Source organism: Janthinobacterium foliorum (assembly GCF_978021625.1).
Window position 1 is genome coordinate 56,996 of record NZ_CDXDQE010000015.1, and the last position, 56,817, is coordinate 113,812.

Here is a 56,817-nt window from a genome sequence, read left to right on the forward strand (position 1 = left end):
TCGGGCGCCTATGCGGGCAAGCTCAGCTGGTGGGACGTGGGCGCGCTGACGAAGACGGGCGGCAGCGCCATGTCCAGCCAGAACAATCCCCGCCTGGTGCAGGTGAACAATGGCAGCAAGTTCACCGTCTACCAGCTGACCTTGCAGAACGGGCCGAAATTCCATTTCGTCTCCAGCGGCGTCGACGGCTTGACGGTGTGGGATGCGAAGGTGCTGTCGCCGACGCTTGCGTATTCCGCGCCCGGCCATGCCTGCCCGGCCGCCAGCATGCCGGTCGTGTCCGGCTCGCCCAACCTGAGCACGCCCAGCACCTGCTTTACGCCCGAGACGGTGAAGAATACGGATGGCATCGATCCGGGCCAGTCGAAGAACGTGCTGATCGCCTTCAATCACATCAGCGTGGGCGACGACGGCATCGCCGTCAAATCGCACACCAGCAAGATCGGCCCCGTGGCGAATCTGCGCATCTGGCACAACCGCCTGTACTTCACGCATGGCATGTCGATCGGCAGCGAGACGGACAGCCATGTCGATGGCGTCAGCATCCGCGACCTGGCCATCGATGGCTTTGACATGAGCGCCACCAGCGGGTTCCGCATCAAGACGGACGACAGCCGGGGCGGGGAAGTGAAAAATGTCACGGTGGACGGCATGTGCGCGCGCCGCGTGCAGCAGCCGATCGCCATCGACAGTTATTACGGCGACGCTGCCGATGCCAAGGCGGCCTTGCTGCCCAACTTGCACGACATTGCCGTGCGCAATTTCCGCTACCTGGACACGCCCGGCTCGCGCTTCAACGGCAGCAAGGCCTTGCTGCTGTTGCGCGGCTACCAGTCGGCCGCGCAGACGAATCCCCTCTACAACATTACTTTTGACAACGTCGTCTTCGACAGCTTGCCGGGCTGGGCCGCGACGAAGATCGGCCAGGCCGTGCCGTCGAACGCGGCGCTGGCGATGGGGCCGGGCACCGTCTCGTTTGCCAGCCTGCTGACCGCTGCCGCGGGCGTGAACCAGTTCAGCGTGGCGGACCGGCGCAGCGCTTCGGCCGCGCCCCACGACTGCAGCGCGGCGTTTGTCAATTTCCCCGCCAGCAATGCGCCCATGTCCGTGCCTTGACAGGGACGGCACCCAGGTTTTCATGACGGCGCGCAGACGCCGGATGTTGCACCGAGTAAGACCATCATAAAAAAGGAGACAAGTGTGTTTATAGATATGAAGAAATCCCGCATGGCGGCCATCCTGTCGGCCATGCCCGCCTTGCTGGCCCTGTCCGCGTGCGGCGGCGGCAGCGACAGCGCTGGCGCCACGCCGGCCGCCCTCGCTGCCGTGCAGGTCAGCCAGAGCGTCGACCGCAGCAGCGCATCGGTGGGCGACCGCATCACGTGGACCATGACCGCCAGCAACAAGGGTGCCGGCGCCACGACGGGCGCCGTGACCCTGGTGTCCAGCGTGCCCGCCAATATCAGCGGCATCAGCGTGACGGCCACGGGCGCCAGCTGCGGCCCCGCCGTCAGCACGCTCACCTGCACCATCCCCGAGGGTCTGGCCGCCGGCGCCAGCGCCAGCGTGGTGCTGTCCGCCACGGCCACGGGCGCGGTCAAGCTGGCCAGCAATGTGGTGGCCAGCGGCCCTGACGCGCCCGCATGCGCCACGCCGGCCGCCTGCGCCACGGCCACCGATGTGACGGTGGCGGCCGTGCCGAACGTCAGCGTGACGGCCAGCGTCGACAAGGCCAGCGCCATCGTCGGCGACAAGCTGGCGTGGACCATCAAGGCCAGCAATGGCGGCAACGCGGCCACGACGGGCGCCGTGACCCTGGCGACCAGTTTGCCGGCCGGTATCAGCGGCGCCAGCGTGACGGCCACGGGCGCCAGCTGCGCCGCCATCACCGGCAATAGCCTGAACTGCAGCATCGCCGCCGGCCTGGCGCCGAATGCCAGCGCCAGCGTGGTCGTCACCGCCAGCGCGGCGGCGGCGGGCAGCCTGGCCACGACGGTGGTGCCAGCCGGCGCGAATGCCAGCTGCGCCACGCCGGCCGCGTGTACCACCAGCACCAGCGTGACGGCCACGGCCATGCCCAAGGTGCTCGTCAGCAGCACGGCCGACAAGGCCACGGCCAACGTGGGCGATACCATTACCTGGACGATCAAGGCCGTCAACAGCGGTTCCGGCCCGACCACGGCGGCGTTCACCCTGGTCGATACCTTGCCGGCGAGTGTCAGCGGCGTGACGGTGACGCCGGCGGGCGCCAGCTGCGGCGCACCGGGCGCCAATCTCAGCTGCAGCGTGCCGGCCGGCCTGGCCGTGGGCGCCACGGCCAGCGTGCGCATCGCCGCCGTGGCGGGTGCCGCGGGCAGCCTGGTCAACACCGTGACGCCGGGCGCTGGCGCCAGCTGTGCCACGGTCGCCGATTGCACCAGCACGACCGTGGTGGCGTCGCCCGTGGTGGCATCGACGGCGACGCGGCCGCAACTGGACGCCGCCACCGCGGCCCCGCTGACGCCCGTGAAATACCTGGCGCAGGGCGGCAAGAGCTTGCCGATGAGTTCCTTGCCGGTGGATAACTGGGACCCGACGGCCGGTGTTGGCGACGTCAGCACGTTTACGGCGCAATTCACCGTGGATGCGGCCGGCAAGAGCGACGCCAGCAATTTCGTCACGGTCCAGGCGGCCATGGATGCGGCCATTGCACTGGGCAATAAAGTGCCCCCCGTGTTTATCCGCGTCAAGCCTGGCACTTACCGCGAAACCGTCTGCCTGCCCAGCAGCGGCACGCCGGCCATCCGCTTGTATAGCCTCGACAGCGATGCCTCGCACACGGTGATCGTGTTTAACAACGGCAACCCGACTGTCGATGCGTCCAAGACCAACGGCAACAAGTGCAACAGTTCGCCGGCCAACCCCATCGGCACCAGCGGCAGCGCCACCTTTGCCGTGAATGCGGCCGATTTCCAGGCGAAAAACATTACGTTCGCCAATGACTACGTGAAAGGCAGCTTTGCCGGCAGCAACCAGTCGGCCGTTGCACTGATGACGCAGGGCGACAAGATCGTGCTGGAGAATGTGCGCCTGCTGGGCCATCAGGACACGTTCTACATGAAGAGCGGCAATATCGACCAGGTCTCGCGCATCTACGTCAAGGACAGCTATATCGAGGGCGACGTGGACTTCATCTTCGGACGCGGCACGGCCGTGCTGGACAATTGCACCATCCATACCCTGAACACGGGCAATGGCAACGGCTATGTCACGGCGGCCAGCACGGATTACCGCAACAGCTACGGCTTCCTCATCACCAACAGCCGCTTCACGGCGGAAACGGGCACGCCGACGGGGCAGATCTACCTGGGCCGCGCCTGGGACGAGGGCGTCTCCAGCCTGGCCGCGTATGGCGCCACCTCGCCGAATGGCCAGGTCGTCATCCGCAATTCGGTGTTGGGCGAGCACATCCGCAAAGCCGATCCGTGGGGCGAATCCACGGCCACGCGTCCCTACAGTTCCGTGCCGTCGGGGGCCTTGCCGGCGAATCGCCTGTTTGAATATGGCAATACGGGTCCCGGCAATGGCAACTAGGGGCACAGGGGCCTAAGCGCCCGTCCACCGCGCCGCGCTGGCCTGCAGGCAAGCGCGGCGCTGTCGCGGCGGCCCCGCGACGCGTTACAATACGGGGTTTGCAACTGAATATAGAAGGTGTGCCGTGAATTTCATCAATAAATTATCCGCCGCATGGACGGCCAATAATTCCCTGCTGTGCGTGGGCCTGGACCCCGACCTGGCGAAACTGCCGGCCGAACTGCGCGACGCGCCCGATGGAATCACCACCTTTTGCACGCGCATCATCGACGCCACGGCCGACCTGGCCTGCGCCTTCAAGCCGCAGATCGCCTATTTTGGCGCGCTGGGCGCGGAAAAGCAGCTGGAAGACATCTGCCGCTACGTGCGCGAACATTATCCGCACATCCCGCTGATCCTCGACGCCAAGCGGGGCGACATCGGCGCCACGGCCACGCAGTACGCGCGCGAAGCGTTCGAGCGCTACGGCGCCGACGCCGTCACCGTCAACCCCTACATGGGCGAGGATTCGCTCGACCCCTACCTGGCGTGGGCAGACCGCGGCGTGATCATCCTGTGCCGCACCTCGAACCCGGGCGGCTCGGACCTGCAATTCCTCGACACGGATGGCGTGCCCCTGTACCAGCGCGTGGCGCGCCTGGTGGCCGAGAAGTGGAACAAGAACGGCCAGTGCGCGCTCGTCGTCGGCGCCACCTTCCCGGAAGAACTGGCGCAAGTGCGCGCCATCGTCGGCGACATGCCGCTGCTGGTGCCCGGCATCGGCGCCCAGGGCGGCGACATTGCCGCCACCGTCGGCGCTGGCCGGACGGCCAATGGCATGGGCATGATGATCAGCTCATCGCGCGCCATCATCTACGCCACGCCGCAAGCGGGCGAAGACTTCGCCGACGCGGCCCGCCGCGTGGCCATCGAAACGCGCGATGCGATCAATGCGCACCGTTCGGTTTAAATTGCATGCATAAAAAATGCCGGGCTAGCCCGGCATTGTTCATTGGTCGGTCGGCTTGGCCGCATGGCGTAAGCCGACATGAGTCGTCGTCGGCACTTGTCGGATTACGCTTCGCTAATCCGACCTACCCGACTTCGGTGTAACTAATCGCGCATGGGCGCGACCAGCTCCGCGTAGTCGTACAGCTCGCCCAGAATCTCTTCTCCCCGCTCATCGACCGATTCCGACAAGGTATCGATTTCTGTAAACAGCATTTCGATGGTGCGGGCACCGCCGTCGCCGTCGAACAGGCGGGCGGCGCGGTGCTGTTCCCAGCGCAGGCTTTCCGCTTCGCTCAGCGTTTGCGGGAAATTGCGGGCGCGGTAGCGGAACAGCAGTTCCTGCAGGCGCTCGTCGGCGAACGACGGGCGGGCCGTGGCCAGCTTGGCCGGCGTGTCGCGGCGCAGGGATTCGAGCAGGCGGCGGTCATCGTTGCTGACAAAACCATTGTACAAATCCTCATCCACGTCCAGGGCCGTGCTGGCGCCCGGGCGCTGGAACACTTCGGCCCAGATCGCATCCATGTTGGGCGCCGAGGCGGCCAGCCGGGCGTTGACCTTGGCGGCATCCACGTCGATGCCCCATTGCGCCGCCATGGCGGGCGACAAGGTCTTTAAGTTGCCCACCAGCATGGGTGACTTGTTCAGGTGCACGCTTTTCACGGGCAGGCGCGTCATGCCTTCGGGCATGGCGTCCTTGCGCGTAAACAGGCGCGTGCGGATGGTATCGGCGTCCAGTTCGAACAGCTCGCGCGGGTCATGGGCGCAATCCCAGACGAGGATTTCGTTTTTATTGCTCGGATGCGTGGCCAGCGGCCAGACGATGCCCAGGCAGCCCCGCTCGGCCGGGAACATGCCGGACACGTGCAGGAAAGGCTGGCGCTCGCCGGCGGCCAGGTGCATGCCCATTTCGCTGGCGACCTTGTCCTTCTTGTGCAGGGCCAGGCAGAATTCGAACAGCTTCGGCTGCCTTTCCTTGATCAGGCGGGCCAGGGCGATGGTGGCGCGCACGTCGGACAGCGCATCGTGCGCCGCTTCGTGCACCAGGCCGTTGGCCTTGCTCAGGTGTTCCAGTTTGAAACTGGTCTGGCCGTCGTCGCGCTTCGGCCATTCGATGCCTTCCGGGCGCAGCGCATGCGTCATGCGCACCACGTCGAGGATATCCCAGCGGCCGCAATGGTTCTTCCATTCGCGCGCATACGGATCGATCAGGTTGCGCCAGAACAGGAAGCGCGTGACTTCATCGTCGAAGCGGATGGTGTTGTAGCCCACGCCGATGGTGCCCGGTTCCGAGAAGGCCGCCTCGATGGTGGCGGCGAACTGGTGCTCGGGCACGCCCAGCTGCAGGCATTGCTGCGGCGTGATGCCCGTGATCAGGCACGATTGCGGGTCGGGCAGGAAATCATTGGCAGGCTGGCAATACAGCATGATGGGCTCGCCGATCTCGTTCAGGTCGGCGTCCGTGCGGATGGCGGCGAACTGCGCCGGGCGGTCGCGGCGCGGCTGGGCGCCAAAGGTTTCGTAGTCGTGCCAAAGGAAAGTCTGGGTAGTCATTGATGGTCGTTGCTTGCTTAATTGTTATCTGGTGTGTTATCTGGTTCTGCGGGCCGTTCGCAGCCGCCGCTTCAGTTTTCTGAAAACCTGCCGATACTACACGAGAGGATGGTCATCGTTGCGGTTCCCGCATGGTGGCATACATTGTCCGTTCAAGGAGGCTTATCGTGTCAATTCCCATCGCCACAGGCGCCAATTCCGCCTCTTCCCTGAGTTCCGTCAGTAGCAGTGCTGCCGGCAAGGAAGAAAAAGTCCAGCAAAAGGACGCCAGCAACACTGAAATGAGCGTTAACGACCGCAGCAAACTGCAATTGAATGCCTCCATCATGCAGGCATCGCTGAACGTGTCGATCGGTTCGGAAAACGAGCCGCTGGCGCTGCTGTACAAGACCGCCATCACGAACATCAATGAAGCGCTGAAAGGCCAGTATGGCGACGATGCGATCCAGAACGCGGCGTCGCAGGACAACAGCGCCGAAGCGACGGCGAACCGCATTGTATCGTTGTCGACGGGCTTTTTCGACGCGTTCAAGAAGCAGAATCCCGACCTGGACGACGATGCGGCCCTGAGCAAGTTCATGGACACCATCAGCGGCGGCATGGAAAAAGGCTTCAAGGAAGCGCGCGACATCCTGGGTGGCTTGAAAGTGCTGGGTGGCGATATCGCCGGCAATATCGACAAGACGTATGAACTGGTGCAGAAGGGCTACGCGGACTTCGTTGCAGCGCACAGCAGCAAGAAGGATGATGCTGCCAAGCCAGCCGACAGCAAGGCCGCCTGATTATTATTACGCCGTAAGCGGCTGAGAAAATGCGCAGGGCCAGGCGCATTGCCGAAGGCAGTACGAATGTACGACGAGGCAGTGCAACGACGCCATGGGCTTTTTATCAGGTGCTTACGCGGTTGCGTCCGCCGGCCTTGGCGCGGTACAGCGCCGCGTCGGCCGCCGCGATCAGGCCGTGGTCGTCCTGCTCCGGCGCCAGGCTGGCCACGCCGAAGGAGCCCGTGATGTGCGGCAGCGCGCTGCGCATGTCGGCAAAGATCACGGCTTGCTGCATGCGCTCGCACAGGCGCTCGGCCACGCGCAGGGCCACGTGTTCATTCGTGTCGGGCAAGATCACCATGAGTTCCTCGCCGCCGTAGCGCACGGCAAAATCCGTGGGCCGCAGGGCCGCGCCCAGCACTTGCGCGGCGATGCGCAGGGCCTGGTCGCCCGCCTGGTGGCCATGCGTGTCGTTGAAGCGCTTGAAATGGTCGAGGTCTATCATCACCAGCGACAGGGGCGCGGCGCTGCCGTGGGCCGTGACGATCATGTTTGGCAGCAAGTCCGTCAGCCAGGCGCGGTTGTACAAGCCCGTCAGGCTGTCGACCATCGATAGCTGGCGGTAGAACTCGCCCAGTTTCTGGCGCCGGCGCAGCAGGGCATTGGCGGCGCGGATGCGGAAGGACAGCAGGCGCAACAGGTTGCGCGCCAGGCCGTTCGACTGTTCGATCAATTCCCAGACGATGGCCGCGTCGATCACCAGCAAATCGGTTTCTTCCAATGCGGAAATAGCTGCCAGGTTGCTCGCTTCGTCGAGAACGGACTGTTCGCCCACGCTTTCGCCGGGCAAGACCTTGCTGACGGTGCCGTCATCCATGCCCGTGTGGGTGTCCGCGGCCACGGCCAGCGAGCCGCGCAGGACGATGTACAGACTGGCGCCGCGCGTGTCGGTGATGGCTTCGCCCGCTTCCAGGCGCATGACGGGGCAGGGCGCCAGCATGGCGGCCGTCCGGCTATCCGCTCCATCGCGAAATAGCTGTAAATCGCCGATGTTGCAGCCTGAAGCGCCGAAGTTGCCGATCTGTTCCACAGTCATACTTTCAAAAAGCCCGTGCCGCGCGTGCAGCGCGCCGGTCTCTTCATGATAGCGTAAAGCTGCCTCTACGGTAACGGTAAAGGCTTGCTTCCAGTAACTTTCTGTGAGAAATACGACAATTATTTCATTGTCGCGTTAATAAGTTGAAATGCTTGCAGTTTTGATATGACTGTTGTCGCGCAGGAAGGCAAAAGAGGAGGGCCGGATGCGCAAAGGCAGCCTTGAACGGCTGCCTCGTCTCTGGCTGGTGCTGCAGGTGGGAATTACTCGGCGGTTTCTTCCGCTTCGGCCGCATCGATCACGGCGTTCTTGCCGGTAGCGTGGCGTTTGCTGTCTTGCAGGCGGCCCAGGGCGCTATCGATGGCGCGTTTCAGTTTGTCGGTGGCGCCGGCAACGGATTGGTGCACGGTGGCGTTTTGTTCGGTGACGGCAATCGGCTGGTAGCCGGCGACACGGGCTTCCATGACGCAGCGGATATCATCGGCGCCGCCTTTCGGGCCATTCGTATCGCTGAGGTGGACTTCGATGCGGGTCAGGTTGTCGCGGAAGCGGCTCAGTGCGTTTTCAAGTACGGATTGCACATGTTCGTTCAGTCCAGCGGTGTTGGCGATGGTGCTGTCGGTATGAATATTGATTTGCATATGCTTACTCCTGTCAATTCAAAAAAAACCCATCTCAGGCGCCTTGCATGGCAGGGGTGAAACCCGCTGCCGGGGCGCGTCGGCGCCTGGTTCTTGCCTCATGTACTTGCGCCCTGTACATGACCTGTCTTACGTAACCCATCTTACTCCAGTTTCCACAATTTCAAGGGGCCTGCACGATTAAGATGCGCTTAACCCTGCACCCAGGTCAAGTTTCTCTGTTGAAATTTTTGAGCGCCTATCCATTGATGAGGCCAGCGGCAATATTGATCGACAAGCCCAGCACGACAAGGTTGAAGAAAAAGCTCAGCACGGATTGCCCCAGCACGATCTGCCGCATCAGGCGTGTCTGCACGGTCACGTCCGACGTCTGCACGGCCACGGCGATGGTGAAGGCGAAGTAGAGGAAATCCCAGTAATCGGGATTTTCTTCATCGTCGGGGAATTTCAGGGGGCGCTTGTGCGGATCGGCCTGGTAATACAGGTGGGCGTAATGAAAGCAGAACAGGGTGCCGACGAGAAACCAGGAGCCGACCAGCGTGAGGATCGTCAGGCCATAGTGCAGCGCGCGCTCGTCCGGCGCCATGTCTTTCATCGAGGACAGCTGCGAGACGATGGCTGCCAGGCTCATCACGGAAGCCACCGACAGGGCCGACAAGACCGTGGCGGCACGCTCATCCTGGCGTTGCGCCATGGCCTTGACCTTGTGATGGTTGGCGCGCATCATCATCCAGGCCATGGTTGCCAGGTAGAACCAGACGGCCACGTTCCACGCCGTCAGCAGCCGCGTCATCTGTTGCCAGGACGCGGGCAGCAGCAGGCCGGCCGCCACGCCGATGGCCGTGGCCAGGCTCAGGTGGGGGCGGCTGCGGATGAAGCTGTGAAACGGGAGGGTGATTTTCATGGCGCCGGATGGTCAGTGTCGATAGCGCATCTTAGCCCTTAACTTGTTGCCGTGGCGGCCGTCCTGGCCGCCGCTTCCTTCTCGTGGTGGGGAAAACGGTCCATGCGCGACAGCACGGGGAACAGCACGGCCCACACGCCCGTCACGGCCAGGGTGGCGGCACCGCCGAAGAGCACGGCGCGCACCAGGCCGAACCAGCCGGCCGTCAGGCCCGACTCGAATTCGCCCAGCTCGTTCGAGGCGCCGATGAAGACGGCATTGACGGCGCTGACCCGGCCGCGGATGTCGTCCGGCGTTTCGAACTGCACCAGCAGGTGGCGGATGTAGACGCTGACCATGTCGCCGGCGCCCATCAGGAACAGCGCGGCCAGGGCCAGCGGGAAATAGCTGGTGCTGCCCAGCACCAGGGTGCCCAGGCCAAACACGGCCACGCCGCCGAACATCCAGGCGCCCACCTTGCGCGTGATGGGAAACATGGCCAGCGCGATCGAGCACAGCGCCGCGCCCGCCCCCGGCGCCGTGCGCAGCATGCCCAGGCCGCCGGGGCCGATGTGCAGCACGTCGTGCGCCAGCGCCGGCAGCAGGGCCGTGGCGCCGCCGAACAGCACGGCAAACAGGTCCAGCGAGATGGCGCCCAGCACGATGGGCCTGGACCAGACGAAACGCAGGCCTTCGAGCAGCGTGTGCCAGCTGACGGGTTCGCGTTTCACCACTTGCGGCGCCGGCGTGGTGGCGCGCATCAGCAGCACCGACAGCACCAGCAGGGCCGAGGAGATCAGATACACCACCTTGGGGCCGAAGTAGTACAGCAGGCCGCCCAGGGTGGGGCCAAGGATGATGGCCACGTGCGAACTGGACGAGCTGAGCGCCACGGCGCGGCTGAAGTGTTCCGTCGGCACCATGTTCACCAGCACGGCTTGCGTGGCCGGCATCATGAAGGCGCGCGCGCTGCCGAACAGCACCAGCACGGCAAACACGGGCCAGACGATGGACAGGCCGCTGAGGGTGAAGGCCAGCAGGGCCAGCGCGCAGGCCAGCTGCGCCGCCAGGCACCAGGCGATGATGTTGCGGCGGTTGTAGCGGTCGGCCACGTGCCCTGCCGGCAAAATCAATACGAGGAAGGGGGCGAATTGCGCCAGGCCGATCAGGCCCAGGTCGAACAGGCTGCCCGTGATCTGGTACACCTGCCAGCCGATGGCCACGCTTTGCATCTGCACGGCCAGGGTGCCCAGCACGCGGGCGGACAGGTAAAAGGCGAAGTTGCGGTGGCGCAGGATACGCAAGCCGTTGCCGGCGGAGGCGAGAGACATGAAATTTCCAGGAGCAGCGGGGTGGCAGGGACAAACGGGGCGGCAGCGGGTGCCGCCTCGGCAGCGTCCCGCTGTCTGGCAGGTGCTGCTTACTTGGCCAGGTCGGCTTCCGTGGTGAAGGCGTCGGCGTGGAACTCGTCGGCCGGCAACTGGCACAGCTGCACGAAATCGCGGTTGGCCGATTCCACCACGACCGGCGCGCCGCAGGCGTAGACCTGGTGCGCGGACATGTCGGGCAAGTCCGCCATCACGGCCTGGTGCACGAAGCCCGTGCGGCCGCTCCAGCCATCTTCCGGCAAGGCTTCCGACACGACGGGGACATACGTGAACTGCGGCAAGTCGGCGGCCCACTGGCGGCACAGCGCGTCCATGTACAGGTCGTGCGGACGGCGCGCGCCCCAGTACAGGGTGATCGGACGCGTGGATTTCTCGTTGATCATGTGCTCGACGATGGCTTTCAGCGGGGCGAAGCCCGTGCCCGAGGCCAGCAGCACGACGGGCTTGTCGCTGTCTTCGCGCAGGAAGAAGGTGCCCATCGGGCCTTCGAAGCGCAGGATGTCGCGTTCCTTCATGGTGCCAAACACCTGGTCGGTGAACAGGCCGCCCGGCATGTGGCGGATGTGCAGGCTCACGGGGCCGCCTTCGACGGGCGCGCTGGCCATGCTGTAGCTGCGGCGTTTGTTGTCGCGCAGCATGATTTCGATATACTGTCCGGCGCGGTAGTGCAGGCGCTCGCTGGCCGGCAATTGCAGGGTCAGCACGACGACGTCGGGCGCCACCTTTTCGATGGTGGTCACGCGCGACGGCATTTTCTTGATCGGGTAGTCGCTGCTGCCAGCCACTTCGCGCGCCTGCACCACCAGGTCGCCCTGGGGCACGGCGCAGCACAGCAGCGAATAGCCGGCGGCCGCTTCATCTTCCGTCAGGGAGCGGGCTTGATATGGCTTATGCTGTACGCTGCCGGACACGATCTTGCCCTTGCAGGAGCTGCAGGCACCGCTCTTGCAGCTGTAAGGCAGGCCGACGCCGGCGCGGATCGCCGCCGACAGGACGGTTTCGTCCGCTTCGCAGCTGAATTGGTGGCCGCTGGGCTGAACAGTAATTTGAAAAGTCATACAATCCTTGAGATGAAAAATATGTTAATGCCATCATTGCGCAAACGGACAGGCTTGCCGCGCCTGCTGATCCTCGGTTGCGGCGACGTCGGCATGCGGCTGCTGCCCCTGCTGCGCGGGCGCTTTCGCGTCTTTGCCGTCACCAGCCAGCCGGCGCGCTGCGCGCAGCTGCGCGCCGCTGGCGCCGTGCCCATCGTGGCCAACCTGGACGACCGCGCCAGCCTGCGACGGCTGGCCGGGCTGGCGTCCACGGTCGTGCACCTGGCGCCGCCCCTGTCGTCGGGCTTGCTGGACCGGCGCACGCGCAATCTGGCCGCCATTTTACCCGAGCATGCGCGCCTGGTGTATGTCAGCACCAGCGGCGTGTATGGCGATTGCGGCGGCGCAACGGTGGCGGAAACGCGGCCCGTGGCGCCCGCCAATGCGCGGGCCAAGCGGCGCGTGGACGCGGAGCAGGTCTTGCGCGAGTGGGGCGCGCGCCGCGGGGCCAGCGTGGCCATCCTGCGCGTGCCCGGCATTTACGCCGGCGACCGCCTGCCCCTGAAGCGCCTGCGCGAAGGCACGCCGGCGCTGGCCGCAGGCGATGACGTGTATACCAACCATATCCATGCCGACGACCTGGCGCGCATCATCGAGCGTGCCTTGTGGAAGGGGCGTCCGGGACGCGCCTACCACGCCAGCGACGACAGCGAATTGAAAATGGCCGAGTATTTCGACGCCGTGGCCGACACCTTTGGCTTGCCGCGTCCGCCGCGCCTGCCCCGCGCGCAGCTGCAGCAGGCGGTCACGCCGATGCTGCTGTCGTTCATGTCCGAGTCGCGCCGCATGGACAATGCGCGCATGAAACGCGAGCTGGGCGTGCGGCTGCGCTACCCGCGCGTGGCCGATGCCCTGCAATCGATGGCTGCCGACGGGGGCTGCATCGGGTAAAATGGCCGGTTACCCCGCATTATCGGCAGGCACGGCGCATGGCGCGGCGTGCCTGCAGCGCGCCATTCACTAAAGGAAGACAGCAATGACCACCCTCACTTACGAAGAATACCTGGACGAGGTCACCACCGTCCTGACCGAACTGTACGACCTCGACGACGACGCCGCCATCAAGCTGGTCGTGGCTGCCCAGGATGCCGAATTCTTCGTGCCGCACGATGCGCATGAAGCCATGCGCACCGTCGAGCAAGCCAAGAAAGACGCCGTGACCCTGTTCGAGCGCAAGCAGAACCGCCAGCAAACGCAGGAAAAGCAGCAGCAGCGCGTGCGCCAGCAAAAGAAGACCTGAAGTCGGCCACGCGGGTGACGCCGCGACGCCGGGGCGTTGTCATTGATGCAGCGCAAACGCGCCGTGGTGGCCTGGCGATATGGTGAGCAATGTCGTCACGCATTTCGCCTATTTGTGGCGGGCTGGACAGCTAGACACGCGACGATGGGTCCGGCCGGCAGGAGCCAGCGATGCATCCGATCAGCCATTGCATCAGTCATCCCAGCAAGGAACAGGTGCGCGCCTACATGCGCCGCCGCGAACGGGCGTTGCAGCCGCCGCCGCCGCCCGCTGAAATCCGCCGCCAGCTGGCCTGGTGCCGGGTCGATGCCAGCAGCGTGCATGCCAATATGTACGCGACGCCGGCCGGCATGGCCGCGCAAAGCTGGCATTTGTCAGTGGAAATAAATCGATTGGGCGCCCTCATGGCCATCGCCTGGCTGATGCACAGCGGCGTTCCCCACCGTAAAAATTGATGACTTGCAGCAAATTTTCTCAAATTGAGTTATCCTCTAGCACATTCCAAGTGCGTCAATTCTCTTCAATTATCACAATTTTGCTATAAGTTACGCAAAAATCAACAATAGCGTGTATTATGTTGTTTGCGGGATAAAAACCGCATAAGTGATGGCGCTTTTTAGTGTGTTTACCCTGAGTTATTGCAAAGGCGACATTCGGTCTCTTTTTTGCAGTAATACAACAAGTACGGATTTTTGATCATGTCTCTCAAACAAATTACCTCTTTGCCTACCTACAACCCGAATCGCGTGCTCGATGCGATCATCGACAAGCTGCAACTGAAAAATGATGCCGCCCTGTCGCGTGCACTGGAAGTGGCGCCACCCGTCATCAGCAAGATTCGTCACAATACCTTGCCGATCGGCGCCACGATCCTGATCCGCATGCATGAAATCAGCGATTTCAGCATCCGTGAACTGCGCGAACTGATGGCTGCCTAAGAGCGCCTGACAGACGGCAAACTGAGAGGTGCCGTCTGGGTAAGTCAGGCTTGCCGCGTGCGGCAGCCACATCTGCCTTCTGGTTTTCTATTGCGCGTCCGGGCTCAAGGCAGGACGATCGAGATAGAAACGCCCCGTTTCCAGGCCCGTCGAGGACGACTCGACCAGCGCTGCGGCCAGTGTGCCGGGCGCGCTGGAGAAGGCGGTCACTGCGGCCCCCGTGGCGCGGCCCGAGTATGCCGTCGCTTGCACCGCTGCACTGGAAAACGCTGCTTGCACGGCCCGGCCCGAATAGGCTGTCTGCGGCTGCACGGCGCGTCCCGAATACGCGGTCGCCTGCACCGCTGCACTGGAAAATGCCGTGCTCACGGCGCGTCCCGAGTACGCCGCCTGCACGGCGCGTCCAGAATAGGCTGCCTGCACGGCGCGTCCCGAATATGCCGTTTCTGCGCGGATGTAATCTTCCCCGAATGTTTCTTCGTACAGTTGCTTCATGCGCTCGCCGACGCGGTGGTGCGCCGCTTCGTCGTCTTCGCCGCGCAGCCCGATGTACGGGAAATGGTGCAGGAAGTAGCCGAATACCTGCTCGCAATCGGCCGCATACTTCAGCGTGTCGAGGATGTGGTAGTGCCAGAAGGTATCGACATCCATCAGCGGCGCCGTTTCTTCCTGTGGAAACTGTTTCATCAGGATCAGGAAGCGGCGATACTCGAACTCCACCGCATTGGCCTTCTCCAGGCTCCATCCCTCGCCGGATTCCCGGTGCATCAGCTTGACCTTGATCGCGTCCAAATTCAAATCGGCAATTGCCTTGAAACTGTCGTTCGTGTTCATGAGTGTCCTTTAAGTATCGTAAAAGAGCTGTGTGAGGAAAACGGCGGAAAGAGCGGGACTGGCTGGTGGCGTGGACTCCTGGCAGGTAGAAAAGGGTCTGGGCAATGACGGCCAGACATTAAGAATTGTTCTACATCAATATTGCATTGAATCACAAAATACGCAAGCTGAGCTTGCTTCAAGCGGGGGCGTGCCGGCCTTCAGGCGGGCGTGCGGCTGTCGTCCTGGTAGGGGAAGCGGGTGGCGTCGGCGCCCAGCGGCACGCTGACGTGCACGCTCATCCCCGTGCCGGGGCTGCTTTCGATGTGGAAAGTGCCGCCCAGTAACTTGATGCGTTCCTCGATGCCCACCAGGCCGAACGAGCCGAGCTTGTTGCGCCCGTCGATGGCCGCGCCCACGCCGTTGTCGCTGACGCTCATCGACACCGTGTCGCTGCACTTTTCCAGCTTGACCTGCACGCGGCTGGCGTTGGCATGCTGGGAAATATTGCTCAATGACTCTTGCAGGATGCGGAACAGGGCCGTTGCGCATTGATCGCTGAGGCAGATGTCGTCATGGCTTTCGCTGATTTCACAGGCGATGCCCGTGCGCAGGCGGAACTGCGCCACCTGCCACTCGACGGCCGCATTCACGCCCAGGTCCAGCACGGTGGGGCGCAAGTCGTTGATGATCTGCCGCACGCTCTTGATGGTGGCGTCGATCTGTTCCAGGGTGGAGCGGGCGCGGGCATTCAGGCGCGGATGGCCCCGCTGCGTGCGCGAGGCCAGCATGTCCGCGTCGATGCGCAGCACCAGCAGGTTCTGTCCCAAGTCGTCGTGAATTTCGCGCGCGATGCGCTTGCGTTCCTCTTCCTTGATCTGGTCGGCGTGGGCCGCCAGGCGCCGCAGTTTCTGGTGCGACAGTTGCAAGCGGATCTGGCTGGCCCGCAATTCTTCCGTCATGCCCCGCGCCATCTGGATGGCACTGCGGCGCGACGACGCCAGGGTGTGGAACAGGGTGTACAGCAGCATGGCGCTGCCAAAGCCCGCCAGCAGGGCCAGCCAGGGTAAAAAGGCATCGAAACGCGTGTACAGATCACTCTTGCGCACGCTGAACAATGCTTGCCAGACGCGGCCGTTGTGCTCGATCAGCATCGTGCTGCTCAGGTATTTCCCCGAGTTGCCGGGCTGCCACCACGGCGCATGCAGGCCCGCCGCCGAGCTGTCGAAGATAGGGCGCATGGTGTGCGGCAAGTCGAGTGGCGCGCGCGCCTGCGGGCCGATATCGAACAGGGTCAGGCGGACATTGCGCACCGGCATGTCGGCCAGCGCGCTGCGCACCATCGTCACCAGGTCGTAGCCGATGCCGACGGAGCCCTGATGCGCGGCGCGCCGCTGCTCGATGGTATCGGTCGGCATGCCGAGCCGGTACACGGGCAGGCGCATGGCCATGCCCGTCAGCTGAGGCCGGCCTTCCATCGGCACGGGGACGCCGGAATTGCTGATGCGGCCGGAATCGCGCGACTGTGCCAGCGCTTCGGCGATCAGGGGCCGCGACGCGATGTCATAGCCATATTTGTCGGCGGCGCTGGCGATCGGTTCGATGTACACCAGCACGGAATAGTGCTCGCGGGGGCCGGGGGGGTGGATGGCAAAGGCGGGATAGCCGTCGCGCCCGGGCGGATAATCGCGCTGCATGGCCGCTTCGAACGCGGGGCGCTGGGCTTCGTCCAGGTCGCGGCTATAGTTCAGGTTCATCACGCCAGGGTAATGCTGCTGCAGCGCCATGTTGGCCACGTAGCGGTGGAATTGCTCGCGGCTCACAAAGTCATTGGCGCGGAACAGGCTGGCCGCGCCGCGCAGCAGGTTGGCATAGGACTGCACGCGCGATTCGATATTTTGGCGGGCATTGCGCGCCAGATTGTTGAACAGGTCACTGGCATCGTTTTCGATCGACAGCGAGGTGGCCATGTAGAACAGCAGGCCCACCATCATCGAGATTACAAAGCCGAGCAGCCAGAGCGGCTTTTTTTCAGCAGATAACTGGTGCTCGCCGGCAGTAGAGGACATCGCAATCCGCATCAGGTGGTGGAATCGGGTGCCGCCTGGGGGGCGGTGGCTTTGCTGCTTGCACAAACGCTATGCCAATTGCAAATTGCGCAATAGCTGCACAATATACAAAACTATCGTCAATATAGTCAACAGGCAATATTTCCTTGGTGATACAGATGTTGCCGATATATCGCTGAAACAAAAAAAACCGCCGTAGCGGTTTTTTTTGAGCGGGAGCCGTGATGCCCTTACTTGGCCGGCTGCCAGCTGTCTTTCAGGGTGACGATGCGGTTGAAGACGGGCTTGCCTGGCTGGCTGTCGACCCGGTCTGCCGCGAAATAGCCGTGGCGCTCGAACTGGAAGCGCTGTTCCGGTTGCGCCAGCTCCGCGCCCGGTTCCAGCCATGCCTGCACCACTTCCTTGGCCAACGGATTCAGGGCCAGCTTGAAGTCCTTGCCGCCCGCGTCCGGCTGCGGGTCCGTGAACAGGCGGTCGTACAGGCGCACTTCGGCGGGAATCGCCGTCGGTGCGCTGACCCAGTGCATATTGCCCTTGACCTTGTAGTTGGCGCTGCCTTCCGTGCCCGACTTGCTGTCCGGGAAGTAGGTGCAATGCACGGCGATGACCTTGCCGCTTTCATCCTTGTCAAAGCCGGTGCACTCGACCACGTAGCCGTAGCGCAGGCGCACGCGGCTGCCCGGCTTGTCGTCGATGGGCGGATACAGGCGGAAATAGCCTTTATTTGGCACTTCCATGAAGTCGTCTTCCTCGATCCACAGCTCGCGCGAAATGGGGAAGGTGCGCAAGCCCCGCTCCGGGAAGTGCGGATGCACGGGCGCCGTGCATTCCACGCTGTCGTTTTCAGGGAAATTGTCGATGATCAGCTTCAACGGACGCAGTACGGCCACCGTGCGCGGCGCCTTCGGATCGAGGTCTTCGCGCAGACAGCCTTCCAGCACGCTGTAGTCGATCCAGCCGTCGGACTTGGTCACGCCCGTGCGTTCGCACATCAGCTGGATGGCTTCCGGCGTGTAGCCGCGGCGGCGCATGCCCACCAGGGTCGGCATGCGGGGGTCGTCCCAGCCGTCGACGATCTTTTCTTCCACCAGCTGGCGCAGCTTGCGCTTGCTGGTGACGATATAGGTCAGGTTCAGGCGCGAGAATTCGAACTGGCGCGGCACGGGCTGCTTGAAGAAGCCGCCGGCGGCCAGGGTTTCCAGCAGCCAGTCGTAGAACGGGCGGTGATCCTGGAATTCGAGCGTGCAGATCGAATGCGTGATGTTTTCCAGCGCGTCCGAGATCGGGTGCGTGTAGTCGTACATCGGATAGATGCACCAGGCGTCGCCCGTGCGGTGGTGGTGCGCATGGCGGATGCGGTAGATGGCCGGGTCGCGCAAGTTCATGTTCGGCGAACTCATGGCATCTTCGCTCATCTTCGCGCGCAGGATATGCTCGCCATCCTTGAACTGGCCCGCCTTCATGGCGCGGAACAGGGCCAGCGATTCATCGCGCGGACGGTCGCGGAACGGCGAATTCTTGCCGGCCTGGCCGAAATTGCCGCGGTTGGCGGCCATGTCTTCGGCGCTCTGGCTGTCCACGTAGGCAAAACCGGCCGTGATCAGGTATTCGGCCATCGCGTACAGCTGGTCGAAATAATCGCTCGCGTAGTGCAGGTGGCTCTGGCCGTCGGCATGCTTCGGTTCCCAGTCAAAACCCAGCCATTTCACGCTGTCCATGATGGTGTCGACGTATTCCTGCTCTTCCTTGGCCGGATTGGTGTCGTCGAAGCGCAGGTTGCACTGGCCGGCGTAATCGCGCGCCAGGCCGAAGTTGACGCAGATCGACTTGGCGTGGCCCACGTGCAGGTAGCCGTTCGGCTCCGGCGGGAAACGCGTGATCACCTGGGGCAGGCCGGGACGCACATGGGTGCCGGCGGCCAGGTCGGCTTCGATGATGTTACGCAAGAAATTGGGCGCCAGCGCTGGCGCGGCGGTATTCGGTTTATCGTTGCTCATTGATCAATGCGGAAGAGTGACAGTAAAGAGCATTTTACCGTACCGCCAGCGCTTTATAAGCACGTATTTGGCCGCATATCCCGGCATGCAGGCGACGCGGGCGCCGTTCTATAGGATAATTCGTCTTTAATTAGTAGAAATTCGCGCCTCCGGAGCCTTTTATGGAAAATTTATATAACGTCCTCGGTGTCGCGCCCAATGCCAGCGACGATGAAATCAAGAAGGTTTACCGTTCGCTGGCCATGCGCTTCCACCCCGACCGCAACCAGGCCCCCGGCGCCGAGGCCCGCTTCAAGAGCGTGACCAAGGCGTATGAAATCCTGGCCGATCCGGCCAAGCGCGCCGAATACGACCAGAGCGTGAACCACCGCATCATCATCGATCCGGAAGCGGAAGCCTATGCCCTGTGGTGCGGCGTGTTCCGCCTCCACGGCACGGTCCTTCCCGCTGATTGAGGGCATCTCACATAAGCTACTGCGCGTCGTGATTTGCGGCCTGCGATGCTCACCGGCTCGGCGCCCCCGTACTAAACTACGGTTGCGCTTCTTGGGCCAACGGGGGCGCCGAGTCTCACTGCCGCTCGCTACGGTTCTGTGAGATGCGGTATAGCCCGGATGATTTGAAAAACAACAAACAATGGTGCTTTTGCCTTTATGTAAAAGTACCGCGCACCACATTGGAAAGCACAGCATGAGAAGAGTACACCCTGAATTCGCGTATCAGTCGCGCGAGCTGGAAGGCCAGATCGAAGGCATCCTCGGCGACCCGCCGAACCGCAAGAACTACAAGAGCATGGTCGATGCGCTGGTCGGCGAGTACGCCAGCGGCGGCGGCATCGAAGACGTGAACATGCTGGCCTTCGCGCTGGTCGACCACATCAGCTTCAGCGACCCGAAAGGCTTGCTGGCCGAAAGCGAGGACTACGAGTTCGGCGACCCGGCCCGCGTGTTTTCCATGGCTTCGTGCGCCGACCCGGAGGCGGCAAAGATGTACGCCGCCATCGAGGACAGCTTCCCGGACCTGGCGCGCCAGGCCATCATCACGGCCTTCCTGCACAAGAACCCGCGCCTGTGGGACGATGACGATCAGTCGCTCGACCAGCTGGCCGCCAATGACGACGGTGACGACGAGCACGACGAAGACGAAGCCACCGACGATTTCGCCCAGATGTTTGACCAGGATGGAGATGACCATGGCCGATAATGACGACAAAAAAAGCAATCTTCCCGCGCTGACGAAACAGGTCACGGAACTGGTGCTGTCCGGTTCGCTGGGCCACGCCGAGCAGGCGTTTGCCGACGCGGCCGACCAGTACGGCGACCTGGCCGTGGTGGAAGTGCTGAGCGCCATCCCGCCACAGGTCACGGCCCTGCACCTGGCCGGTTTCGACGGCGGCAAGATGTCGCTGGCCACCCTGCTGGTGCCGCCCAAGGCGTGGGCCGACAGCCTGGCCTTCATCGCCGCCACCTGGAGCGACGACCAGATCGAGGATGATCCGGAACGCATCGCCGAGGCGCTGTTCGCGCACATCCACGGCGTGGTGTTTTCCACCGACGACGCCGAGCGCCGCCGCGAGCTGCTGGCCGAAGCGTCCGCCACGGACTGGGGCGCGACGGCATTCGCCATCCTGTTCTCGATGGCACCGAAGGAAATCCTCGAGGTGGCGGGCGAGATCGTCATCAAGGGACCGTACGTGACGGGCGTGACCTCGTCCGACAACGATATCGTGCCGCTGGCCATCGAACTGGCGCAAGCCAATGAAGACGGCTGGGACCGCTCACTGTTCGAGCTGTTCCCCGACTTCCGCCACAGCGCCGACCTGGCCGACGCGGAATACTCGGATGACCCGGATGAAGAGCCGACCATGTTGCAGCGGAGCACCAAGGAATTGCTGTACCGCCTGCGCAAGCAAGTGCCGAGCACCCGCAGCGCGCCCCGTTCCAGCACGCGCCGCAGCCTGGGCACGGGCATTTTCTCGTGATGAAAGCAGGGAACGTCTAATGCTGCCAGCAATTGTTGTAGAGAATCTGCCGCGCCTCGTGCGCGCCATCAAGCTGTTGCCGAACGACCCGCGCGAGGACGCGGCCCTGAACCTGGCCGACGAATTGACGGGCATCACGGCCATGGTGGCCGAGAAGTTCACGAATGAACGCACGGCCGACGGCATCCAGAAGGCCCTGTACCTGACGGTGGGCGGCGTGTCGCTGGGCCTGGAGCAGGCCGTCACGCATGAAGGCGACCAGGCCGCCCTCGATTTCCTCGTCGAGCACGGCGCCGAGCACGCCTTCCAGGTGGGCTTTCGCCTGATCAAGGAACTGTCGCAGCTGCCGGAAGACGCCCTCGTGGGCGAATACGACCAGGACCCCGTGTATTTGCAGCGCCGCCTGCGTGAACTGTTCATCGACATTTGCCAGGCCGACCCGAACCAGAACTGGGCCGGCTATGAAAAGTATGCGTTGCAGTTGCAACAGCGCAAGGAAGTGCAGGCCGTCGTGCGCCTGGCCAGCTGGCTGCGCCGCCATCACGACAACGGCCCCGTCAGCGACAGCGACTTGAATGCCGAGGGCGTCATTGCCCTGGCCATCATTTTCGCCATCGAAGGCGGCGGGCGCATCGTGGCACGCACGGGCCAGAAGGAGTTTGAACGCTTCGTGCGCTCCGTGCGCAAGAACAAGCCGGACTTCGAGGAAGGCTGGGCCGCCCTGGTGGCCAAGGTGCCCGTGCAGCACCATCCCGTGCTGCTCGATCGCATAGATTCGTACCGCCGCAGCTGCACCGTGGTGCAGAAAATCCTCACGCGGGCCAGCATGAAAAGCCTGTTCGAGGACCTGGAAAATTATGCGGGTTCCGAACTGGATGCGGATTATTCCTGATTCCGAGTGTCGGATGACGCGGCGGCTGCGCCACCGCTAATCCGACCTACGCCTACGCGCATCCTGTGGGTCGGCTTATGCCCCCCCCTTCCAGCGCCGCCTCCTCGGCCAGCTTGACAAACGCCGCCACCAGCGGCGATGTCTCTTCTTCCCGTTGTGCCAGTAACAGGCTGGTGGTCGCCTGCGGGTCGGCGATGGGGCGGTAGCACACGCCATCCATGCGGATGCGGTCGAACGAGGCGGGCAGCACGGAAATGCCGCAGCCGGCCGCCACCAGGCCGATGATGGTCGACGCTTCGCCCGCTTCCTGCGCCACCTGGGGCACGAAACCTGCCGCCTTGCACAGGCGGAAGATCTGCGGATAAATCCCCGTGCCCGCATCCTTGGGATACATGACAAAGCCTTCGCCCGCCATGTCGGTAATGGTGATGCTGTCCTTGCTCGCCAGCGCGTGGGCGACGGGCAGGACGAGGAACAGCGGGTCCTGGCGCAGCTCCGTCAGGCGGATATCGTGCGGATACGTGGTTTCCGGCGGGCGCACGAAGCCCAGGTCCATCGTCCTGCCCGAGATCGCTTCCAGCTGATGCAGGGTGGCCATCTCGTGCAGGGTCAAGGTGACGTGGGGGAATTGCTGGCGGTAGCGGTTGATGACGGTGGCGAAATACGGCGTAAACGGCGTGGAAAACGTAAAGCCGATGCGCAGCTCGCCCGCTTCGCCCCGCTGCGCCCGGCGCGCCGTCACGGCCGCCTGTTCCGACAGGGCCAGGATGCGCCGCGCATCGTCGAGGAACAGCGTGCCCGCCTGCGTCAGGCGCACGGAGCGCTTGTTGCGCTCGAACAACTGCGCGCCCAGTTCCGCCTCCAGCGCCTGGATCTGCTGGCTCAGCGGTGGCTGGCCGATGTGCAGGCGCTCGGCCGCGCGCGTGAAGTGCAGCTCTTCGGCGACGGCGACAAAGTAACGCAGGTGGCGCAGTTCCATGTTCGTCCAGTAATCGTTTTAAAGTATGAGTGGTGCCTTAAATATATATTGGACGATATGAGTTGGCAATCCTAAGATGAAGGCTCGCTTCTTTCACGAACCTGGCCATGTCTGATTCATCGCTTGCCTTTGCCCCCGCCACCTCGTCTGCCATCCCGGTTGCTCCCGCCGCTCCCGCGCCCCGCGCGGCCATCGCCAAGGGCACGGCCGAATTCAAGCGCAGCAACCGCGCGCTGTTCTTCGGCGGCTTTTCCACCTTCAGCTTGCTGTACTGCATCCAGCCCCTGTTTCCGCTGCTGTCGCAGCAGTTTCATCTGACGCCGGCGCAAAGCAGCTGGTCCTTGTCCGTCTCCAGCGGCTTGCTGGCCATCTCGCTGGTGCTGCTGAGCGCTGTCTCGGACAGGGTGGGCCGCAAGCCCCTGATGGTGGCATCGATGCTGTCCGCCGCCGTGCTGACCATCCTGTCCGCATTTGCCCAGGATTATGCGCAGTTGCTGGCCATCCGCGCGGCGCTGGGCATTGCACTTGGGGGCATGCCGGCCGTGGCCATGGCCTACCTGGGCGAGGAGATCGAAGGCCCGTCGCTGGGCCTGTCGATGGGGCTGTACATTGCCGGCAGCGCCTTTGGCGGCATGTCGGGGCGCCTGGTGGCATCCATGCTCAGCGATTTCCTGTCGTGGCGCTGGGCCCTGGGCGTGCTGGGCGTGGCCGGCGTGCTGGCGGCGGCGGAATTCTGGCGCAGCCTGCCCGCGTCGAAAAACTTCGTGCCCAGCACAAAAGGCTGGAATGCGCTGCCGCACGCCGTCAAGCAGCATTTTTCCGACCGTGGCTTGCCGTGGCTGTTTTGCCTGGCGTTCGTGCTGATGGGCTGTTTCGTCAGCCTGTACAACTACATCGGCTACCGCCTGCTCGCCGCGCCGTTCGGCTTGCGCCAGAGCACGGTCGGCTTGCTGGCCTTTTTGTATTTGATCGGCATCTTCAGTTCCGTCTGGGCGGGACGCCTGGTGGACCGGCTGGGGCGCCGGGGCGTGCTGTGGATCATGCTGTCGGTAATGCTTGCTGGCATCCTGCTGACCCTGTTCGACTCCCTGCCGCTGATCGTCATCGGCATGGCGCTGGCCACCTTCGGCTTCTTTGCCTCGCACTCGATCGCCAGCAGCTGGGTCAGCCGCCGCGCCCGCGCGCCGCAGGCGCTGGCCTCGGCCTTCTACCTGCTGTTCTATTACCTGGGTTCCAGCCTGATCGGTTCCGCCTCGGGCATGATGTGGGGCTTCGACGGCTGGACCGGGGTCATCGCCATGCTGGGCCTGTGCCTGGGCGGCGGCGTGCTGATCGCCTTGCGCCTGCGCCATTTGCAGCCGCTGGGGGCGCGCGAGGCGGCGGGCTGATTTCCCCTATTTGGGACAGTTGCCGATCAGCGTTTCCCCGTTCTTGCCGGCGCGCGTGGTGACGCACAAGGTGCCCAGCGCGCTGGTAATCCTGTAGGTGCGGCTGCCTCTGGCCGCATTCTCGCCCACTTCCTCGATCCTGGACGCCTCGTACCATTTCGGCGGCACGGCCGCGTAGGCTTCGGCAAAGCCCTGCTGCATGCGCTTGTACGCCGTGTCCTCGAATTTTTGCTCACCGCGCTGCGGGAATTCCTTGCGCAGCTCCTTGTCGATCTTGCCCACGTCGCGCCTGGCTTGCGCCAGGATGTCGGCCGCGCTGGATGCGGGGGGCGCCGGCGTTTCCGCCACGGCTGCCGGGGCGGGCGCCGCTGGCGCTTCGGCCGGGACAGGCATGGCGGGCGGGGGCAGGGTGATCGGCGCGGCGTGGCGCACGATGGCCGGTTTGCGAGGAACCGTTGCAGCGGGCACGGCTGCGGGCTTGGCGGGTGCCGGGGCCGTGTAGCGCAGCCACTGTATCGCCGGGCCGCGCGGCGCATGGTCTTGCTCCGGACGGGGGCGCGCCTGCAGGAAGGCATACAGCAATCCCAGGTGCAGGACGGCGACCAGCAGCAAGCCGGGGGCGCGGCGGAACGGTGCGGCAAACGAAGTCATGGGCAGGCAGGATTGTTCGGGTACGCCAATGTATCTGAAGTATTTGATAATTATCTGAAATGTCACAAGCACTTACAAAGAAGTGCCATATGGAAATTTCATGACGATCACGCTTGCCGGGGAACCTTGCGCCAGCCTGGTGATCCAACCCGGACACCACGCGAAGGGGAGGTCACCATGTTGCAGGCAAATGAAGTGGCACGGCGTTTCGGCGCCATCGAGCAGGCGATCGGCCAGGCGGCGCAGCTGTGCCGCAAGGAGCAGGGCATGCCGATGGACTTGCAGGATTGCCTCAACCAGCTGGACCAGCAGAAGAGCGCCGTGCGGCAAGCCATCGACACGCACGACGATGCGCGCCTCCGGCAAGTGGTCGACCAGATGGAATCCCTGGGTGACCGCGCCAAGAAGGCCTGCGGCACGGCATCCGGCCTGACGCCGGAAATGCAGAGCGCCGTGCTCAAGGTCCATGATGCATTGTCGGACCTGAAGCACCAGCTGCATTAGCGTCCAGCCGCTACATCTGGCGGAACAGATGGGCATATAAAGGGCTGACGCGCAGTTGCGCCCCATGCTGGCGCAAGGTCAGCGACAGCTTGCCCGCCTCGTCGCGCACGGCGCTGGCGATGGCGCTGGCGTTGACGATGGTGCCGCGGTGGATTTGCCAGAATTGTTGCGGGTCCAGCTGGGGCAAGAGTTCCTTCAGGCTGGTGCGGATCAGCGCTTCGCTGTCGCGGCAGACGACGTTGATGTATTTATCCAGCGCTTCGAAATACACGACGTCGGCCAGCGCGATCATGCGCACGCTGTTGCCGACGGCCGCGCGTATCATTTGCAGGCGCGGCGCCGGCGGTGCCATCGCTTGCAGCTGGGCCAGCAGGCGGACCAGGTTGTCGTCGGTGCTGACGGGCACCGTCGCCAGGGGCGCCGCCTGGCTTGTTGCCGGGATGGGCGCGCATGGGGCTTGCAGCCGCTGCTGCAGGCGTTCCACCGTCTTGCCCAGGCGCGCGTCGTTGACGGGCTTTAAAACGTAGTCGGCGGCCGCATGCTCGAAGGCGGCCAGCGCGTATTCGTCGTAGGCCGTAACGAAGACGATGTGCGGGAAGGGCGTGCCGTCGGTCCACTGTTCAGCCAGCTCCTCGGCCGCTTCCAGCCCCGTCTTGCCGGGCATCTTGATGTCAAGAAAGAGGATGTCGGGCCGTAGCGCCAAACCCTGGCGCAAGGCCTCCACGCCATTCGGGCAGGTGGCGACGATGTCGAGTTCCGGCCACAGCCGCTGCAAGGCGTGCGTAAGGGCGGCGGCAAGGATGGGTTCATCTTCGGCGATCAGGGCGCGGGGGGCTGCTTGGCTCATGGCAGGAGGCTCGTGGTTGTGGGGTGGATAGGCAGGGTCAGGCGGGCGGTGGCGCCTGCAGCATGGTTGGCCGTCAGCGTCAGGCTGGCGAGGTTGCCATGCATGCCATGCAGGCGTTCGCGGATATTCGCCACGCCCAGTTGCGTGCCCGTAGTCTGGCCCGGGTGGTCGAGGCCCAGGCCATCGTCGCTGACGCAGAGGGTCAGCATGCCGCCGTCGCTGGCTGCCTGCACGTGGATATGGCCGCCTTCGATCTTCGGTTCCAGACCGTGCTGGATGGCGTTTTCCACCAGCGGTTGCAGCAGCATGGGGGGCATCTTGATATGGCGCAAGTCCTCCGGCAAATCCAGCGCATACGTCAGGCGCGCGCCCATGCGGATGGACATCAGGCCCAGGTAGGCCCGCATGAGCGAGAATTCCTGTTCCAGGGTCGTGCTGCCGGCGCGCGAGGAACTGAGGGTGGCGCGCAGGTACTGGATCAGCTGGTCGAGCAGCAGCTGGGCCCGTTCCGCGTCAAAGCTGATCAGGCCCTGCAAATTGGCCAGGGTGTTGAACAGCATGTGCGGCTCGATCTGCGCCTGCAGCATTTGCAGCTGCGCCTGCATGGCCTGCCGTTCGATGTTGGCGGCGCGGGCTTTTTCCTGTGCCGCCTCCATTTGAAGACGGGCAATTTTTTCGCGGCTGCTGAAGAACAGGATGGCCGTCGCCGCGGCCACCAGCGTGAATACCGTCATGCCGACATTGCGCGGCGACATGGCGACGGGCGCGGGAACATCGATATCTGCCAGCCAGCCGAACAGCATGGTGCCGCTCACCTGCGCCACGGCGGCGCTGACGATGACGAGCGCGGCGAAGGGCAGCAATGGGGCGCGCTTTTGCGCCCCCCACCACGCCAGGCGGATGCCGTCGATGAGCAGGAAGGCGATGCCGCCGATGCACATGGATGCAAGCAGATTGAGCAGGAAGCTCTGCCCGCCGCTCAGCACATAGGTGATGAAGATGGCGCACAGCACGTTGAGCAGCAGTGCATAGCGCGCATCGGCCAGCAGGCGCCGGTAGGGAAAGCCCGGCTTGCGCGGGGCGGTGTCGGTGGTGTGCATGCGGAACAGCTTTCAGGTGGACGTTTGGCTTGGTTATGCTGCAATATTCGACGAAGTTGCGGGCGCGCGCAATGGCGCTGCGACGAAACGGGGCGGACGTGGCGCCAATCGCATGATCGCGTCGTTGACACTGTGGCTGCTGCACGAGATAGTATGGCAAAGCTGTCCGGACCGACAACCTATTCGCAATAAAGGAAGACCCCATGTGGCCCTATCCACGCACCCTGGCGCACCGCGGCGGCGGCACCTTGGCGCCTGAAAATACCCTGGCCGCCTTGCGCTGCGGCCTCGCCTACGGCTACCGCGCCGTGGAGTTCGACGTCATGCTGGCGGCCGACGGCGTGCCCGTCGTCGTGCATGACGTGGCGCTGGGGCGCACGGTGGCTGGCCGCGGCGCCGTCAGCGACCATACGGCGGCCCAGCTGGGGGCGATGGAGGCGGGCGCCTGGTTCGGCCCCGCTTTCGCCGGCGAGGGCGTGCCCACTTTCGCCGCCGTCGTCGAGTATTGCAGGGCGCAGCGCATCTGGATGAATATCGAGATCAAGCCGGCGCCTGGCTGCGATGCGGCCACGGGCGAGGCGGTGGCGCGCGCCACGCGCGGTTATTTCGCGCAAGAAATCGCCGCAGGAGAATCATTGCCGCTGCTATCCTCGTTCAGCATTGCCGCCCTGCAAGCGGCACGTGAAGCGGCACCGGAACTGGCGCGCGGCTGGCTGGTCGAAGCGATTCCCGCTGACTGGCTTGAAACAGCGAAGGAACTGGGCGTGGTGGCCATCCATTGCGACCACCAGCAGCTGACGCCGGCGCTGGCGCTGGAAGTCAAAGGGGAAGGATTGGGATTGTTTTGCTACACCGTCAACAGCCCCGAACGGGCCAGCGACTTGCTGGCCTGGGGCGTGGACGGCTTTTGCACGGACAGGATCGATTTGATCAAACCGGTCTGACTTTAACCCGATGCAAAATCCGGAGTCAGACCCGTCGGGTCTGACCCCAGCCGTTAGGCAACTGTCTCTCAGAAAGAATACTAAAACGTCACGCGCATGCCGACCGTCAAATTGCGTCCCGTCAACGGTGCCGCGTTCTTGATGAACGAGGTGTGGCTGTAGGCCAGTTCGTTCGTCAGGTTATTCGCCTTGATGTAGAACTGCGCCGGCGTGGCGCCGATGCGCGTGTCGTAGTTGGCGGACAGGTTCAGCATATTGTAGCCTGGCGTTGCCGTTTCAAAAGCGGCCACCTTGTCCTGCTTGCCCACGCGGTAGAACTCGGCCACGCCGCTCCATGCTTGCCAATTGGCATCGAACTTCACGCCCACGCGCTGGGCCGGGATGCGCGGCAGGTTATCGTTGCCATCCGCGCCGCCGTCGGCCAGCTTGGCCCGCACGTAGTCGCCGAACACGCTGGCGCCGAGCATGGGGGTCAATTGCTGGCGGATCTGGCCTTCCACGCCCGTGAACGTGGCGTCGCGCTGGGCGTACTGGATCAGCTGGAAGCCTTCGTGGCTGTCCAGCGTGCTGCCGAAGATGTAATTGTCTACCTTGTTGCGGTAGGCGCTGGCCGAGAAGGTGGTGGCGCCCGCATATTTGCGCAGGGTCACATCGATATTGTTCGACGTTTCCTTGCCCAGGTTTTCATTGCCCAGCTCGTACGTGGCCGTGGCCATGTGCACGCCGTGCGCATACAGTTCCTCGGCGCTGGGCAGGCGGTGCGTGCGCGAGATGGTCGAGCCCAGCGAATACTGGGGCGCGAATTTCCACACGGCACCCAGCGAAATCGACGTGCCCTTGGCGCTGCGGTCCTGCAAGGTGGCGCTGTCGACCGTGATGTCCTGCCATTCGTGGCGCAAGCCCGCTTCGAAGCGCCATTGATCCAGCTTGTATTCCTCGACGAGGAAGGCGGCGTGTTTTTTGGTGACTGTCGGCGCCACGTAGGCTTCCTCGCCCAGGGCGGAGAAATCGCGCTTCGACGTCTGCAGGCCGACCACGCCGCGCCAGCCGAAGAGGGGATGGTGCTCCATTTCCAGGCGCGCATCATGGCCCTTGTTCTTGAAGGTGGTGGCCACTTCCGTGCCTTCGATTTCATCGTGCTTGTAGTCGGTGAACGCGGCGCGCAGGCGCAGCTTGGCGAAGCCGGGCACGGGGTCGCGCAATTCGCCGCGCACATCCCAGCGCTCGCTTTTCAGCTTCACGTAGGGCACGGCACCGTGTTCATGGTCATGGTCGTGCTCTTCTTCATCGCCGTGGTCGTGGCCTTCATGGCCGCCGCAGTGCAGATGCGTACCGTGCGGGTGGCAGCTCTCGAATTCATGGTTGTGGCCCGGCAAGCCGTATTCCGCGTGCTGGCTGGTGAAGGCCAGGCCCAGGAAGCCGCGCTGTCCCACCCACGACACGCCCACGCTGCCCGTGTCCGTCTTGTTATAGCTGCCGGCCACTGTCGAGCCGCCTTCCCAGCCGCTGCCCACCTTGTATTCCTTCGCGTCGCGCTTGACGCCTTCCGCGTGGAAGGCGAAGTTGCCGGAGCCGCCCGTCACTTCAAAGGCGCCCGCCTTTTCGCGCGCGGCCGAGTTGGCGCGCACGTCAAAGCTGCCTTCAATGCCTTTTGCCGGCACGCGGGTGGGGATTTTCTTGTCGATCACGTTGACGACGCCGCCCACGGCGCCGCCGCCATACGCCAGCGCGGACGGGCCGCGCAGCACTTCGATCTGCTCCGACAGCATCGGCTCGGCCGCGACGGCATGGTCGGGGCTGATGGTCGAGGCATCCTGCACTTCGGCGCCATCGGAAAGGATTTTCACGCGCGGGCCGTCCATGCCGCGGATGATGGGACGGCTGGCGCCGGCACCGAAATGGCTGGACGTGATGCCGGGCTGGCCGGCCAGCGTTTCGCCCAGGGTCGCTTCGCGGGCGCGCACCAGTTCCTCGCCTTCGAGCACGCTGACGGGCGTGCTCATCTCGTCGCTGCCCAGCGCCAGGGCGCTGGCGGACACGGTGACGGCAGGCAAGGTTGTCGCCTGTTGCGCCAGCGCGCTGGCGGGGGCGGCGAAGGCCAGCATGATGGCCAGCGCGAGGGGAGTCGGTTGTTGAGGACGGACGGACATGGGCAGAAATTCCTTATTCGCTATCGGTGTTTGCGGGGCTGGGGCAGGCCATTGCCGGATGGGGTGGCTGCCAGAAGATGATAATGATAACCCATTATCATTACTGTGTGACAGTTTTTCCGGGCGGGGGAAGCAGGCGGATGGTGTATTCTGTCGGCTATGGAACGCACAACACGCCAAAAAACCGCCATTCAAGCCGCCATCGAGTCGGCCCGGCGCCCCCTGTCGGCGCAGGAAATCCTCGAACAGGCCAGCTTGCAGGTGACGCAGCTGGGCATTGCCACCGTCTACCGCAACCTGAAATCGCTGGTGCTGGAAGAAAAGGTGCACGTGGTGACCTTGCCGGGCGAAAACCCGCGCTACGAGTCGAACGCCGTCGCCAATCACCACCACCACCATTTCCAGTGCACCACCTGCCAGCGCGTATTCGACGTGCATGATTGCCCGGGCGACTTGAAGCGCATGGCGCCGCAGGGTTTTGTCGTCGAGCGTCACGAACTGACCCTGTACGGCCGCTGCGCCGACTGCAATGCGGCCGCCGGCGCCACGGCTTCCGCGGCGGCCAAGGTCGCGGCCGCGCCACACGCCTGCGCCAGCCACCACGACCCGGCCTGAACGGGCGGGGCGGCATCCGTGGGCAGGCTTGCAACAATGCTCCCTGCCCGGCGCCAATTCCCCTATCCATATCACGTATAATCTTTCCTTTAAAGCTGCCGCCACTCTTTGCCAAAAAAACATGAAATCATCTGAAATCCGCGACAAGTTCCTCAAATTTTTCGAGTCCAAGGGCCATTCCATCGTCCGTTCCAGCTCCCTGGTGCCAGGCAATGATCCGACCTTGCTGTTGACGAACAGCGGCATGGTGCAATTCAAGGACGTGTTCACGGGAACGGACAGCCGTCCGTACACGCGCGCCACCTCCGTGCAGCGCTGCGTGCGCGCCGGCGGCAAGCACAACGACCTGGAAAACGTCGGCTACACGGCGCGCCACCACACCTTCTTTGAAATGCTGGGCAACTTCAGCTTTGGCGACTATTTCAAGCGCGACGCGATCCAGTACGCGTGGGAACTGCTGACCAAGGTCTACGGCTTGCCAGCGGAAAAGCTGACGGTCACCGTGTACATCGAGGACGACGAGGCATACGACATCTGGGCAAAGGAAATCGGCGTGCCCGTCGAGCGCATCATCCGCATCGGCGACAACAAGGGTTCGCGCTACGCGTCCGACAATTTCTGGCAGATGGCGGACACGGGCCCATGCGGTCCGTGCACGGAAATCTTCTACGACCACGGCGCCGAGATCCCTGGCGGTCCGCCGGGTTCGCCTGACGAAGACGGCGACCGCTTCATTGAAATCTGGAACCTCGTGTTCATGCAGTTCAACCGCGACGAAGCCGGTGTCATGCACAAGTTGCCGAAGCCATGCGTGGATACGGGCATGGGCATGGAGCGCCTGGCCGCCGTGCTGCAGCACGTGCATTCGAACTATGAAATCGACCTGTTCCAGCACCTGATCAAGGCTGCCGCGCGCGAAACGGGCGCCACGGACCTGGAAAACAAGTCGCTGCGCGTGATCGCCGACCACATCCGCGCCGCCGCCTTCATGATCGTCGACGGCATCATTCCGGGCAGCGAAGGCCGCGCCTATGTGCTGCGCCGCATCATCCGCCGCGCCCTGCGCCATGGCCACAAGCTGGGCCAGACGAAACCGTTCTTCTACAAGCTGGTGGCCGACCTGGCCATCGAGATGGGCGGCGCCTATCCGGAGCTGGAAGAAGCCAAGGACAACGTCGCCAACATGCTGAAAGCCGAGGAAGAGCGTTTCGGCGAAACCCTGGAAACGGGCATGAAAGTGCTGGAAGCGCAGCTGGCCAAGGATGCCACGGGCATCGACGGCGCCACCGCCTTCACCCTGTATGAAACCTACGGCTTCCCGCCGGACCTGACGGCCGACATCTGCCGCGAACGCGACATCACGTTCGACCAGGCCGGCTACGACGCGGCCCTGAAGGAAAGCCAGGAACTGTCGCGCAAGGGCGGCAAGACGCACAAGGACAGCAAGGTCGAGTACACGGGCGAGAAAAATACATTCGTCGGCTACGATCAATTGACGTTCAGCAGCAAGGTCGTGGCGCTGTACGCGGCCGGCACGCCCGTGCAGGAACTGAAGGCCGGTGAAGCGGGCATCGTCGTGCTCGACACCACGCCGTTCTACGCGGAATCGGGCGGCCAGGTGGGCGACCAGGGCGTGATCGCCTCGGGCGCCGGCACCTTTGCCGTCAGCGACACCCTGAAAATCCAGGCCGACGTCTTCGGCCACCACGGCGTGCTGGAGTCCGGCGTGCTGAAGGTGGGCGATGCCGTTTCGGCGGAGGTCGACACGGCCAAGCGCGCGCGCACCATCCGCAACCATTCGGCCACGCACTTGATGCACAAGGCCTTGCGCGAAGTGCTGGGCAGCCACGTGGCGCAAAAAGGTTCGCTCGTCGATCCGGACAAGACCCGTTTCGACTTCAGCCACAATGCGCCGATGACGGCCGAGCAGATCGCCGCCGTGGAAACCATCGTCAATAAAGAGATCCTGGAAAACCGCGCCACGCAAGCCCATCTGATGTCGTTTGACGATGCCGTCAAGCATGGCGCGATGGCCCTGTTCGGCGAGAAATACGGCGACGAAGTGCGCGTGCTCGACATCGGCAGCTCGAAAGAGCTGTGCGGCGGCGTCCACGTGCAGCGCACGGGTGACATCGGCCTGTTCAAGATCATCGGCGAAAGCGGCGTGGCCGCCGGTATCCGCCGCGTCGAAGCGGTGACGGGCGAGGGCGCCCTGGCGCTGGTGCAGACCATCAACCGCCGTTTGCTGGAAGCGGCGCAAGCCCTGAAGGCGCAGCCGGAAGAGCTGACTGCCCGCATCGGCCAGGTGCAAGAACACGTGAAGGCGCTGGAGAAGGAACTGGCCGCGCTGAAATCGAAACTGGCGTCGGGCCAGGGCGATGAGCTGGTCACGCAAGCCGTCGATGTCAACGGCATCAAGGTGCTCGCTGCCGTGCTGGACGGCGCCGACGTGGCCCGCCTGCGCGAAACCATGGACAAGCTGAAGGACAAGCTGAAGACGGCCGCCATCGTGCTGGCCAGCGTGGCCGACGGCAAGGTCAGCCTGATCGCCGGCGTCACGGCCGACGCCACTTCCAGGGTCAAGGCGGGCGAGCTGGTGAACTTCGTTGCACAGCAAGTGGGCGGAAAAGGCGGCGGACGCCCCGATATGGCGCAGGCCGGCGGCACCGATGCTAGCGGCCTGGCGAACGCCCTGGCCGGCGTGCCGGCCTGGGTGGGCGAACGCGCGAAATAAGGCGTAAGCTAGCAGGCATGCGGGGTTGTCGACCCACAGCCTCTTGAAAACGGCCCGCAGATGGTATTTGCGGGCCGTTATTTCTTTTGGAATCCCGTTGTGACACCACAACAGCCGATGAACTATTTTGGTGCAGCGCGTCAATGCCCCTGATTTAGAGTAGTATGTCGAAAATCAGTACAACAAAAATGGTGGGATATTGATGATGAGCGACACACTACTTGATACCGAGATTATGGAATTTCACAAAGAACTCGACGCGCGGGGCTTGAATTGCCCCTTGCCGATTCTGAAGGCGAAGAAGGCTTTGTCCGAGCTGCAAAGCGGCGAAGTGCTGCGCATCATGGCAACCGATCCCGGTTCCGTGCGCGACTTCCAGGCTTTCGCCAAGCAAACGGGCAACGCCCTGCTGTCGCACGTGCAGACGGGCACCGAGTTTGTCTTCCTGATGCAGCGCAAGTAATTCTGCCGACCTGGGCCGCCGTGGCGCGGCCTGGTTTTTCTTCCCGTACAGGCTGTTTTGCTGCCCTGCAGCGTAGCGGCACACTCCCAAAATACATCGAGGCTGGCCAGTTTAGATGGATTGCTCTAACAAAAAATCGCACGATCGTGCTTAAATTCGGTTCAGGATTCAAATTTCTCTTATAATCAATCACACAATCAGCACTTGATCCGTCATTTTTATAATTTCCCAAAGGCATAGCTATGAAAGTCTTGGTACCCGTCAAACGCGTGGTCGACTATAACGTCAAAGTCCGCGTCAAGAGTGACGGCACTGGCGTCGATACCGCCAACGTCAAAATGTCGATGAACCCTTTCGATGAGATCGCACTGGAAGAAGCGATGCGCCTGAAAGAAGCCGGCAAGGTCACTGAAGTGGTTGCCATCTCCTGCGGCGTGACGCAGTGCCAGGAAACCCTGCGCACCGCCATGGCCATCGGCGCCGACCGCGGCATCCTGGTGGAAACGACGACCGAACTGGAACCGCTGGCCGTGGCCAAGCTGGTGAAGTCCCTCGCCGAGAAAGAACAGCCGCAACTGATCATCCTGGGCAAGCAAGCCATTGATGACGACAGCAACCAGACCGGCCAGATGCTGGCAGCCCTGCTGGGTTGGCCACAAGCCACGTTCGCCTCGAAAGTCGTGCTGGAAGATGGCAAAGTCACCGTCACCCGCGAAGTCGATGGCGGCCTGGAAACCCTGGCGTTGACCTTGCCAGCGATCATCACCACCGACCTGCGTTTGAACGAGCCACGCTATGTGACCCTGCCAAACATCATGAAGGCAAAGAAAAAGCCGCTGGAAACCGTCAAGCCGGAAGACCTGGGCGTCGATGTCGCGCCCCGCCTGAAGACCTTGAAAGTGGTCGAGCCAGCCAAGCGCTCGGCCGGCATCAAGGTCCCGGACGTCGCTACCCTGGTCGCCAAGCTGCGTACCGAAGCCAAAGTCATCTAAGCGGCTTTGCCGTCTACCCAGAACAATTACAGGACATATCATGGTCGCATTAGTTATTGCTGAACACGACAACGCTACCTTAAAGGGCAGCACCCACCACACCGTGACCGCGGCCGCCCAGTGCGGCGGCGACGTGCACGTACTGGTTGCAGGTTCGAACGCTGCGGCTGCCGCCGCTGCCGCCGCGCAAATCGCCGGCGTGACGAAAGTCATCGTGGCCGACGCGCCATACTTCGCCGACGGCCTGGCCGAAAACGTGGCCGAGCAAGTGCTGGCCATCGCCGGCAACTACAGCCACATCCTGGCGCCAGCCACCGCCTACGGCAAGAACATCCTGCCGCGCGTGGCCGCCAAGCTGGACGTGGCGCAAATCTCGGAAATCACCAAGGTCGATTCGCCCGACACCTTCGAGCGCCCGATCTACGCCGGTAACGCCATTGCCACCGTGCAATCTGGCGACAAGGTCAAGGTCATCACCGTGCGCACCACCGGTTTCGACGCGGCTGCCGCCACCGGCGGTTCGGCTGCCACGGAAACCGTCGCTGCCGTCGCCGACGCTGGCAAATCGGCCTTCGTGGGCCGCGAGCTGGCCAAGTCCGATCGTCCAGAGCTGACCGCCGCGAAAATCATCGTGTCGGGCGGCCGTGGCATGGGTTCGGCCGAGAACTTCCACATCCTGGAACCGCTGGCCGACAAGCTGGGCGCCGCCATGGGTGCCTCGCGCGCCGCCGTCGACGCCGGCTTCGTGCCGAACGACTGGCAAGTGGGCCAGACGGGCAAGATCGTCGCGCCATCGCTGTACATCGCCGTCGGTATTTCCGGCGCGATCCAGCATCTGGCCGGCATGAAAGACTCGAAGACCATCGTCGCCATCAACAAGGATCCGGAAGCGCCGATCTTTGCCGTGGCCGATTACGGCATCGTGGGCGATCTGTTCGAGATCGTGCCGCAACTGGTGAAAGAACTGGGTTAATTTAAACCCGATCCGGTTTTGTGTAGAGCATATTCCGGTAGGGAGCGTCTGCAGCAGATTGCTCATCGGAAGTGCGGACAAGGCGCGAGGAGAATGCATGGATATCCATGCTACGACGAGCAACGCCGTCCCCGCTTTCGAGGGGCTGTCTGCTGCTGATGTATTCCTCTGCCGGGATACGCTCATGCTACAAAGCCACGCCGGCCCGCCCCACGCGGCGAGCCGCGCGTGGCTTTTTTCTTGGAGAAATAGATGAGCTATCAAGCCCCGCTGAAAGACATGTTGTTCGTCATGAACGAACTGGCCGGCCTGGCCGAAATCCATACTTTACCTGGCTGCGAAGACGCGACGCCCGACACGGCCGAAGCCGTGCTGGAAGAGAATGCCAAGTTCTGCGGCGGGGTGGTGGCGCCCTTGAACGGCCCCAGCGACAAGGAGCCGAGCTTCTGGCACGACGGGCAAGTGACCACCTCGAAAGGCTTCAAGGAAGCGTTCAAGGCCTACGGCGAAGCGGGCTGGCAGGGCGTGCAGCATCCGACGGAATTCGGCGGCCAGGGCTTGCCCAAACTGCTGGCCACGCCCTGCATCGAAATGCTCAACTCGGCCAGCATCTCCTTCGCCCTCGTGGCCTTATTGTCCGACGGCGCCATCGAAGCGCTGCTGACGGCCGGCAGCGACGCACAAAAAGCCACCTACCTGGAAAACCTGGTGTCGGGCAAGTGGACGGGCACCATGAATTTGACGGAGCCGCAAGCCGGCTCCGACCTGGCCGCCGTGCGCACGCGCGCCGTGCCGCAGGGCGACGGCACGTATAAAGTCTTCGGCACGAAGATTTTCATTACCTACGGCGAGCACGACATGGCGGAAAACATCGTCCACCTGGTGCTGGCCCGCACGCCGGACGCGCCCGCCGGCGTGAAGGGCATTTCGCTGTTCATCGTGCCGAAATTCCTCGTCAACGCGGACGGCAGCCTGGGCGCGCGCAACGACGCCCACTGCGTCTCCATCGAGCACAAGCTGGGCATCAAGGCCAGCCCCACGGCGGTATTGCAGTTCGGCGACCACGGCGGCGCCATCGGCACCCTGGTGGGCGAGGAAAACCGCGGCCTCGAATATATGTTCATCATGATGAACGCGGCCCGCTTCGGCGTCGGCCTGCAGGGCATCGGCCTGGCCGAGCGCGCCTACCAGCAGGCCGTGGCGTTCGCCAAGGACCGCGTGCAGTCGCGCGACCTGGCCGGTTCGCCAGGACCCGTTTCCATCATCCACCACCCGGACGTGCGCCGCATGCTGATGTCCATGCGCTCGCAGACGGAGGCGGCCCGCGCGCTGGCCTACGTGGGCGCGGCCATCAGCGACGTGGCGCACCATCATCCGGATGCCGTAGTGCGCGCGGAAAGCCTGGCGACGTATGAATACCTGGTGCCCGTCATCAAGGGCTGGTCGACGGAAATGTCGCAGGACGTCACGCGCGACGGCGTGCAAGTGCATGGCGGCATGGGTTTTATTGAAGAAACGGGTGCCGCCCAGCATTACCGCGATGCCAAGATTCTCACCATCTACGAAGGCACGACGGCCATCCAGGCGAACGACCTGGTGGGACGCAAGACGGTGCGCGACGGCGGCGCCGTGGCCAAGGCCATCATTGCCCAGGTGCGCGCCACGGAAGCCCAGCTGGGCGAGCTTACCGGCGCCGACTTCCAGGCCATGCAGCGCCACCTGGCCGAAGGCAGCGCCGCGCTGGAAGCCGTGGTCGAGTATGTGGTGGCGAACATGAAGTCGGACATCAAGGCCGTGTTCGCGGGCAGCGTGCCCTACCTGAAGCTGGCCGGCATCGTGCTGGGCGGCTGGCAAATGGCGCGCGCGGCCGTGGCGGCGCAGCAGAAGCTGGGCGAGGGCAGCGGCGACGCGTCGTTCTACAACGCCAAGATCGCCACGGCGCGCTTCTTTGCCGACCACATCCTGTCGCAGGCGCCAGGCTTGCGCGCCACCATCATCGACGGCAGCGCCGGCGTGATGGCGCTGTCGGAAGAGCAGTTTTAAGTTGCAAGCTGGCCGGCGCAAGCTGGCTGCATGCAAAAAAAAGCGCTGGAGATCACTCTCCAGCGCTTTTTTTATTTCTATCAAGAATGCTTGGGAAAGCGTTCAGGGCAAGGCGCGTTGTCGCAGGCAGCACGCTAGTGCGACAAGACAATGCAACGCCGCCATGGACGCTTTGCCTGCGTTCTTAACGGCGGGCGATGCCGTTGCCGGAATTGCGCACCAGGTCGCCCGCTGCCAGGCCAGGATCCTGGTCAAATGCGAAGTCGGCCTTGGCGCCCGTTTCATATTGCACGGTGACGGTCCACGTCTTGGCGTTTTTCATGTGGCCTTCCACTTGCTTGCCTGCATAAGCGCCGCCGGCGGCACCGGCCAGGGTGGCCAGGTCCTTGCCGCGTCCGCTGCCTACCTGGCGGCCCAGCAGGGCGCCAGCCACGCCGCCGCCGATCAGGCCCAGGGCGCCGCCTTCACCGGCCTTTTCCGCCACGTTCACGGCCACGACCTTGCCGCATTCGGCGCAGATCTGGTGCGGTGGCTGCTTGTTTTGCTGGGCGACATTCGAGGTGCCCGCTCTTTGCGCGGCCTTGGCGTTGATGATGGCCTGGTCGTATTCGCTCTTGGCATCGCGCAGGCATTGCATGCGGGCTTTCGAGTTCGTTTCTTCCGCGCACAATTTCTTGTCGTCCGCGTAGCGTGTATTCGCCTGTTTCGTGTCGTAGGCGTATTGCGCCTTGGGCGACAGGTTTTGCGCGAAGGCGGAAGTGCTGAACAGGGCGGTAATGGCCACTGCGATGAGGTATGGGCGACGAATCATGATCTTCTCCTGTGGGGTGTTGAATGTGCCAGTAATGTTGGCATTGTGGATGCAGTATAGAGGAAAATCATGATTGCTTACCAACACTTACATATGCCGTGCGCGCCCCGTTTTGCTGTCATTCCGGCATGGAATCAGGCGCGGGAACTAGCCGTAGGCGCCGCCTGTGTACAGCAGGTCGAACAGGCGCGCCATGGTGGCGATGAGGACGCCTGCGCCTAGCATCAAGGTAGCGACCAGCACCACGGCCAGCGGCCAGCCCGTGTCCGACTGGTGGCCGGAGGCGGCGTTGTAGCGGGCGTCCCACTTGTCGTCCGGCATCAGGCCCAGCACCAGGGCCTCCAGGAAGCCGGCCAGCGCGGACAGGGTGAGGGGCAGGATCTGGTAAAACCAGTCGGACTCGGGGAAAAGCTGGCGCAGCAGCAGGGTGGCGGGCAGGGCGGCCAGGTGCAGCCAGCCCCAGGTATCCTTGATGCCATGCAGGTAAAAGCGGTGGGCGCCCAGGGTGCCCAGCAAAAAGGCCAGCAGGGAGGTCAACGCCTTGTTCTTGTGCGGCTGCTGCAAAATCGTGGTGGCGGTCATGGGACTCCAGGGTTGCTCATCGATAAAGATTGCCAGTATCGGCCATTGCCTGGCGCAACGATAGCACTTTCTTGTGGCGTTTATGCAATGATTTCGCGTGATTTCCCGCCATGGCCGGCACGATAGGCGCAGACGCCTATTGCGTCTTCGGCGATGTCTGGTCATAATGTTTGATTAGCCCAAATTACACGCCCGTCATCATAACGCTTGCTGCCTGGCGGTAAAGCGCGCTATAATTTGCGGCTTTTTCCGCCTCAGCACACTTTTTGGAAATATTATGGTCGTTATTCGTTTAGCTCGTGGAGGCGCCAAGAAGCGCCCGTTCTTCAACATCGTCGCTACTGATTCGCGCAATCGCCGCGATGGTCGCTTCATTGAGCGTATCGGTTTTTACAACCCGATGGCGCAAGGTGGCGAAGTTCCACTGCGTATCACCGCAGACCGTCTGGCCTACTGGCAAGGCGTTGGCGCACAATTGTCGCCAACCGTTGCTCGCCTGGTAGCTAGCAACAACAAAGCAGCAGCTTAATTAGATCACTGGTTTGACGGTCAAGACTGCATCCGGGGTGAAAGTCCCCGATGACCTGGTACAGGTAGGCTATGTCTCCGGTGCTTATGGCATTGCTGGCGGAGTCAGGATCACTCCTTTCTCCGACGATGCGGATGCATTATTAAGCGTCAAAACCTGGTGGTTTGATAAACCGACCTTGCACGACGTTCAAGTCAGGCAAGCGAAGTTACACGGCGGCGACGTCGTGGCCCAGCTGGTGGGTGTGGTCGGGCGGGATGCCGCAGAAGCGCTGAAAGGCGTGTCTGTGCAAATTCCGCGTAGCCATTTCCCGACGCTGTCGGCCGATGAATTTTATTGGTCCGATCTGATCGGACTGACAGTTGAGAATTTGCAAGGCGAGTGCCTCGGCACGGTGCACGACATGATGAGCAATGGTCCGCAATCGATCTTGCGCGTTACTCCCGTCGCCACTACCGATGACACCGCTGAAAAGGCGCCTGAGCGCCTGATCCCGTTTGTCGGCCAGTTTGTCATTAACGTTGACAAGGCCGCCAAGAAGATCACGGTGGACTGGGGCCTCGATTATTAAACCGCCTGCGCTTCATCATGCGCCGGGCTATGTTTGCGGGAGGGTGAACGATGCAATTTGATGTCGTGACCCTGTTCCCGGAAATGTTTGCCGCGCTGACGCAGTCGGGCGTGACCCGGCGTGCCTTCGAGCAGAACAAGTGTGGCTTGTCCTTGTGGAATCCCCGTGATTTCACGACGGACAATCACCGCACCGTGGACGACCGCCCGTATGGCGGCGGTCCCGGCATGGTGATGATGGCCCGTCCGCTCGAAGCGACGATCACGGCCGCCAAGCAGCGCCAGACCGAACTGGGTCTGGCCGCGCCGCGCGTGGTGTTCATGTCGCCGCAAGGCCGTCCGCTGACGCACGAGCGCGTCACGCAGTTGAAAACCGAGCCTGGTCTCGTGATCCTGTGTGGCCGCTATGAAGCGGTGGACCAGCGTTTGCTGGACCGTTGTGTCGACGAAGAAATCAGCATGGGCGACTTCGTCCTGTCGGGCGGTGAATTGCCCGCCATGGCGCTGATGGATGCCGTGATCCGCCTGTTGCCGGGTGTCTTGAACACCGAGGCATCGGCCATCGAGGACAGCTTCGCCAACGGCTTGCTCGATTCGCCGCATTACACACGGCCGGAAACGTACGAAGGCATGGCCGTACCGCCCGTCCTGATGGGGGGGAACCATGCCGAGATCGGCAAGTGGCGCCGCCAGCGCATGCTGGAAGCGACCGCGAAGAAACGCCCTGATCTGTTGACCAGTGCGCGCGCCGCCGGCTTGCTCAGCAAGGCCGACGAAAAATTCCTGGCTAGCCTGTAAGCCGTTTTTGGACGGCCGGCAGGGTGGCCTTGCAGTGCCGGGCATGTTGCCCAAATTGGTAATACCCATCCTCTACCGGGCGGATAGCACGCTATCCACAGTGCGCCGGCATGATGGTTTTCGGAGTGTTAAAAATGGACTTGATTCAACAATTAGAGCAAGAAGAGATCGCCCGTCTGGGTAAATCGATTCCTGACTTCGCACCAGGCGATACCGTTATCGTCAGCGTCAACGTAGTCGAAGGCACGCGCAAGCGCGCCCAGGCTTACGAAGGCGTCGTTATCTCCCGTCGTAACCGTGGCCTGAACTCGAACTTCATCGTTCGCAAGATCTCGTCCGGCGAAGGCGTCGAGCGTACGTTCCAACTGTACTCGCCGCTGATCGCTTCGATCGAAGTGAAACGCCGTGGTGATGTTCGCCGCGCCAAGCTGTACTATCTGCGTGAGCGTTCGGGTAAATCGGCGCGTATCAAAGAAAAATTGCCAAACCGCCGCGTTGTGGCGAAAGCAAGCGCGTAATATCAGCGTCTGCGTTGGGAAAAGGGGTGCCTGTAAATGGTGCCCCTTTTTTTATTCTGAATTGCCAATGGGACAAGCTGCATGGCCACCATCGCATTTGATCCAAAACAACTTGCCATCGATAGCATCGCCGGCGAAGCGGCGCTCGATGCCGAACGCCTGACGCCGGACTGGCTGCGCCAGCGCCTGGCCGCGCCGCCCGCCTGGCGGCCCGAGATCACGCAGGATTTCCTGTCCGCCCGCGCCGAACCGGTGCGGGCCGCCGTGCTGATTCCCCTCGTGCAGCGTCCGCAGGGCTTGACCATCCTGCTCACCATGCGCACCGACCACCTGAGCAGCCATGCCGGCCAGGTCAGCTTTCCCGGCGGGCGCAGCGAACCCTTCGATGACTCGGCCATCGCCACGGCCCTGCGCGAAACGGAAGAAGAGGTGGGCTTGTCGCGCGAGCATGTCGAGGTGCTGGGCTGCCTGCCCGATTACCTGACGGGCACCGGCTACCAGGTCACGCCCGTGGTGGGGCTGGTGACGCCGCCGTTCGAGTTGCGCGCCGACCCGTCGGAAGTGGCGGAAATCTTCGAAGTGCCGCTGGCCTTCCTGATGGATGGCCTCAATCACCAGCGCCTGTCGGTGGAATTGCCGGGCGGACGGCGCTCGTTTTACGCCATGCCGTACGAGCGCTTTTATATTTGGGGCGCCACCGCCGGCATGCTGCGCAATCTGTTTCACCTCTTGCGCGCGTAAAATGGCGCCCCGCACGTAATAAGTTTGATTCCAGCACTGCACTGCGCTATCGTAGCGGGCATTGCGGTATTGCTGAAAAAGACAAAAAGGACGTTTGATGACATTTCTCTCCATACTTTGCGCATTGCTGATCGAGCAGCTCAAACCTTTGCGCGCGGACAATCCGATCTACGCCGAGATCAAGAGCCTGGCGATGCGCATGGAGACCTGGTTCAATGCCGGCCACGCCAACCATGGCCGCATGGGCTGGTTCCTGATGATCGGCGTGCTGATGGTGCCGACGGCCGGCGTGTACTGGCTCTTGCGCTACTACCAGCTGACGCCGCTGGCCTTTGTCTGGAATGTCCTCATCGTCTACCTGACCCTGGGCTTCCGCCATTACAGCCATTATTTCACGTCGATCCAGCTGGCCCTGAGCGCCGGCGACGAGGCTTCCGCCCGCACCCTGCTGGCCGAGTGGACCAAGCTCGACACTGTGGGCATGGAAGCGAGCGAAATCGCCCGCATCGCCGTCGAAAAAGCCCTGATCACCACGCATCGCAATGTCTTTGGCGTCTTCTTCTGGTTCCTGATGCCGCTGGGTCCGGCCTGCGCCGTGATGTACCGCGTGGCCGAATACCTGGCGCGCGCCTGGAACGAACCGGAGCACATGCGCAATGAAGCGTTCGGTCAGTTCGCCGCGCGCGCCTTTTACTGGATCGACTGGATTCCCGTGCGCCTGACGGCCGTGGCCTTTGCCGTGGTGGGCAATTTCGAGGATGCCATCTACGCCTGGCGCAATTTCGCCCAGCGCTGGCAGGACGAGGCCATCGGCATCATCCTGACGGCCGGCGGCGGCGCCATGGGCGTACGCCTGGGCACGCCAGCGGAAACGGCCGCGCGCGTGTTCACCACGCCGGACATGGCCGTCGATGACAGCGACAGCGAAAGCGATATCCTGCCCGGCGAAGAACCGGGCGCGCGTGCATTGCAGAGCACGGTGGGCCTGGTCTGGCGCGCCTTGCTGCTGTGGATGCTGTTGCTGCTGCTGATGTCGGGCGCCGTTTTCCTCGGCTGACGCGCGTGCCGGTGCGGACGCACAGTCGCCGCCCATGCGCCCTGCGCGTGGAAGAAGGTTAAAATAGGGGCTGGCGCGCAAGGCGTGCCAGCCCCTGTTTGCATGCGCAGGGCAGATGGAGGTAGAACCCAAGTCTTCTATAAGATATAATACTGGCTTACCGCAGTACACGCAGTGCAGTTACACAACTGAACGACCAGCCCGGCCTACCCGCCGGGGCCATTCACGCAATCCAGTCCCGACAAGCCACATGGCCGAGTTATCTCAAAAAACAGGGGAACTCTCAGACGAGTTCTTCATCCTTGGTCTCACCAGCAATGGCAAGCAATTCCGACCCAGCGATTGGGCCGAGCGCCTTTGTGGAGTGATGTCCTGTTTCAATCCCGAAGGTGGCGGGCGCAATGCGCACCTCCAGTATTCGCCCTATGTGCGCCCGACCGTCGTCAACGGCGTCAAATCCGTGGTCGTGAATACCAAATTGCGCGAGATCGAGCCGATGGCATTTCACTTCGTGCGCGAGTTTGCCAAGGATAACGACCTGCAGATCGTCGAAGCCTGCTTCCTGCCGCCACCCGAAGAAAAGTAAGCTTCGCTTCCCTTGATTTGCCTCAAGTCCGCGCTGGCGGGCTGGCGTAGCGTTGACACTCCGGCAGCCTGGGAGTGGCGACATGCGTATCGGCGACATCTGCACCTTGCACACCATTCATTGTCAGCGTGACACCAGCGTGCAGCAGGCGGCGCTGCTGATGCGCCAGCACCATGTGGGCGACCTGGTCGTGGCCGAGCAGCCCAACGGCGAGCGCGTGCCCGTCGGCATCCTTACCGACCGCGACATCGTCATTTCCGTCATTGCCCTGGGCCTCGACCCTGCCAGCCTGCTGGCGGGCGACATCATGAGCGCCCAGCTGCTGACGGCCAGCGAAGACGAAGACGTCTACGAAGTCATCGAACGCATGCGCGTAAACGGCATTCGCCGCCTGCCCGTGGTCAACAGCCTGGGCGGGCTGTCCGGCATCGTCAGCATCGACGACTTGCTGGGTTTCCTGGCCCAGGAGATGGCCGAACTGGCGCGCATCAGCAGCGGCCAGCTGGTACACGAAAAACGCACGCGCAAATAGGACCGCCTGTCAAAACCTGCCGCGCATCGCACAGTGCGGCCGGCGATGCCCACCGCCTTGGCGGCTCGTCCCAGAGCACGGCTGCACTTGCCGGTCACAAGGGAATGCCGAGCCTCACCGCCGCTCGCTACGGTTTTGTCCGGCGTTCCGCTCGCCCCGTATTGCGCAATTTCAGTCAAATCCCCGCCACCTGAAAATGCTACAGTCGCTGCTCGTTCAACGGGAAGCGTTCATGAGCTATCTGGCCAAGGCACTCTGGTATATCGAATCGCATTACGCGGACAATCTCACGCTCGATGCTATCGCCCGCGTGGGCGGCGCGTCGCCGTGCCACTTGACGCGCGCGTTTGGCCTGGCGACGGGCCACTCCGTCATGCGTTATGTGCGGGCGCGCCGGCTCAGCGAGGCGGCGCGCCTGCTGGCCCAGGGCGCGCAGGATATTCTCGCTGTCGCGCTGCAGGCAGGTTACGGTTCTCACGAGGCATTTACGCGCGCCTTCCGCGAACAGTTCAATGTCACGCCGGAAATGGTGCGGGCCCGGCGCGATGTGGCCCATCTGGCGCTGGTGGACGCCATCAGGATGGATGCCGCGCCGGGCGTTCCGCTGGACGCGCCCCGTTTCGAGCAGGGACCGGCCTTGCTGCTGGCGGGCATGGTCGAACGCTACCGGGCGGAAACCTGCGCCGGCATCCCCGCCCTCTGGCAGCGCTTCCTGCCCCATGCGGCGCCGGGCCAGCTGCTGTATGGCGTGTGCTGCAACAATGACGATGCGGGCAATTTTGATTACCTGTGCGCCATGCCCGTGGCCGACTTTTCCCAGGCGCCCGAGGGCTGGATGCGGCTGCGCATCGCCCCGCGGCGCTATGCCGTCTTCCGCCACCGGGGCCATATTTCCACGATACGCGCCACCTGGCACACGCTGTGGAATACCTGGCTGCCCCAGTCCGGCCTGGAAGTGGCGGACGCTCCCGATTTTGAACGCTACGACCACCATTTCGATCCCGTCAGCGGCAGCGGCGGCGTGGACATCTGGCTACCCCTGAAAGCATGAACATGTTCGCTAGCTTGTCCGCGCCTCCCCTGTTTGCCGGTGCCGCCACGCTGCGGCAGCGCCTGTTGCAATGCGCCGCCGCGCTGGCGGCCGGCTGGCCCCTGTACTGGGTGCTGGGCCCGCAGCCGGCGGGCGTGCTGGCCTGGTGCGCGCCGCTGCCCGTGCTGTGGCTGGCCCTGCGTTCGTCCCGCCGCGACGCCGCCTGGATGACGTTGCTTGCCGCCGTGCTGGGACTGTCTTCCAATCTTGCCTATTTCCGCTTGCTCATGCCCATGCCGGCCGTGCTGGCCGCGATCGTCGTCAAGGCGCTGCTGTGGCTGCTGGTGGTGCTGGCCACGCGGCGCATCGTGCTGCGCTATCGGGCGGGCTGGACGGTGCTGGCGTATCCCGTACTGTGGGTGGCCGTCGACACCTTGATGGCGGCCTTGCTGCGAGATGGCAACTGGGGCAGCCTGGCGTATTCGCAGGCGGATCACCTCGCCATGCTGCAGGTGGCGGCTTTGGCGGGCGTGCCTGGCCTGCTGTTTTTGCTGTGTCTGCTGCCATCCGCGCTGGCCTTGCTGCTGGCCGGCGGCCGCGCGTACGCCCCCGCGGCGCTGGCCAGCGTGCTGCTGGTGGCGGCCGCTTGGGCCGGCGGCGCCTGGCGTTTGCAGCAGGCGCCGGTGCCGGTAGCGGGCGGGCCGCTGGCGGGGCTGGTGGCCATCGATGACTTTATCGGCCCGGCCACGCCGCCGGCCCGCGCGCAAGCCATCTGGGACCAGTACGCGCAGCATGTCGACCGGCTGGCCGGGCAAGGCGCGCAACTGCTGCTGTTGCCCGAGAAGATAGCCGTGCTGTCGCCCGCGCAAGCGGCGGCGGTGCAGCAGCGCTTCCAGGCGCTGGCGCGGCGCACGGGCACCTGGATCACGCTGGGCATCGGCGTGCAGGAGGGCGGTGGCCGGCGCAATCTGGCCTGGCTGTTCGCGCCCGACGGCGCCGCGCCCGTCAGCTACCAGAAGCATCACCTGGCGCCGCCCGAGCGCGATTTTTTGGCGGGCGGCGCCTATGCCGTGCAGCCGGTGGCGGGGCGTGCCATGGGCCTGGCCATCTGCAAGGACATGCATTTCGCTAGCTTCGGCCAAGCGTACGGCGCGGCCGGGGCCAGCGTGATGCTGGTGCCGGCCTGGGATTTCCAGCTCGATGCCTGGATGGGGGCGCGCATGACGGTGGTGCGTGGCGTGGAAAACGGCTATGCCGTGCTGCGCGCGGCGCGCGAGGGCGTGCTGACGGTCAGCGACGCGTATGGAAGAGTGCTGGCGCAGCGGGCCAGCAGTGAAATGCCGGGCAGCACCTTGCTCGGGCCGTTGCCGGCAGCCGTGCCCGTGGCGACATGGGCCGGTTGGCTGGGGCCGCTGGTGGGCTGGCTGTGTGCCGTGCTGGGCGGCATCCTGCTGTGCGTGGGCCGCCGCGCCGTGCCGGCGGACTGACAAGGCCGGTACCAGCATGCCGCAATGCACCAAGCTGGCGCATGCGTCTTTTTATATTATTCCCCAGGCGGCGAGATAATCGCCGCATTCCCTTTCACGATGACGGCGCATATGGCGGCGCCATGCCGCCATATATATTGCAGTGCAATAAGTGGACGCCGCTGGTATTGCGACATCGCTGCCTGCGGTATTAATTGGTACTTAATTCGGCCACGAAGTCGTACATATCGCCGCGGAAGTAGGAACGGCAAAATTCCACGGCCCGTCCGTCGCGCAAAAAGCCCAGCCGCTCCACCGACAGGCCCGCATCGCCTTCCTCCGCCTGCAGCAAACTCGCCTGTTCTCCCGTCAGCAACAGCGCGCTCAGGCGCTGCAATGCCCGCACGGGCCGGTTGCCCGCCTGTTCCAGCGCGTCGTACATGGAGATGTCGACGGCATCGAGTGCCGGCAGGCAGCTGGCCACGATGGTGGCGTACTCCAGGCACATCGGCACTTCGTCCGCATAGCGGATGCGGTGGAAGCGGTACACGGGCGCGCCTGGCGACAGCCGCAGGCGCAAGGCCTCTTCCGGCGTGACGGTTCCCTCTGAGCGCTTGAGCCAGACGCTGCGCGGCGTGCGTCCGCGCGCCCGCATGTCCTCGGAAAACGAGGTCAGCTTGGCGAAGTTTTTTTCGATGCGCGTATTGATGAAATTGCCCGAGCCGGGGCGCCGCACCAGCAAGCCTTCGTTGACCAGCCCATCGATGGCCTTGCGCACCGTGATGCGCGAGACGGAGAGGTCGCTGGCCAGCTGGCGTTCGGCCGGCAGGGCTTCGTCGGGGCCGAGGATGCGCTTGTCGATCGCTTCGCGCAGCGCGCGCTGCAGCTGCTGGTACAGGGGCAGGCTACTCGTCTGCCCCAGGTCTTGCATGATGTGAGCCAGGGTGGTCATACGCTTGAGGGTCTCCGTTACGGCGCGTTACAGACGCGCTCTGTATCTGTTTTGTGTCGCTGGATAATACCAAAAAAGACCGTAATAAAACCAATTTGAATTATCAGGCCAACAATTTCTCATTTCTCTCTCGGGTATTTGAAGCTGCCATACGGGCTACGGATTGATTTAAGTGAAGTGGTCTGTGTGATTCAAACAACGTTATAAAAAAAAAGTTGCAACTGGTAGTGTTCTGGTATTGGATAGTAGTATATTGGCGTTGAATTGGTTTTGTAAGTGGTTGTACCGAAGGGTCTGCAGCATGCCGGCGCGAGCGGGTGGGCTGGAAAGAAGACCTACATTAAAAATGAAAAGGTTCCAATCCTGGGATCTAAATCAAGGGGGAGTACATGAAACGCAATTTGACAGCTAGCTCTGCAGCACGCAATTTGACGCCAATCGCCGCTGCTGTGGCTATGTTGATGGCAGGCGCGAGTTTCTCGGCGCATGCTCAGGAAGCCGTGCCAGCCAAGCCGGCGGCAACGGCCGATGTCGATGAAGGCCAGACCGTCGTCGTGACGGGTATTCGTGCATCGCTGCAACAATCCTTGAACCAAAAACGTAATTCCGACAGCCTGGTCGAAGTGATCACGGCTGAAGACGTCGGCAAGATGCCGGACAAAAACATCGCCGACTCCCTGCAACGCGTGCCAGGCGTCAGCGTCGCCGCTGCCGGCGGCAACGAAGGCAGCTTCGGCGAGAACGACCGCGTGGCCCTGCGCGGCACACCGTTCGGCCTGACCCTGACCACCTTCAATGGCCACTCGGTCAGCAGTGGCGACTGGTTTGCCGACAACATCATCGGCGGCGGCCGCAGCGTCAGCTTCTCGCTGTTCCCTTCCGAACTGATCGGCCGCGTTACCGTGCACAAAGGCTCGCAAGCAAATCTGCTGGAAGGCGGCGCGCAAGGCGTGATCGATATCGAATCGCGCAAACCGCTGGACTTCAAGAAACAAATCACGGGCCAGGTCAGCCTGGGCGCCGTGTACTCGTCCAACTCGGGCAAGAAAGATCCGCAAGTCAGCGGCATGATCAACTGGAAGAATGACGCCAGCACCATGGGCGTGATGATGCAGGGCTTCTATCAGAAGCGTAAGCTGAGCCGCGTCGGCCAGGAAAATGGCGTCTGGTATGACGCCGTTGCCGCGGATTCGGCCGTGGCCGGCGCCTTGCCTGGCTCGGCTGGTGGCCGCGTCAACTACATGGGCGGCACCGCCTGGTTCGAACAGGAGCGTACCCGCAAGGGCGGCCTGATCGACGTGCAGATCAAGCCGAGCAGCGCACTGACGCTGGACTTCAGCCTGTTCCACTCCGAACTCGACGCACCGAACATCAACCACAACTTCATCCAGACCGTGGGCCTGGAAACGGGCAGCAAGGGTGGTTACCCGGTCGGCAATATCAGCGGCATTTACAAGGGCGGCGTTGTCACCAGCCTGCACACCACGATTCCACCGAACTGCGGCGCCGTCTGCGCCGGCTATTCCAGCGCGGTGCAGGAAGAGTTCAGCCGTCCTGTGGCGGAAAGCAAGTCCGACTTCTTCAACGTCGACGCCAAGTACCGCGTCAATGACCGCCTGACGTTCTCGGGCAAGGTCGGCACGACCAAGGGCGTGGGCAACACGGAAAGCGGCGCGCTGGGTATTTGGATGCCTTGGACGGGCGGCGGCTACACCCAGAACGGCGCCAGCCATGGCGTGATCTACGATACGCCGGGCGCGGACAAGTTCTCGATCGGTGGCCGTCAGGCAACGCCTTACACCTATGGTTCGCATGTCACCGCGAACGACAAGGAGACCTATGGCCAGATCGACGGTATCCTGAAACTCGACCTGCCAGCGATCTCGTCGGTGGAATTCGGCGCCCGCGTGGCGGAACACAAGCGTGACCTGACCGCCATCGGCATCGTCGCCAAGCCATCGCTGGGTGTTACGGCCAACCTGCCGATGAACGGCCTGACCTCGTTCCCAAGCAACTTCAACGACCTGGGCGTGAATGGCGCCGGCTACTGGACGTTCTCGCAAGCGAGCGTCAACAAATGGCTCAAGGATAACGCCACGTACGAAGGCAACCTGCGCCAGTCCGAGTTCAACATCAAGGAGCCGACCCAGTCGGTGTACGCGATGGCGAACTTCAGCACGGAAGGCTTGTCGGGTAACTTTGGCGTGCGCTACGTGCACACCAAGGAAGACGTCAACCGTTACGAGCTGAACCCGGCCGCCCAGTACGAAATCAAGAACTACACCAACACGTACAATGACTTCCTGCCGAGCGCCAACTTCCGCCTGGACGTGACGAAGGACATCATCGGCCGCTTTGGCATCAGCCGCACCATGGCCCGTCCTGAGCTGGGCATGATGGCCGGCCTGGACCTGCGCGACAACCAGCTCGACGGCAACGCCGGCAATCCTAATCTGCGTCCTATCCGCTCGAACAACGCCGACGTGGGCCTGGAGTGGTACTTCGCGCCAAAATCGATGGTTTCGGCCGGCATTTTCTACTCCTCGCTGGATGGTTACGTGACCTACGGCAAGGGCGTGACGACGTTCTACAACCAGTTGCAGAACAAGTTCACGCAGTATGAAGTGGGCACGCCGACCAATACCACGGCGGAAGTCAAGGGCCTGGAACTGTCCTACGTGCAGGCATTGCCAGCCGGCTTCGGTGTGAACGCCAACTACACCTACACCGATGGCAAGGAAACGGGCAACGTCAAGGGTTCGCCATGCGGCGACACGGGCGATTGCACCATGATCGGCACCTCGAAAAACGCCTATAACATCGGCGCGTTCTTCGAAAACGCCAAGTTCAGCGCGCGCCTGACGTACAGCTACCGTTCGGAATTCCTGAACGGCACCTCGCGCCGCAGCGCCGCCTACCAGGCCGGCATCGGCAGCCTGTCCGCATCGGTCGCCTACCAGCTGACGGAAAACCTGGCCATCACCCTGGATGGCAAGGACTTGAACAATCCGCTGTCGCGTTCGGTCATCAAAACCCCTGGCTTTGATGACATGCCAGGCGCGTTCTACAAGAACGGCCGTCAGATCTACCTGGCACTGCAAGGCAAGATGTAAGACGTTTTACTGAGTTGATGCCTCCCGGCGGACACCCGGGATGGCATGACACATGGCGGAGCGCTGTTGGCTCCGCCATTTTTTTATCTGCATTTCCACCGCATTTCCACCGTATCGTGCGCTTCGTCGCCGTTCATGGTTCCTGCCGGCAGCGGGCGCATCATCCTTACTAACGTCAGGCCGGACTGTCCAAGGCAGCCGGATTTCAGGAGATAACATGCAACGATCATTGAGTACCGTCCTCACGCCCATCGCCTGGGCGTGCGCCACGCTGGTGCTGGGCCTGCCGGCGCAGGCGCAGCCCGTGGCCGCGGACCAACCCGCCGCACCCATGGCCGAAGTGGTCGTCACCGGCATCCGCGCTTCGCTGGAACAGTCGCTGAGCCAGAAGCGCAACAGCGATTCCGTGATCGATGTCGTCAGCGCCGAAGACATCGGCAAGCTGCCCGACAAGAACGTGGCCGACGCCGTGCAGCGCGTGCCGGGCGTGAATATTTCCTCGTCCGCCGGCGGCGAGGGCGGCTTTTCCGAGAATGACCGGGTCAGCATCCGCGGCACCAGCCCCAGCCTGACGCAAACCCTGATCAACGGCCACGCCGTCGGCACGGGCGACTGGTTCGTCACCGACCAGGTGGGCACCGTGGGACGCAGCGTCAGCTTCGCCTTGCTGCCGTCGGAAATCGTCAGCCGCGTCACCGTGCAAAAGAGCGCGCAGGCCGACCTGGTGGAAGGCGGCGTGGCCGGCTCCATCAATATCGAGACGCGCAAGCCGCTCAGTTTCAAGCAGCCATTCACGGCCGAGCTGGCCGTGCAGGCGATCTACGCCGACTTGCCGGGCAAGACAGATCCGCAAATGAATGCCCTGTTCAACTGGAAGAACGAGGCCAAGACCATGGGCGTGCTGTTCCAGGTATTTTCCGAGAAGCGCCACGAGCGCCGCGACGGCCAGGAATTTTTCGGCTATGGCGAAATCGATGCGAACAGCCCGGCCGCGCAGAAATACCCGGAACTGGCCGGCGTGCTGGCGCCATTGGGCATCAACTCGGCCCTGTTCGAGCAGGTGCGCAAGCGCCAGGGCGGCAGCATCGACCTGCAATTCAAGCCGACGGCCGATCTGATGCTCGACGTCAACGGTTTTTATTCCAAGCTGGACGCGGCCAATTACAACCGCAGCTTTTATAACCAGCCCGGCGCCAACCTGAATGCCGTCGACAATGACGGCAAGCACGTCGGTGTGATTCCCAGCACGTTTACGGTGAAGAACAACACCCTGGTGGCGGCGGACTTTCCTGCGTCGCAATTTCCTGCCGCGAATGCCACCACGCCCTACAACGGCCAGCTGTATCCCGCCCTGGTCGACCAGATCTATCGGCCCGGCTCGAACTCCTCCACCGCGTATGTCGACTTCAACGGCAGCTACCGCGCCAGCGACCGCCTGCGCATCTCGGGCAGCCTGGGCTATACGCGCGGCATCGGTGAAACCCCCGTCGACCTTGGCTATGAGGCGGGCTTGACGGGCGTGGGCGTGTCGTACAGGTTGAATGGCCTGTCGCCGGCCAAGCTGAATTTCCCCGGCCTCGATATTTCCAGGTTTTCCAATGTGGTGACGGCGTCGGCCTGGGGATCGCACGTGGAAACCCTGGATACGGAAAAATACGGCCAGGCCGATGGCGAACTGAGCATGGATTATGGCGTGCTGGAATCGCTGAAGTTCGGCGCCCGCTACGCGGAGCACCACCGCAATGTGGCGTGGCCGGAAAACCGCAGCTGCGCCGTGTGCGATGGCACGACAAACGCCCCCTTGCCGAACTGGAATGGCGGCACGTATCCGGGCGACTATGGCAAGGGATTGGGGGGCAACGCGCAAGGCCGCTACTGGCAGCTGGACCCGGCCGACCTGGTGGCGTGGGCGAACAAGTACGACAATTCGGGCGGACCGAATTCGCGCAACTGGCCGGCCGAGCTGGACGTGAAGGAAAAGGACAGTGCCGCCTACCTCATGGCCAATTTGTCGGGCAACAAGTGGCGCGGCAACGTGGGCGTGCGCGTCGTGCGCACGCAGCAGACGACGGTGACGAACGTGCCGGGCGGCGAAAACCCGATTGGCCAGGAAAATATATTCGGCACCTATACGCCTACCGTCGTCAAGCACAGCTACACGGACGTGCTGCCGAGCGCGAATATCAAGTTTGACCTGAGCAAGGACCTGGTGGCCCGCGCGGCAGTGGCGAAAACCATGGCGCGCGCCGACTACAGCGCGCTGGTGGGCGCCGTCAACCTGAACGACCAGCTGCTGACGGGGACGGGCGGCAATCCGGACTTGAAGCCGATCCGCTCGACCAACTACGATGCCACGCTGGAATGGTATTTCGCGCCGAAAGCCATGCTCTCCGTGGGCGCGTTTTTCATGGACATGAAATCGTACGTGACCTTCGGCACGGCGCCCGCGACCTACTACAATAATACCTTCAAGAAATTCAACACCTATGTGATCCAGTCGCCGACGAATATCGGCGCCAGGAACAAGGGCGTGGAACTGAGCTATCAGCAAGGCTTGTGGGGCGGCTTCGGCGTCGTCGGCAACTACACGTATACGGATGGCAAGGCCGACGATGGCGCCGCCGTCGTCGGCAGTTCGCGCGGCACCTACAACCTGGAAGGCTATTACGAAGACGAGCGCCTGAGCGCGCGCCTGGCTTATACCTACCGCTCCAGCTTCCTGGCCGGCCTGTTCAGCAGTTCGCCCCAGTATGTGCATGGCGTGGGCAACCTGGCCGCGTCGCTCAACTACAAGATCAACGAGCGTTATTCGCTGACCTTCGACGTGCTGAACCTGAACAACCCGGTGCTCAAGTATTACGGCGCCAACCAGGACCAGCCGACGGCGCTGTATGCGAATGGCCGCCAGTATTACTTCGGCCTGCGGGCCAAGCTGTAGGAACCACCATCGACCGGCGCCGCGCAGGCGCCGGTTTTCATGTTTTTTTGTAGCGAGATCAACCCATGAAATTACACGCAATGTTTGCCGCCTTCGCCTGTGCACTGCCGTTGGCGGCCGCCGCAGGACCCGCAAGGGAAGTGGTCGCCTATTATCCCGGCTGGAAGTCGGCCGACTTCCCTGTCACCGAGACCAATATCCGCGCTGCCAACGTGAGCCTGATCCAGTACGCGTTTGCCGACATTTGCTGGGATGGCGAGCATGGCAATCCCGCGCCCGATGGCGGCGGCGTGCAGGCCTGCCTCGATGCGCAGGGCCAGCCATTCCGGCCGGCGAACGGCAGCATCGTATTGCCGGCGCCACAGGCCGATACGGAAAACCTGCGCAAGCTCATCGCGCTCAAACAGCACCATCCCCGCTTGCGCGTCCTGCTGTCGGTGGGCGGCTGGATCTGGTCGAACCGCTTTTCGGACCTCGCCGCCACGCCGGCCGCGCGCCAGGCCTTTATCGCCTCGGCGCTGGAACTGGTGCGCCGGCACGGCCTCGATGGCGTCGATATCGACTGGGAGCATCCTGCCGCGGGAGGCATCCCCTGCGTCGAAGGCAAGGTGTGCCACCGCAGCGACGACAAGGAAAACTATGTGCGCCTGGCTGCCGAATTGCGCAGCGCCTTCGACCAGGCGGGCAAGCAGGCCGCTGGCCGCCATTACCTGATCACCATCGCGGCAGGCGCGCATGCCAGCCTGACCGACGACGGCGACGCTGCGCCCGGCTGGATGGCGCGCCTGGCGGCGCAGCTGGACTGGATCAACCTGATGACCTATGACTACCGCGGCGTATGGGATGCCGAGAATGGCCAGCTGGCGCCCCTGTATGTCGACAGGCGCGATCCGCAGCGCGAAAAAAATCTGCATGCGGATGCCACCGTGACGCGTTTCCTGCGCGCCGGCGTGCCGCCGGCCAAGCTGGTGCTGGGCGTGCCCTTCTATGGCTACGGCTGGAAGCAGTGCGCCGCCGGTCCCCGCGGCGATGGCCTGTACCAGGCTTGCCAGGGCGCGGCCAGCGGCAACGATGGTTCGCCCACCTTCACGTACCGGCACCTGGTGGAGCAGGGCTATCTGGCGGACGGCAAGGGCGGGCGCGGTTTCCGGCGTTACTGGAATGCCGAGTCGAAAGTACCGTATCTGTATAACCGCGACAGTGGCGTCTTCATCAGCTACGAGGATGCGCAGTCGGTGGCGGGCAAGGTGCGCTATATCCGCGACAAGGGTTTGCGCGGCGGCATGTTCTGGGAATTGAGCGGCGACGCGCAGCATGTGCTGGGCACGGCCCTGGCGCCGGTCCTGTCGAAGGGCAAGCCATGAGCCAGCGCTATCTCGCACTCGACGTGCTGCGCGGCCTGACCGTGGCCCTGATGATCGTCGTCAATACCCCGGGCGACTGGGGGGCCGTGTATGCGCCGTTTTTGCATGCCGAATGGCATGGCTTTACCTTGACGGACCTGGTCTTTCCCAGCTTCTTGTTTGTCGTTGGCAATGCACTGGCGTTTGCGCTCGGCAAGTATGAAAACCTGGGGCATGGCGCCGTGCTGGCCAAGCTGTGCAAGCGCAGCGCGCTGATCTTCCTGCTCGGCTTCCTGCTGTACTGGTTCCCCTTCTTCAAGATCGATGACGCGGGCCAGTTTGCCTGGTCGCCGCTGTCGCACACGCGCATTCCCGGCGTGCTGCAGCGCATCGCCGTATGCTACCTGGCCGCCGCCCTGATCCTGCATTACTGGAAGACGCGCGGCGCGCTGGTCTTCAGCGCCATTGCCTTGCTGGGCTACTGGGCCATCCTGGCGCTGTGGGGCGACTACAGCCTGCACGGCAATGCGCCGGCCAAGCTGGACTTGCTGCTGCTGGGCGACAGCCACCTGTACCACGGCGAAGGCATCGCCTTCGATCCGGAAGGCATACTTGGCACCTTGCCCGCCGTCGTCAACGTCATCGCCGGCTACCTGGCGGGCAGCTTCCTGCGCCAGACGGCGCCGGCGCAACTGCGCTCCCGCCTGTACCAGCTGGCCGTCTCCGGCATCCTCTGCGTGGCGGTGGCCCTGTGCTGGAACGCGGCGCTGCCGATCAATAAAAAGCTGTGGACCAGCTCCTATGCGATGCTGTGCATCGGCCTGGACTTGCTGCTGCTGGCATGGCTGATGTTGATCATCGACGTGCGCAAGATGACGGGCTGGACCTACTTCTTTGAAGTCTTCGGCAAGAACACGCTGTTCATCTACCTGGTGTCGGAAGTGCTGGTGATCAT

At 63.2% G+C, this 56,817-nt stretch carries 52 protein-coding genes (2 of these 52 only partly in view); 35 read left to right on the forward strand and 17 right to left on the reverse strand.

What is annotated here, in order from left to right; genetic code table 11:
- From ACZ92H_RS24790 to pyrF, 3 genes are all read left to right on the forward strand, one after another.
- Nucleotides 1–1,116: the 3' portion of a glycoside hydrolase family 28 protein gene (locus ACZ92H_RS24790; RefSeq protein ID WP_465051373.1), read on the forward strand. It extends 741 nt beyond the left edge of the window; 1,116 of the gene's 1,857 nt are visible here — the last part of the coding sequence; the start codon falls outside the window, past its left edge; the stop codon is at nt 1,114–1,116.
- 84 nt (nt 1,117–1,200) lie between these two features.
- Nucleotides 1,201–3,573, forward strand: coding sequence for a pectinesterase family protein (locus ACZ92H_RS24795; protein WP_465051374.1), 2,373 nt, complete (start codon nt 1,201–1,203; stop codon nt 3,571–3,573).
- Nucleotides 3,574–3,697: 124 nt separating this feature from the next.
- Entirely contained in the window at nt 3,698–4,522 is an 825-nt protein-coding gene (gene pyrF / locus ACZ92H_RS24800; protein ID WP_131374009.1) for an orotidine-5'-phosphate decarboxylase, read from the forward strand.
- 143 nt (nt 4,523–4,665) lie between these two features.
- On the opposite strand, the gene sbcB is transcribed toward pyrF, so the two are convergent.
- Complete coding sequence (gene sbcB / locus ACZ92H_RS24805) at nt 4,666–6,114, reverse strand: exodeoxyribonuclease I (RefSeq protein WP_465051375.1); 1,449 nt, start codon at nt 6,112–6,114, stop codon at nt 4,666–4,668.
- Between the two features lie 167 nt (nt 6,115–6,281).
- On the opposite strand from sbcB, the gene ACZ92H_RS24810 reads away from it, so the two are divergent.
- Nucleotides 6,282–6,896, forward strand: coding sequence for a DUF5610 domain-containing protein (locus ACZ92H_RS24810; protein ID WP_465051376.1), 615 nt, complete (start codon nt 6,282–6,284; stop codon nt 6,894–6,896).
- Nucleotides 6,897–7,002: 106 nt separating this feature from the next.
- Here ACZ92H_RS24810 and ACZ92H_RS24815 read toward each other — a convergent pair whose 3' ends face one another.
- The 5 genes from ACZ92H_RS24815 to ACZ92H_RS24835 form a co-directional block, all read right to left on the reverse strand.
- On the reverse strand, nt 7,003–7,968 hold the full coding sequence (locus ACZ92H_RS24815; RefSeq protein ID WP_465051458.1) for a GGDEF domain-containing protein: 966 nt from the start codon (nt 7,966–7,968) through the stop codon (nt 7,003–7,005).
- Between the two features lie 269 nt (nt 7,969–8,237).
- Entirely contained in the window at nt 8,238–8,615 is a 378-nt protein-coding gene (locus ACZ92H_RS24820; RefSeq protein ID WP_131374005.1) for an HPF/RaiA family ribosome-associated protein, read from the reverse strand.
- Between the two features lie 238 nt (nt 8,616–8,853).
- Nucleotides 8,854–9,519, reverse strand: a complete 666-nt coding sequence (locus ACZ92H_RS24825; protein ID WP_131374003.1) for a DUF1345 domain-containing protein — start codon at nt 9,517–9,519, stop codon at nt 8,854–8,856.
- Nucleotides 9,520–9,557: 38 nt separating this feature from the next.
- Nucleotides 9,558–10,829: an MFS transporter gene (locus ACZ92H_RS24830; protein WP_465051377.1), complete on the reverse strand. Its 1,272-nt coding sequence runs from the start codon at nt 10,827–10,829 to the stop codon at nt 9,558–9,560.
- An 89-nt stretch (nt 10,830–10,918) separates the two neighbouring features.
- The gene (locus ACZ92H_RS24835; RefSeq protein ID WP_131373999.1) at nt 10,919–11,944 is read right to left on the reverse strand and encodes a CDP-6-deoxy-delta-3,4-glucoseen reductase; all 1,026 of its coding nucleotides are present in this window, start codon (nt 11,942–11,944) and stop codon (nt 10,919–10,921) included.
- Between the two features lie 27 nt (nt 11,945–11,971).
- Here ACZ92H_RS24835 and ACZ92H_RS24840 point away from each other — a divergent pair, with 27 nt between their 5' ends.
- The 4 genes from ACZ92H_RS24840 (at nt 11,972) to ACZ92H_RS24855 (ending at nt 14,161) form a co-directional block, all read left to right on the forward strand.
- Nucleotides 11,972–12,874 carry an SDR family oxidoreductase gene (locus ACZ92H_RS24840; protein ID WP_465051378.1) on the forward strand — a complete coding sequence of 301 codons (903 nt, stop codon included), beginning with the start codon at nt 11,972–11,974 and terminating at the stop codon, nt 12,872–12,874.
- An 85-nt stretch (nt 12,875–12,959) separates the two neighbouring features.
- A complete protein-coding gene (locus ACZ92H_RS24845; protein ID WP_131373994.1) occupies nt 12,960–13,223 on the forward strand; it encodes a hypothetical protein in 264 nt (87 codons plus the stop codon).
- Nucleotides 13,224–13,393: 170 nt separating this feature from the next.
- On the forward strand, nt 13,394–13,678 hold the full coding sequence (locus tag ACZ92H_RS24850; RefSeq protein WP_131373992.1) for a hypothetical protein: 285 nt from the start codon (nt 13,394–13,396) through the stop codon (nt 13,676–13,678).
- A gap of 243 nt (nt 13,679–13,921) precedes the next feature.
- On the forward strand, nt 13,922–14,161 hold the full coding sequence (locus tag ACZ92H_RS24855; RefSeq protein ID WP_029496207.1) for a hypothetical protein: 240 nt from the start codon (nt 13,922–13,924) through the stop codon (nt 14,159–14,161).
- Between the two features lie 87 nt (nt 14,162–14,248).
- Here the strand turns inward: ACZ92H_RS24855 and ACZ92H_RS24860 are convergent, their stop codons facing one another.
- From ACZ92H_RS24860 to ACZ92H_RS24870, 3 genes are all read right to left on the reverse strand, one after another.
- On the reverse strand, nt 14,249–14,995 hold the full coding sequence (locus ACZ92H_RS24860; protein WP_465051379.1) for a glycine-rich domain-containing protein: 747 nt from the start codon (nt 14,993–14,995) through the stop codon (nt 14,249–14,251).
- Nucleotides 14,996–15,195: 200 nt separating this feature from the next.
- A complete protein-coding gene (locus ACZ92H_RS24865) occupies nt 15,196–17,043 on the reverse strand; it encodes a sensor histidine kinase (protein ID WP_465051380.1) in 1,848 nt (615 codons plus the stop codon).
- 230 nt (nt 17,044–17,273) lie between these two features.
- Complete coding sequence (locus ACZ92H_RS24870) at nt 17,274–19,040, reverse strand: glutamine--tRNA ligase/YqeY domain fusion protein (RefSeq protein WP_465051381.1); 1,767 nt, start codon at nt 19,038–19,040, stop codon at nt 17,274–17,276.
- A 161-nt stretch (nt 19,041–19,201) separates the two neighbouring features.
- Between ACZ92H_RS24870 and ACZ92H_RS24875 the strand changes: the two genes are divergently transcribed.
- The 4 genes from ACZ92H_RS24875 (at nt 19,202) to ACZ92H_RS24890 (ending at nt 21,913) form a co-directional block, all read left to right on the forward strand.
- A complete protein-coding gene (locus ACZ92H_RS24875) occupies nt 19,202–19,495 on the forward strand; it encodes a DnaJ domain-containing protein (RefSeq protein WP_010395442.1) in 294 nt (97 codons plus the stop codon).
- A gap of 235 nt (nt 19,496–19,730) precedes the next feature.
- Nucleotides 19,731–20,243, forward strand: a complete 513-nt coding sequence (locus tag ACZ92H_RS24880) for a hypothetical protein (protein WP_131373986.1) — start codon at nt 19,731–19,733, stop codon at nt 20,241–20,243.
- Nucleotides 20,233–21,021, forward strand: a complete 789-nt coding sequence (locus ACZ92H_RS24885) for a hypothetical protein (RefSeq protein ID WP_131373984.1) — start codon at nt 20,233–20,235, stop codon at nt 21,019–21,021. The genes ACZ92H_RS24880 and ACZ92H_RS24885 overlap by 11 nt, the downstream gene beginning before the upstream one ends.
- A gap of 19 nt (nt 21,022–21,040) precedes the next feature.
- Nucleotides 21,041–21,913, forward strand: a complete 873-nt coding sequence (locus ACZ92H_RS24890) for a hypothetical protein (RefSeq protein WP_465051382.1) — start codon at nt 21,041–21,043, stop codon at nt 21,911–21,913.
- Between the two features lie 52 nt (nt 21,914–21,965).
- Here the strand turns inward: ACZ92H_RS24890 and ACZ92H_RS24895 are convergent, their stop codons facing one another.
- Complete coding sequence (locus ACZ92H_RS24895) at nt 21,966–22,892, reverse strand: LysR family transcriptional regulator (RefSeq protein WP_465051383.1); 927 nt, start codon at nt 22,890–22,892, stop codon at nt 21,966–21,968.
- 107 nt (nt 22,893–22,999) lie between these two features.
- Here ACZ92H_RS24895 and ACZ92H_RS24900 point away from each other — a divergent pair, with 107 nt between their 5' ends.
- The gene (locus ACZ92H_RS24900; protein WP_465051384.1) at nt 23,000–24,280 is read left to right on the forward strand and encodes an MFS transporter; all 1,281 of its coding nucleotides are present in this window, start codon (nt 23,000–23,002) and stop codon (nt 24,278–24,280) included.
- Nucleotides 24,281–24,286: 6 nt separating this feature from the next.
- On the opposite strand, the gene ACZ92H_RS24905 is transcribed toward ACZ92H_RS24900, so the two are convergent.
- Nucleotides 24,287–24,931: a hypothetical protein gene (locus ACZ92H_RS24905; protein ID WP_465051385.1), complete on the reverse strand. Its 645-nt coding sequence runs from the start codon at nt 24,929–24,931 to the stop codon at nt 24,287–24,289.
- A 177-nt stretch (nt 24,932–25,108) separates the two neighbouring features.
- Between ACZ92H_RS24905 and ACZ92H_RS24910 the strand changes: the two genes are divergently transcribed.
- Nucleotides 25,109–25,435: a hypothetical protein gene (locus ACZ92H_RS24910; protein WP_465051386.1), complete on the forward strand. Its 327-nt coding sequence runs from the start codon at nt 25,109–25,111 to the stop codon at nt 25,433–25,435.
- Between the two features lie 10 nt (nt 25,436–25,445).
- On the opposite strand, the gene ACZ92H_RS24915 is transcribed toward ACZ92H_RS24910, so the two are convergent.
- Nucleotides 25,446–26,282, reverse strand: a complete 837-nt coding sequence (locus ACZ92H_RS24915; protein ID WP_131373976.1) for a LytR/AlgR family response regulator transcription factor — start codon at nt 26,280–26,282, stop codon at nt 25,446–25,448.
- Nucleotides 26,279–27,382, reverse strand: a complete 1,104-nt coding sequence (locus ACZ92H_RS24920) for a sensor histidine kinase (RefSeq protein WP_465051387.1) — start codon at nt 27,380–27,382, stop codon at nt 26,279–26,281. Before ACZ92H_RS24920 ends, ACZ92H_RS24915 begins: the two co-directional genes overlap by 4 nt.
- A 203-nt stretch (nt 27,383–27,585) precedes the next feature.
- Here ACZ92H_RS24920 and ugpQ point away from each other — a divergent pair, with 203 nt between their 5' ends.
- Nucleotides 27,586–28,326: a glycerophosphodiester phosphodiesterase gene (gene ugpQ / locus ACZ92H_RS24925; RefSeq protein WP_131373973.1), complete on the forward strand. Its 741-nt coding sequence runs from the start codon at nt 27,586–27,588 to the stop codon at nt 28,324–28,326.
- Nucleotides 28,327–28,406: 80 nt separating this feature from the next.
- On the opposite strand, the gene ACZ92H_RS24930 is transcribed toward ugpQ, so the two are convergent.
- Nucleotides 28,407–30,476, reverse strand: a complete 2,070-nt coding sequence (locus tag ACZ92H_RS24930) for a TonB-dependent receptor domain-containing protein (protein ID WP_465051388.1) — start codon at nt 30,474–30,476, stop codon at nt 28,407–28,409.
- A 159-nt stretch (nt 30,477–30,635) separates the two neighbouring features.
- Here ACZ92H_RS24930 and ACZ92H_RS24935 point away from each other — a divergent pair, with 159 nt between their 5' ends.
- The 6 genes from ACZ92H_RS24935 (at nt 30,636) to ACZ92H_RS24960 (ending at nt 38,296) form a co-directional block, all read left to right on the forward strand.
- Nucleotides 30,636–31,091 (forward strand): Fur family transcriptional regulator, encoded by a 456-nt coding sequence (locus ACZ92H_RS24935; RefSeq protein WP_131373971.1) that lies wholly within the window; start codon nt 30,636–30,638, stop codon nt 31,089–31,091.
- A gap of 121 nt (nt 31,092–31,212) precedes the next feature.
- Nucleotides 31,213–33,825, forward strand: coding sequence for an alanine--tRNA ligase (gene alaS / locus ACZ92H_RS24940; protein ID WP_131373970.1), 2,613 nt, complete (start codon nt 31,213–31,215; stop codon nt 33,823–33,825).
- Between the two features lie 235 nt (nt 33,826–34,060).
- The gene (locus ACZ92H_RS24945) at nt 34,061–34,288 is read left to right on the forward strand and encodes a sulfurtransferase TusA family protein (RefSeq protein ID WP_010395510.1); all 228 of its coding nucleotides are present in this window, start codon (nt 34,061–34,063) and stop codon (nt 34,286–34,288) included.
- Nucleotides 34,289–34,530: 242 nt separating this feature from the next.
- Nucleotides 34,531–35,280, forward strand: a complete 750-nt coding sequence (locus tag ACZ92H_RS24950; RefSeq protein ID WP_034759884.1) for an electron transfer flavoprotein subunit beta/FixA family protein — start codon at nt 34,531–34,533, stop codon at nt 35,278–35,280.
- Between the two features lie 40 nt (nt 35,281–35,320).
- Nucleotides 35,321–36,253 carry an electron transfer flavoprotein subunit alpha/FixB family protein gene (locus ACZ92H_RS24955; protein WP_131373968.1) on the forward strand — a complete coding sequence of 311 codons (933 nt, stop codon included), beginning with the start codon at nt 35,321–35,323 and terminating at the stop codon, nt 36,251–36,253.
- 252 nt (nt 36,254–36,505) lie between these two features.
- Nucleotides 36,506–38,296: an acyl-CoA dehydrogenase gene (locus ACZ92H_RS24960; RefSeq protein ID WP_465051389.1), complete on the forward strand. Its 1,791-nt coding sequence runs from the start codon at nt 36,506–36,508 to the stop codon at nt 38,294–38,296.
- A 184-nt stretch (nt 38,297–38,480) separates the two neighbouring features.
- Here the strand turns inward: ACZ92H_RS24960 and ACZ92H_RS24965 are convergent, their stop codons facing one another.
- Nucleotides 38,481–39,107, reverse strand: coding sequence for a glycine zipper 2TM domain-containing protein (locus ACZ92H_RS24965; protein ID WP_465051390.1), 627 nt, complete (start codon nt 39,105–39,107; stop codon nt 38,481–38,483).
- 147 nt (nt 39,108–39,254) lie between these two features.
- Nucleotides 39,255–39,689, reverse strand: coding sequence for an NINE protein (locus ACZ92H_RS24970; RefSeq protein WP_465051391.1), 435 nt, complete (start codon nt 39,687–39,689; stop codon nt 39,255–39,257).
- Between the two features lie 277 nt (nt 39,690–39,966).
- On the opposite strand from ACZ92H_RS24970, the gene rpsP reads away from it, so the two are divergent.
- The 10 genes from rpsP to ACZ92H_RS25020 all read left to right on the forward strand — a co-directional run bounded on the left by rpsP (nt 39,967) and on the right by ACZ92H_RS25020 (nt 47,537).
- Nucleotides 39,967–40,218, forward strand: a complete 252-nt coding sequence (rpsP, locus tag ACZ92H_RS24975; RefSeq protein ID WP_010395524.1) for a 30S ribosomal protein S16 — start codon at nt 39,967–39,969, stop codon at nt 40,216–40,218.
- A gap of 13 nt (nt 40,219–40,231) precedes the next feature.
- On the forward strand, nt 40,232–40,789 hold the full coding sequence (gene rimM, locus ACZ92H_RS24980; protein WP_131373961.1) for a ribosome maturation factor RimM: 558 nt from the start codon (nt 40,232–40,234) through the stop codon (nt 40,787–40,789).
- Nucleotides 40,790–40,839: 50 nt separating this feature from the next.
- Nucleotides 40,840–41,586, forward strand: coding sequence for a tRNA (guanosine(37)-N1)-methyltransferase TrmD (gene trmD / locus ACZ92H_RS24985; protein ID WP_131373959.1), 747 nt, complete (start codon nt 40,840–40,842; stop codon nt 41,584–41,586).
- Between the two features lie 134 nt (nt 41,587–41,720).
- Entirely contained in the window at nt 41,721–42,104 is a 384-nt protein-coding gene (gene rplS, locus ACZ92H_RS24990; protein WP_035825414.1) for a 50S ribosomal protein L19, read from the forward strand.
- A gap of 81 nt (nt 42,105–42,185) precedes the next feature.
- Entirely contained in the window at nt 42,186–42,845 is a 660-nt protein-coding gene (locus ACZ92H_RS24995) for a CoA pyrophosphatase (protein ID WP_465051392.1), read from the forward strand.
- 97 nt (nt 42,846–42,942) lie between these two features.
- The gene (locus ACZ92H_RS25000) at nt 42,943–43,902 is read left to right on the forward strand and encodes a CobD/CbiB family protein (RefSeq protein WP_131373956.1); all 960 of its coding nucleotides are present in this window, start codon (nt 42,943–42,945) and stop codon (nt 43,900–43,902) included.
- A gap of 250 nt (nt 43,903–44,152) precedes the next feature.
- Entirely contained in the window at nt 44,153–44,488 is a 336-nt protein-coding gene (locus tag ACZ92H_RS25005) for a DUF3579 domain-containing protein (protein ID WP_029496213.1), read from the forward strand.
- Between the two features lie 82 nt (nt 44,489–44,570).
- A complete protein-coding gene (locus ACZ92H_RS25010; protein WP_131373954.1) occupies nt 44,571–45,020 on the forward strand; it encodes a CBS domain-containing protein in 450 nt (149 codons plus the stop codon).
- A gap of 232 nt (nt 45,021–45,252) precedes the next feature.
- Nucleotides 45,253–46,071: an AraC family transcriptional regulator gene (locus ACZ92H_RS25015; protein WP_465051393.1), complete on the forward strand. Its 819-nt coding sequence runs from the start codon at nt 45,253–45,255 to the stop codon at nt 46,069–46,071.
- Complete coding sequence (locus ACZ92H_RS25020) at nt 46,068–47,537, forward strand: nitrilase-related carbon-nitrogen hydrolase (protein ID WP_465051394.1); 1,470 nt, start codon at nt 46,068–46,070, stop codon at nt 47,535–47,537. The genes ACZ92H_RS25015 and ACZ92H_RS25020 overlap by 4 nt, the downstream gene beginning before the upstream one ends.
- A gap of 190 nt (nt 47,538–47,727) precedes the next feature.
- On the opposite strand, the gene ACZ92H_RS25025 is transcribed toward ACZ92H_RS25020, so the two are convergent.
- Nucleotides 47,728–48,468 (reverse strand): GntR family transcriptional regulator, encoded by a 741-nt coding sequence (locus ACZ92H_RS25025; protein WP_131373949.1) that lies wholly within the window; start codon nt 48,466–48,468, stop codon nt 47,728–47,730.
- Nucleotides 48,469–48,929: 461 nt separating this feature from the next.
- Between ACZ92H_RS25025 and ACZ92H_RS25030 the strand changes: the two genes are divergently transcribed.
- The 4 genes from ACZ92H_RS25030 to ACZ92H_RS25045 all read left to right on the forward strand — a co-directional run.
- The gene (locus ACZ92H_RS25030) at nt 48,930–51,581 is read left to right on the forward strand and encodes a TonB-dependent receptor (RefSeq protein ID WP_465051395.1); all 2,652 of its coding nucleotides are present in this window, start codon (nt 48,930–48,932) and stop codon (nt 51,579–51,581) included.
- A gap of 217 nt (nt 51,582–51,798) precedes the next feature.
- The gene (locus ACZ92H_RS25035) at nt 51,799–54,519 is read left to right on the forward strand and encodes a TonB-dependent receptor (RefSeq protein ID WP_465051396.1); all 2,721 of its coding nucleotides are present in this window, start codon (nt 51,799–51,801) and stop codon (nt 54,517–54,519) included.
- A gap of 65 nt (nt 54,520–54,584) precedes the next feature.
- Complete coding sequence (locus tag ACZ92H_RS25040) at nt 54,585–55,883, forward strand: glycoside hydrolase family 18 protein (RefSeq protein ID WP_465051397.1); 1,299 nt, start codon at nt 54,585–54,587, stop codon at nt 55,881–55,883.
- Nucleotides 55,880–56,817, forward strand: partial view of an acyltransferase family protein gene (locus ACZ92H_RS25045; protein WP_465051398.1) — the 5' portion only. The gene runs 175 nt beyond the window's last position; the window shows 938 of its 1,113 coding nt (coding positions 1–938); it begins with the start codon at nt 55,880–55,882; the stop codon falls past the right edge of the window. Before ACZ92H_RS25040 ends, ACZ92H_RS25045 begins: the two co-directional genes overlap by 4 nt.

Coding starts and splice junctions, on each gene's coding strand:
- ACZ92H_RS24850 (WP_131373992.1), top strand. CDS start 13,394: ATGCATCCGATCAGCCATTGCATCAGTCATCCCAGCAAGGAACAGGTG.
- ACZ92H_RS24860 (WP_465051379.1), bottom strand. CDS start 14,995: ATGAACACGAACGACAGTTTCAAGGCAATTGCCGATTTGAATTTGGAC.
- ACZ92H_RS24915 (WP_131373976.1), bottom strand. CDS start 26,282: ATGAGCCAAGCAGCCCCCCGCGCCCTGATCGCCGAAGATGAACCCATC.
- ACZ92H_RS24935 (WP_131373971.1), top strand. CDS start 30,636: ATGGAACGCACAACACGCCAAAAAACCGCCATTCAAGCCGCCATCGAG.
- ACZ92H_RS25010 (WP_131373954.1), top strand. CDS start 44,571: ATGCGTATCGGCGACATCTGCACCTTGCACACCATTCATTGTCAGCGT.
- ACZ92H_RS25030 (WP_465051395.1), top strand. CDS start 48,930: ATGGCAGGCGCGAGTTTCTCGGCGCATGCTCAGGAAGCCGTGCCAGCC.
- sbcB (WP_465051375.1), bottom strand. CDS start 6,114: ATGACTACCCAGACTTTCCTTTGGCACGACTACGAAACCTTTGGCGCC.
- ACZ92H_RS24845 (WP_131373994.1), top strand. CDS start 12,960: ATGACCACCCTCACTTACGAAGAATACCTGGACGAGGTCACCACCGTC.
- ugpQ (WP_131373973.1), top strand. CDS start 27,586: ATGTGGCCCTATCCACGCACCCTGGCGCACCGCGGCGGCGGCACCTTG.
- ACZ92H_RS24920 (WP_465051387.1), bottom strand. CDS start 27,382: ATGCACACCACCGACACCGCCCCGCGCAAGCCGGGCTTTCCCTACCGG.
- ACZ92H_RS24970 (WP_465051391.1), bottom strand. CDS start 39,689: ATGACCGCCACCACGATTTTGCAGCAGCCGCACAAGAACAAGGCGTTG.
- rpsP (WP_010395524.1), top strand. CDS start 39,967: ATGGTCGTTATTCGTTTAGCTCGTGGAGGCGCCAAGAAGCGCCCGTTC.
- rplS (WP_035825414.1), top strand. CDS start 41,721: ATGGACTTGATTCAACAATTAGAGCAAGAAGAGATCGCCCGTCTGGGT.
- ACZ92H_RS24930 (WP_465051388.1), bottom strand. CDS start 30,476: ATGTCCGTCCGTCCTCAACAACCGACTCCCCTCGCGCTGGCCATCATG.
- ACZ92H_RS25000 (WP_131373956.1), top strand. CDS start 42,943: ATGACATTTCTCTCCATACTTTGCGCATTGCTGATCGAGCAGCTCAAA.
- ACZ92H_RS24825 (WP_131374003.1), bottom strand. CDS start 9,519: ATGAAAATCACCCTCCCGTTTCACAGCTTCATCCGCAGCCGCCCCCAC.
- ACZ92H_RS25035 (WP_465051396.1), top strand. CDS start 51,799: ATGCAACGATCATTGAGTACCGTCCTCACGCCCATCGCCTGGGCGTGC.
- ACZ92H_RS24880 (WP_131373986.1), top strand. CDS start 19,731: ATGAGAAGAGTACACCCTGAATTCGCGTATCAGTCGCGCGAGCTGGAA.
- ACZ92H_RS24885 (WP_131373984.1), top strand. CDS start 20,233: ATGGCCGATAATGACGACAAAAAAAGCAATCTTCCCGCGCTGACGAAA.
- ACZ92H_RS24895 (WP_465051383.1), bottom strand. CDS start 22,892: ATGGAACTGCGCCACCTGCGTTACTTTGTCGCCGTCGCCGAAGAGCTG.
- ACZ92H_RS24890 (WP_465051382.1), top strand. CDS start 21,041: ATGCTGCCAGCAATTGTTGTAGAGAATCTGCCGCGCCTCGTGCGCGCC.
- ACZ92H_RS25015 (WP_465051393.1), top strand. CDS start 45,253: ATGAGCTATCTGGCCAAGGCACTCTGGTATATCGAATCGCATTACGCG.
- ACZ92H_RS25020 (WP_465051394.1), top strand. CDS start 46,068: ATGAACATGTTCGCTAGCTTGTCCGCGCCTCCCCTGTTTGCCGGTGCC.
- ACZ92H_RS24875 (WP_010395442.1), top strand. CDS start 19,202: ATGGAAAATTTATATAACGTCCTCGGTGTCGCGCCCAATGCCAGCGAC.
- alaS (WP_131373970.1), top strand. CDS start 31,213: ATGAAATCATCTGAAATCCGCGACAAGTTCCTCAAATTTTTCGAGTCC.
- ACZ92H_RS24905 (WP_465051385.1), bottom strand. CDS start 24,931: ATGACTTCGTTTGCCGCACCGTTCCGCCGCGCCCCCGGCTTGCTGCTG.
- ACZ92H_RS24995 (WP_465051392.1), top strand. CDS start 42,186: ATGGCCACCATCGCATTTGATCCAAAACAACTTGCCATCGATAGCATC.
- ACZ92H_RS24830 (WP_465051377.1), bottom strand. CDS start 10,829: ATGTCTCTCGCCTCCGCCGGCAACGGCTTGCGTATCCTGCGCCACCGC.
- ACZ92H_RS24910 (WP_465051386.1), top strand. CDS start 25,109: ATGTTGCAGGCAAATGAAGTGGCACGGCGTTTCGGCGCCATCGAGCAG.
- ACZ92H_RS24855 (WP_029496207.1), top strand. CDS start 13,922: ATGTCTCTCAAACAAATTACCTCTTTGCCTACCTACAACCCGAATCGC.
- ACZ92H_RS24820 (WP_131374005.1), bottom strand. CDS start 8,615: ATGCAAATCAATATTCATACCGACAGCACCATCGCCAACACCGCTGGA.
- ACZ92H_RS24950 (WP_034759884.1), top strand. CDS start 34,531: ATGAAAGTCTTGGTACCCGTCAAACGCGTGGTCGACTATAACGTCAAA.
- ACZ92H_RS24840 (WP_465051378.1), top strand. CDS start 11,972: ATGCCATCATTGCGCAAACGGACAGGCTTGCCGCGCCTGCTGATCCTC.
- ACZ92H_RS24870 (WP_465051381.1), bottom strand. CDS start 19,040: ATGAGCAACGATAAACCGAATACCGCCGCGCCAGCGCTGGCGCCCAAT.
- ACZ92H_RS24955 (WP_131373968.1), top strand. CDS start 35,321: ATGGTCGCATTAGTTATTGCTGAACACGACAACGCTACCTTAAAGGGC.
- ACZ92H_RS24900 (WP_465051384.1), top strand. CDS start 23,000: ATGTCTGATTCATCGCTTGCCTTTGCCCCCGCCACCTCGTCTGCCATC.
- ACZ92H_RS24835 (WP_131373999.1), bottom strand. CDS start 11,944: ATGACTTTTCAAATTACTGTTCAGCCCAGCGGCCACCAATTCAGCTGC.
- ACZ92H_RS24865 (WP_465051380.1), bottom strand. CDS start 17,043: ATGTCCTCTACTGCCGGCGAGCACCAGTTATCTGCTGAAAAAAAGCCG.
- ACZ92H_RS25040 (WP_465051397.1), top strand. CDS start 54,585: ATGAAATTACACGCAATGTTTGCCGCCTTCGCCTGTGCACTGCCGTTG.
- ACZ92H_RS25025 (WP_131373949.1), bottom strand. CDS start 48,468: ATGACCACCCTGGCTCACATCATGCAAGACCTGGGGCAGACGAGTAGC.
- ACZ92H_RS24965 (WP_465051390.1), bottom strand. CDS start 39,107: ATGATTCGTCGCCCATACCTCATCGCAGTGGCCATTACCGCCCTGTTC.
- ACZ92H_RS24960 (WP_465051389.1), top strand. CDS start 36,506: ATGAGCTATCAAGCCCCGCTGAAAGACATGTTGTTCGTCATGAACGAA.
- ACZ92H_RS24945 (WP_010395510.1), top strand. CDS start 34,061: ATGGAATTTCACAAAGAACTCGACGCGCGGGGCTTGAATTGCCCCTTG.
- ACZ92H_RS25005 (WP_029496213.1), top strand. CDS start 44,153: ATGGCCGAGTTATCTCAAAAAACAGGGGAACTCTCAGACGAGTTCTTC.
- trmD (WP_131373959.1), top strand. CDS start 40,840: ATGCAATTTGATGTCGTGACCCTGTTCCCGGAAATGTTTGCCGCGCTG.